This is a genomic window from Candidatus Methylomirabilota bacterium, from assembly GCA_035315345.1.
Lineage (GTDB): Bacteria > Methylomirabilota > Methylomirabilia > Rokubacteriales > CSP1-6 > CAMLFJ01.
In genome coordinates this window covers 1-51,520 of sequence record DATFYA010000110.1, presented here as the reverse complement: position 1 = coordinate 51,520, position 51,520 = coordinate 1, and the positions used below count along the sequence as shown (strand labels likewise).

Here is a 51,520-nt window from a genome sequence, read left to right as displayed (position 1 = left end):
AAGGTCGCGATCGTCACCGGTTCGGGACGCGGCATCGGACAGCAGGTGGCGCTGCGGCTGGCCCGCGATGGGGCCGCGGTGGTGGTGAATGACCTCGACGACGGGCCGGCCCGGGACACCATCGGGCTCATCGAGAAGCTCGGCGGGCGGGCCGTCGCCTGCAACGGTGATGTCACCGCCAAGGACTTCGGCGAGCGGATCGTGGCCACGGCCGTGCAGCAGCTCGGCGGGCTGCACGTCATCGTGAACAACGCCGGCTACACGTGGGACAACGTCATCCAGAAGATGACCGACGAGCAGTGGTACGCGATCATGGACGTCCACGTGACCGCGCCGTTCCGCATCCTGCGCGCCTTCGCCCCGTATCTACGCGCCCAGTTCGAGACCGAGTCGAAACGGGGTGAACGAGTCGTTCGAAAAGTCGTGCAGATCTCCTCGACGTCTGGAGTGCGGGGCAACGCGGGCCAGGTCAACTATTCCTCCGCGAAGGCGGCGGTGACCGGCATGACCCGCACGCTCGCCCGGGAGTGGGGCCGCTACGCGGTCACCGTGAACTGCGTGGCCTTCGGCTACATCCAGACGCGGCTCACCAAGCCGCTGGCCGAGGGCGAGGCCGGCACCATCGAGGTGGCCGGCCGGCAGGTGAAGGTCGGCGTGCAGGGCACGCGCATCGCGGCCATGAACCAGACCATCCCGCTCGGCCGCGGCGGCTTCCCGGAAGAAGCGGCCGGCGCGATCTACCTCTTCTGCAGCCCGGACAGCGACTTCGTCAGCGGCCAGACGCTCGTCGTCACCGGCGGCGCCTAGCGAGCCTCCGCCCCGTGTCCGGACCGCTCAGCGGCGTCCGCGTGGTGGACTGCACGACGGTCGTGCTCGGCCCCTGGGCCGCGCAGCAGCTGGGCGACCTGGGCGCCGACGTGATCAAGGTGGAGCCCCCCGAGGGCGACACCACCCGGCAGCTCGGCCCCATGAAGAACCCGAACATGGGCGCCTTCTTCCTGGCGTGCAACCGCAACAAGCGCTCGATCGTGCTCGACCTCAAGCAGGAGGCCGCGCGCGAGGTGCTGCGGCGGCTGGCCCGCGACGCCGACGTGTTGCTGCACAACTACCGGCCGCAGGCGGCGCGCCGGCTCGGCATGTCGTACGAGATTTTTCAAGCGGTCAATCCGGGGCTGGTCTACGTGGGCACCTACGGCTTTCGCGCCACCGGTCCCTACGGCGACAAGCCGGCCTATGACGACATCATCCAGGCCGCCTCGGGAGTCGCGTCGCTCCAGGCCTCGATCATCGGGGAGCCGCGCTACGTGCCGACGATCGTGGCCGACAAGTCGAGCAGCATGACCGTGCTGGCCGCGGTGCTCGCCGCGCTCTACCACAAGGCGCGCACCGGCGAGGGCCAGGAGGTCGAGGTGCCGATGTTCGAGTCGATGGCCGCGTGGGTGATGGTCGAGCACCTCTACGGGGAGACGTTCACCCCGCCCGCCGACACCATCGGCTACAAGCGCATCCTCAATCCGAACCGGCGGCCGTTCAAGACCAAGGACGGCTACCTCGCGATCCTCCCCTACACCGACCAGAACTGGCGCGACTTCTTCCAGCTGACCGGCCGCCAGGACCTGATGGACGACCCGCGCTACAAGACGCTCGGCACCCGTCTGCGACACATCGAGGGCCTCTACGCGGAGGTCGCGACCATGGCGGTGACCCGCACCAACGCGGAGTGGCTCACCGCGCTCGACAAGCTGAACGTCCCGGCGATGACCGTCAACACGCTGGAGTCCCTGCTGCACGACCCCCACCTGGAAGCGGTCGGCTTCTGGCAGCACGTCGTCCACCCGACCGAGGGCCCGATGCGCCTGCCCGGCCTGCCCGCCACCTACGGCAAGACCCCGGGCGCGATTCGCCGCCTGCCGCCGCGACTGGGCGAGCACAGCGAGGAGATTCTGCGCGAGGCCGGCTTCGACGCGGAGCGGATCGCGGCACTGGTGAAGTCCGGCGCCGCGCGCGCGGCGCGCTGAGCCGTCGACAGTCGCCCGCTCAGCTGCCGCCGTCCCCCAAGCGCAGTCGCCTCGGCCTCCTATGTGCCGGGCCGCGCATGTCCCGCGCGACCAGCGGGCCTCGTTCTTTACATCGCGTCGAGACGCTCGCAGTTGCGCATGAGGCGCGTGCGCGCCCGTGTCGCGTGGACCGGGACGAATCGCATCATCCGGATGGAGCAGGGCTCTGGGATGTCCCTCGACGGCGCCACACTGCCGGCTGCCACCCCGTCCGCACGGAGGGCGGTCCTGGTCACCCCCGTCGGGCTCGCCCTCGCTCCCCCCGCCCGGTCGAAGCCGGGACGCCGTCGAAGAAGTCCACCACGCCGGTCTCCAGCGAGTACTCCGCGCCGACCACCATCAGGCCGTCGTCCTGGATGAGGCGCTCCAGCAGCTCCGAGCCGTGGCGCAGGTGATCGACCGAGGCGCGGACGTTGGCGCGGACCGCGTCGCGCATGAGGCGCTCGGGATCCGCGCCCCGATGAGCCGCCAGCACCGTCTCGACCGAGGGGCGTACGCGGTCCACGATGGCGCGCAGGTTGCGCGACTGCCGGCCGCCCCGTCCCTGCAGATCCTCCAGCGCGGCCGTCACCACCCCGCACTGGGAGTGGCCCATCACCACCACGAGCCGCGTCCCGAAGCGCGATGCGGCGAACTCCACGCTGCCGACCTGGGAAGGCGCGACGATGTTGCCGCCCACCCGGATGACGAACAGGTCGCCGAAGCCCTGGTCGAAGACCAGCTCGGCGGGCACGCGTGAGTCCGAGCAGCCCAGGATGATCGCGAAGGGCTCCTGTCCCGAGACCAGCTCGGCGCGCCGCGACGGGTTCGAGAAGGACGAGGCGACCGCCCGGTCCGAGGTGAAGCGCCGGTTCCCGTCACGCAGCCGGGCCAGCGCGGGGGCGGCCTTCAGCATCGACACCGGCCGCCGCTCAGGGCAGCACCGAGGCGCGTGGCCGCGAGCGCCTCGCCGGCCACGTCCTCGGCCGGGCGCTTCCACGCCGCGGGATCGGGCGGTGTCACCTTCGTGCCAGCCACCATGCCTCCTCTTCCGAGGCTGAATGCGCGTCCGTGAACATCGTGCTTCTCGTCTCGGCGGTCGGCGCCGGCGCCGGATCCGGTGCTAGCCGCTAGCCCCATTCCGACAGTTCCACGGTGATGCCCTCCGGCCCGGAAAGGAAGACCAGCTTTCGGTCATGGAAGTACATGACCTCGTTCCGAAGCGGCACGCCCTTGGGTTTCAGCCTGGCCACCTCGGCCTCCAGGTTGTCGACGGCGAAGCAGACGTGGTTGAACCCCAGCCTGGTGAGGTTGGCAATGGCCGGGTCGATGAGCGGATCCGGGTGGTGGTACTTCAGCAACTGCACCTCGGTTCGCGGCGACACATCGGCAAGGACGAGTGTGACGTGTTCGGCCTCGATGTCCTCCACGCCCATGTAGGCGGAGAACTGTGGCCCCTTGATCACCACCGACTTGTCTTCCTTGAACCCCAGGAGGCCGAAGAACTGCTTGGCGGCGTCGATGTCTCTGACCACGACGGTGACGTGGTCGAAGTGCTTGATCATGGCGCCTGCTCCTTTGGTCGAGAATGCGCCGTTGGCGGCGGCATCGCGCGGCTCGAGCCCGGTGGGCTACCGCAGCACCGCGCGGGTGGCCGCGAGCGCCTCCCGGGCCACGTCCTCGGCCGGGCGCTTCCACGCGGCGGGATTGGGCGCCTCGTAGCTCGCGTAGCCGGTGTAGCCCTTGCGCTGGAAGGCGGCGAAGAACTCCTTGAAGGGCACGCTCCCCTGACCCGGCGGCAGGCGGTCCAGCGCCTTGCCCGGCTCCAGCCCGGTGCGCGGCACGTCGCTGTACTGCACGTAGGCGATCTCCTCGGGGCGCACGTCGTCGATGTCGCGCGGCGAGGCGCCGGTGCGGCCGAGGTGATAGGTGTCGAGCAGGAGGCCCGTGCTCGGATGGGCGGCGCGGGCCATGACCTCGCGCATCGGGCCCAGCGCGTTCAGCTGCTCGCACTGCGAGTTGAACTCGACGGCCAGGCGCACGCCGTGCTCGCGCGCGATGTCGCCGACTTCCCGGATGCTGCGGGCCGCCTCGGCCACGTCGCCACGGCCGCGGTCCACCGGGCTCATGATCGTCGCACAGTCGAGGGCCTTCGCGCGCGACGCCTGCTCGGCGAACACGCGCAGGAGACGCGCCCGCTCCTCGCCGCCGGCCCAGACCCAGCCCAGCTCGACGCCCACGCAGGCCACCGGCAGCCCGGAGGCGCGCACCAGCGCTAGCACCTGCTCGGCGGACTGCCCGGCCTGGGCGGCCCGCTCGAAGTCGAGCCGGCGCAGCTCGACGGCGTCCCAGCCCGTCTTCTTGATCACGCCGAGCGCGTCGGCGAGCGGCGTGGTGTCGAGCGTCCACGTATGCAGCGACAGCCTCATGGTCATGGGGTCGTCTCCGTGTCGCCGGGCAGGTCGAACGCCTCGGCCAGCAGCTCGTAGGAGCGCAGGCGCGCCTTGAAGTCGTGGGTGATGGTGACGACGATCAGCTCGTCGGCCTCGTAGTCGGCGGCCATCGCGAGGAGGCGCTCGCGCACCTGCTCGGGCGTCCCCACCACGCTGCGCCGGCTCGCGTGCTGGGCGATCGCCACCTCCTGGGCATTGTAAGGGTAGCGCTCCGCCTCCTCCACCGACGGGTACGGCCCCGGCCGGCCGGTGTACAGGCGCACGATGAACAGATCGCGGCTGCGCGCGAGCCGGCGCGCCTGCTCCTCGGTCTCCGCGCAGACCGCGAACACGGCCACGCTGCTGCGCGGGGCGGCCAGATCGGGCGAGGCGCAGAAGCGCCAGCGGTAGGCGCGCGTGACCTCGGCCCCGCCCTGCTCGTTGATGAAGTGCGCGAAGCAGAAGGCCTGGCCCAGATGGGCGGCGAGCAACGCGCTCTCGTCGCTCGAGCCGAGCAGCCAGACCTCCGGCACGCTCGGCCCCGCGGGCATGGCGTGCACGCCGCGCCATGGGTGATTGGCGGGCAGATCGTCGTGGAGGAAGGCCACCACGTCCTGGATCTGCTGCGGATAGTGCTCGATGCCCTGCCCGCCGACCCCGTGGCGCAGGATGCGCGCGGTCCGCTGATCGCTGCCCGGCGCGCGGCCGATGCCGAGGTCGATGCGGCCCGGGTGGAGCGTCTCCAGCATGCGGAACTGCTCGGCCACCTTCAGCGCGCTGTAGTGCGGCAGCATCACGCCGCCCGATCCCACCCGGAGGCGGCTCGTGATCGCCGCCACCTGCGCGATCAGCACCTCGGGGCTGGCGCCGGCCAGGCCGGGAGTGGAGTGATGCTCGGCCAGCCAGTAGCGGTGGTAGCCCCAGCGGTCGGCGGCACGCGCGAGCTCGAGCGTCTCGTGGACCGCGTCGGCGGGGGTGCCGCCGCTGCGGACGGGGGATTGGTCGAGGAGGCCGATGCGCATTCGGCGGCCCCTCACCCTGCCCTCTCCCCGGAGGGGAGAGGGAGAAGCGCGCGAGGAGGCATCAATTGATCCGCTTGGTCTTGCCCTTCCACTCCCGGTCGCGCAGCACGAACTTCTGGATCTTGCCCGTCGAGGTCTTGGGCAGGTCGCCGAACTCGACCGCGGCCGGCGCCTTGAAGCCCGCGATGTGCTGCTTGCAGAACTCGATGATCTCCGGCTCGGTCGCGCGCTGCCCGGGCTTCAGGGTCACGAAGGCCTTGGGCCGCTCGCCCCATTTTTCATCCGGGATCGCCACGACTGCGCACTCCATCACCGCGGGGTGCCGGGCCACGCACTGCTCCACCTCGATGGTGGAGATGTTCTCGCCCCCCGAGATGATGATGTCCTTCTTGCGGTCGCGCAGCTCGATGTAGCCGTCGGGATGCCAGACCCCGATGTCGCCGGAGTGGAACCAGCCGCCGCGGAAGGCCTCCGCGGTGGCCTCCGGCTGCTCGTAGTAGCCCTTGGCCACGTTGTTGCCGACCATGATCACCTCGCCGAGCGTCTCGCCGTCCTGCGGCACGTCGTTCATGTGCTCGTCCACCACGCGAACCAGGTCGAAGAGCGCGTAGCCCTGTCCCTGCCGGGCGGCGAGACGGGCCTGCTCCTCCGCGGGGAGCCGGTCCCAGTCCGCGTTCCAGCCGCACACGGTGTGCGGCCCGTAGGTCTCGGTGAGCCCGTAGACGTGCACCGGCCTGAAGCCCAGCTCCTTCAGCTTGCCCAGCAGCGTGGGCGAGGGCGGCGCGCCGGCCACCGTCACCGTCACCGGGCGAGCCAGCTTGTGCGCCTTCGGGTCGTTCACCACCCCGATCTGCACGGTGGGCGCGCCGTTGTAGTGGGTGACGCCCTCGCGGTCGAGCAGGTCCCAGATGCGCCCGGGCTCGACCCTCCGGAGACAGACGTGCGTCCCCGCCACCGCGGTCACCGCCCACGTGAAGCACCAGCCGTTGCAGTGAAACATCGGCAGCGTCCAGAGGTACTTCGTGTCGAACGACATCGCGGTCTCGACGAGCTCGCCCAGCGCGTTCACCCACACTCCCCGGTGCGAGTACATGACGCCCTTGGGCCGGCCGGTCGTCCCCGACGTGTAGTTGATCGAGATGGTCTCGCCCTCGTCCTCGAGCCAGCTCTCGACTTGCTCGGGGGAGCCGCCGGCCAGGAAGTCCTCGTAGGGATCGCCGGGCGCGCCGGTGTCGTCCACGCGCACGACCCGCACCCCCGGCAGATCGAGCGGCTTCACCAGGCCCGCGAACTCGGCGTCCACGAACAAGAACTTCGCGCCGGAGTGCTGGAGGATGTAGCCGATCTCGTCGGAGGAGAGCCGGATGTTGATCGCCACCAGGATGCCGCCGGCCGCGGGCACGCCGTAGTGGGCCTCGAGCATGGGCGGGGTGTTCGGGCAGATGAACGCGACCCGATCCTGCTTCTGCAGCCCGGCCGCGCGCAGTGACGAGGCGAGCCGGTTCACCCGTTCGGAGAATTGCCGGTACGTGTACCGCCGCTCGCCGTGCACGACCGCCGTCTTGTCGGGGAAGACGTAGGCGCTGCGGACGAGGAAGCTCACGGGCGTGAGCTCGGTGCGGTAGACCTTGTGATGCTTCATCGAAGGTGCCCTCCGGATCGGCGTGGATGAAACGCGCTCCCGCAGTGTACCCAAGCGGGTCCGGATTGGCGAGGCCCTGCTACAATGCGGGGGCTCCATGGCCTGGGACGATCGGATGAAGGACTTCCACGCCCGTCGCGCGCACGCGCGCGGCATGGGAGGCCCCGAGCGGCTCGCGCGGCGCCGGGCCGCGGGCGCGCTGAACGCGCGCGAGCGCGTCGAGCGCCTGTTGGACTCCGGTTCATTCCTCGAAATTGGCACGTTCAACACCTCCGACGTGCCGGGCATGGAAGCCGAGACGCCGGCCGACTCCAAGGTCGGCGGCTTCGGCCGCATCGACGGCCGACCGGTGGTCGTCTGCTCCAACGACTTCACGGTCCTCGCCGCCACCTCGAGCCGCGTGGCCTCGCACAAGGAGGCCGAGCTCAAGCGGCTGGCCGCGCGCCGCGGCCTGCCCATCGTCTACCTGGCCGAGGCCGGCGGCGCGCGCATGCCCGACATCATGGGCTCGGCCGGCATCGCCTCGTTCGGCACCTCGACCTACTACGGGACGCGCCGGCGGCGGGTGCCGATGGTGACCGCGGTGCTCGGGCAGTCCTACGGGCTGCCGACCTGGAACGCCTGCCTCTCCGACGTGGTGGTGATGCTGGACGGCGCCTCGATGGCGGTGTCCGGCCCGCGCGTGCTCGAGCTGGCCACCGGCGAGCAGATCTCGCCCGAGGAGCTGGGCGGCGCCCGGATGCACGCCGAGGAGACCGGCTTCGCCGATCTGGTCGGCAAGACTGAAGACGAATGCCTGGACCTCGTGAAGCGCGTGCTCTCGTACCTGCCCTCGCACCACCGGCAGGCGCCGCCCACCGCGGAGGTGCCCGCCGCGTCGGGGGCCGAGATGGGCACCATCGCGGACCTGGTGCCGGAGGCGCGCAACCGTGCCTACGACATGACGCGCGTCCTGCGTCGACTCGCCGACGGCGGCGAGATCTTCCAGATCAAGGAGCGCTTCGGCAAGAGCGTGATCACCGCGCTGGCCCGCATGGGCGGCCACGTGGTGGGCTTCGTGGCCAGCCAGCCCATCCAGAAGGGCGGCGCCTGCGACGCCGACGGCTGCGACAAGGCCACCTCGTTCATCGTGCTCTGCGACTCGTTCAACATCCCGCTCGTGTTCCTGCACGACATCCCCGGCTTCTTCATCGGCCGCGACGCCGAGCGGAAGCGGGTGGCCGGCAAGATCATCACCTGGATGGACGCCCTCGGCATGGTCACGGTGCCGCGCGTGTCGATCATCGTGCGCAAGACGTACGGCCAGGCCTACTTCAACATGGGCGGCGGCGGGTACGCCGACCTCCTGGTGGCGTGGCCGACCGCCGAGATGTCGTTCATGGACCCGGCCACCGGGGTGAACGTCGTCCACGGCGCCGAGCTGGCCCGCCTCCCCGGCGAGGAGCGCGCGGCGCGCCGGCAGGAGCTGCTCGCCCAGTGGGAGCTGGACACGCTGCCCTACGGCGCGGCCGCGCGCCACCTGATCCAGGACGTGATCGACCCCGCGGACACGCGCGACGTGGTGGTCCGCTTCCTCGCCCAGTCGCGCGCACGCACCGCCATCGGCCGCCACCGCCTCGCCGGCTGGCCCACCACGTTCTAGGCGCGCGCTCGTTGTCGCTCGCCCTGCTGTCACCCGCGTGGCTGCTGGGCGCCCTCGTCATCGGGGTGGCCTGCTTCGTCCAGGGACTGGCCGGCTTCGGCATCGGCCTGGTCTCGCTCGCGTTCCTGCCCTACCTCATGTCGCCCGCGCACGCCATCGTGCTGATCACGCTCTACGCGGCGGTCTTCACCGTGATCATCTTCATCCCGCTGCGGAGAGATTTCGTGCTGCGCGGCATGATCGAGCTGACCATCGGCACCGTGCTGGCCACGCCGTTCGGGATCTGGGTCCTGGCGGTCCTCTCGCCCGCTACGCTCACGCGCCTGATCGGACTGGTCCTGCTGCTGATCGTGGCGCTCGAGTGGTTCGGCCTCTACCCGCAGGGCCTCTCCGGTCGCGGGTGGGGCTTCGGCGCGGGCGGCGTGGCGGGGCTGCTGGGCGGGGCGATCGGCACGCCGGGCCCGGCGGTGATCCTCTACGCGGCGGCGCAGGACTGGAGCCCGCGCACCGTGAAGGCCAACATCCAGGCGTTCCTCATCGTCAACCAGACCGTCATCGTGATCGGCTACTGGTGGGCGGGGCTGCTCGATCGTGAAGTCTGGCGGCTCTCGACGCTGTACGCGGTGCCCGCGGTGGCCGGGCTCGCGGCGGGCATGCTGCTCTTCGACCGCCTCGACCGCGCGCGCTTCCGTCGCGTGGTCTTCGCGGTCCTCTTCCTCTCGGGCCTGGTGCTGCTGCTCCGCGGCTGAGCGGGGTCCTCGGGGCGGTCGGCCGGCTCGCCGCTCAGGCGCTCGATGACCGCGCGCATGCCGCGGGCGTCAGTCGAGCCCCCAGGTGCGCACCTGCCGGGGCACCACGCGCCACATCACGCGATTGGCCGGCATCGTGCGGCCGCCCCAGTACTCCGCGAGGTGCGGATGGTACTTGTCGAGCATGCGAGTGGCCAGCTCGCGGCGCTCGGGCGAATCGCCGAGGAACTCGGCGCGCCCGCGGATGGCGACCCCTTTGATCTCGGCGCCGCGCGTGCCGCTCTCGGCGACGATGTGCAGCCGCGGATCGCGCCTCAGATTGTGGACCTTCCGCAGGTTGTCCACGCTGATCAGCGTCATCGCGGTCGAATCGTGCAGAAACCACATCGCGGTGAGGAGCGGGCTGCCGTCGGGATTGATGGTGCCGAGCACCACGATCTCCTTGCCGGCCAGGTACTGCTGGACGCGGGGATCGGCGAGCTTCATCGCGGGCACCTCCGGGCTCGAGCTTCCGCGGGCCCCTCACCCTGCCCTCTCCCCGGAGGGGAGAGGGAGAGGGGGCGGCGTCGGGTCACTGGGCGATCCAGACCTTCATGAACGTGTTGTTGTCGTAGGTCGTGAGCCCGGGCTTGTAATTGCGGAGCTTCTTGTCCTTGAAGAACCACCCCTCGACCCAGCCCACCGCGATCGAGGCGTGATCGCCCCGGGCGAGCAGGTAGCGCTGCAGCTCCCAGTAGGCCTGCTTGCGCTTGTCGCGGTTGGTCTCCTTCAGCGCCCGCTCCGCCATCTCGTCGACCTTGGGATCGGAATACTGGCCGTAATTGCTCCCCGCCTCGGTGGTGTAGGCGATGTGGAAGACGCCCGACGGCTCGTTGATGTCCATCGCGCGGTCCTGGCTGGCGATGATGGTGAAGTCCCCCTTGCCGAAGGCGGCGTAGCCCGCCGCGCTCTCGTGGGTCTTCATCGTCCCGCGGATCCCGATCTTCCGCAGCTGCGCGATCACGAGCTGGCCGCGATCGACGTAGTTGCCGACCTGTCGCACCGCGACCTCCACGTCGAGGCCGCCCGGGTAGTGCTTCTCCACCAGCTTCCTGGCCTCGGCGAGATCGGCGTCCTTGGGCTGGCGGCAGCCCGGGGCCTTGGCCACCTCGTCCAGCGGCAGCGCGAAGTCGCCCACCAGCTTCGGGTCGAGGATCGCGCACGGCACCCCCGCGCCCTCCAGCGCCTTGGACACCAGGTCCTGCCGGTCGATGGCCAGGTTGACCGCCCGGCGCATGTCCGGGTTGTCGAAGGGCGGCTTCCTGGCGTTGAGGTAGACGAAGAACACCGTGTTGATCGGCGCCTGGTAGATGTCGACGTCGGTGCGGGCGCGGGCCAGCTCGTCGGCCTGGGTCTTCCGCATCGGCGGCCACGCGTCCCACAGCATGATCTTGGACGCCTTGGCCGCGGCCAGCTGGGTCGGCCCGCCCACCAGGATGAACTGCTTGACCCCGTCGAGGTAGGGCAGCCCCGGGATGAAGTAGCTCGGGTTCTTCTCCCACTCGATCACGCTGCCCCGCTCGTACTTCTTGAACTTGAACGGGCCGGTGCCGATCTGGGCCTCCGGGGCGTTGAGGTCGCCGTACTTGGCGAGGATGTGCTTGGCCGCCACCCGGCACCACGCCGACGCGACCGAGGGCAGGAAGGGCGCCGCCGCGAACTTGAGCTTGAACTCGACGGTGCTCGGATCCACCGCCTCCACGCTCGCCACCATCGGCTTGAGCGCGGCCCCGCACTTGGGGCTCTTGAACTGCGGGTTCAGCACGCGGTCGAACGAGGCCTTGACGTCGGCCGAGCTGAAGGGCTGGCCGTCGTGCCACGTCACGTTCTTCCGCAGGTGGAAGGTGTAGGTCTTGCCGTCCGGGGACGCCGTCCACCGCTCGGCCAGGTCGCCGATGATCTTGCTCGGCTCGTCGGGGTCGTACTGCAGCAATCCGCTGTAGACGCCCGCGGTCGCCTGCTGGACGACCAGCGGCGACTCGGCGTGCACGTCGAGGCGGCCGGGATCGCCGTAGTCGAACCAGTTGAGAATGCCGCCGGTGCGCGGCTTCTCCTGCGCGTGCGCCGGCATACCGCCGATGGCGAGCAGCGCGGCCACGAGGACCGCGAGGCGAGTGCGTCTCGAGAGGCTCATGCGTATCGCTCCTTTGGGGTCTCCGGGCTATCCCAGCCCGCCGCGGAGACGCGGGTCCGTCAGGTCGCGGATCGAATCGCCCAGCAGGTTGAGGCCGAACACGGCCAGGCTGATGGCCAGTCCGGGGAAGAATACCATCCAGGGCGCGGTTTCCAGCGCCTGGATACCGGCCGCCAGCATGCCGCCCCACGACGGCTCGTCGGGCGGCGCGCCCGCGCCGATGAAGCTCAGCGAGGCCTCCACCACGATGGCGTACGAGATGTTGGTGGTGACGAGCACGATGTAGCTGGCCAGACAGTTCGGGATCAGGTGCCGGCACACGATGCGTGCGCGCGAGGCGCCGGCCGCCTCGGCGGCCTCGATGAACGGGGTGGCCGCGATCCCGAGCGCGACCGAACGGATCGTCCGCGCCGCGGTCGGGGTGAGCAGGATCACCAGGGCGAGGATGACGTTGTTGACCGACTGGCCGAGGGCCGCCATCAGCGACAGGGCCAGGATGATCGGCGGCAGGGCCATGAGACAGTCCACCACTCGCTGGCTGCCGATGTCGGCGGCGCCGCCCACGTACCCGGTCACCGCGCCCCACACCGCGCCCAGCGTGATGCCGAAGAGCACCGAGGCCACGCCGACGTAGAGCGAGAGGCGCGCGCCCCAGATCACGCGGCTCAGCATGTCGCGGCCCACCTGATCCGTGCCCATCGGAAACTCGCGGCTCGGCGCGACGTAGGGCGCGAAGCCGGTCTCCTTCGGCCCGTGGGGAGCGAGCACCGGCGCGAGCACCGCCACCGCGATCAACACGAGCACCACCACCGCGCCCGCCGCTCCGAGCGGCTGGGTCACGACGAAGCGCGCGACCGCGCCCCTCACGCGTACCGGATGCGCGGGTCGAGCCACGCGTAGAGGAGGTCCACCACCAGGTTCACGATGAGGAACACCAGCGCCATCACGAAGACCATGGCCTGCACGGTCGGGTAGTCGCGCTGGCTGACCGCCTGGATGAGGGCGCTGCCCATCCCGGGAACCACGAAGATGATCTCCATGATCACGAGCCCGCCCAGGAGCCGGCCGCCCCACCATCCGATGAACGTGATCACCGGCAGCAGCGAGTTGCGCAGGGCGTGCCGATAGACCACCGCGCGCTCGGCCAGCCCTTTGGCCCGCGCGGTGCGCACGTAGTCCTGGCGCACCACCTCGAGCATCTGCGATCGAGTGAGGCGCGTGATCGGCGCGCTGATGTAGTAGGCCTGGGCCAGGGCGGGCCAGATGAGCTGCTTGAGGTTCTCGATCGGGCTCTCGGTGAACGAGACGAACTCGAGTGGCGGCAGCCAGCGAAAGAAGCGCACGAGGCCGTACAGGATCAGCGCCCCCGTGAAGAAGAGGGGCAAGCTCAGCCCGCTCAGGCTGACCAGCCGCGCCAGGTAGTCGAGCGGCCGGTTCTGCCGCACCGCCGAGACCACCCCGAGCGGCACCGCCCACACCATCGCGATCACCAGGGTCAGCAGCGCGAGCTCCATCGAGCGCGGGAACCGCTCCTTCAAGATGTCGACGACCGGCCGGCGCTGCAGGTAGGACTGCCCGAAGTCGCCCCGCACCGCCCCCGCGATCCAGTCCAGATACTGGCTGACGATCGGGCGGTCCAGCCCCAGCTCCTGGCGGATCTGCTGGATCTGCCGCTGCTGCACCGCGCTCGACTCCGAGCCGGTCTGGTAGACGAGGATCTCCGCGATGTCGCCGGGCACGAGCCGCAGCAGGACGAAGATCAGGATCGAGGCGCCCAGCAGCGTGGGCAGGAAGAGGAGGAGCCGGCGCAGGACGTAGACCGACACGGATCAGGCCGGGCGCGCCGACGTGCCGGCCCGCGTCTCGGCGGAGGCCTCGCGCGGCCCCCTCACAGCCGGTGTCGGCGGATGGTCTTGGCCATCGCCTCCGGGCTGAAGCCGAGCTGGAGCAAGGCCGCGCCCAGATCGAAGGACTCGCGGTACGCGGCGATCTTGCCGTCGCGCTTCTCGAAGAGGCTCATGCCGCGGAAGCGCACCGGGCGGCCCGCGCTGCGGGGAATCGCGTCGCTCACCGTGTAGGCGAACGTCCACTCCGCGCCCGCGCCGGTCTCGGTCTCCACGATCGTCTCCATGGTCCAGCGGTAGTCGCGGCCCTCGCGGAACATGCGCTCGAACATCGCCCGCAGCTGATCGCCGCCCGCGTGGCCGCCGAAGAAGGTGTCGTGATAGGACCCGTCCGGCGTGAAGCACGCGACCAGGGCCGCGACGTCCTGCTTGTTGAAGGCCCGCTCGAACTCGCGCACGATGCTCATGGCCGTCTCCCGAACGACGCCGGCCGGCGAACCCGGCTCAGCGGATCACGAACTGCAGGTGGCGGTGGGCCTCGCGCAGGGCCGCCTCCGCCTGCCCCGGCGTGGCCGCGCGCGAGAAGATGAAGCCGAGATAGCGTGACCCCTCGGGCAGCGGCACGACCTCCTGTCCCTTGTGGAGCGAGATGGTGAGGTCTTCGATGGCCGCGACCGCGCGCGCCTCGTCGAGCCCGCGCACCTCCTCGAGCACGCCCCCGCGCGGGATCGGGATCATCATCACCGCGGCGGCGGCGGGCTGGCGCTCGAACAACGTCACCGGCCGGTCGAGGGCGGCCCTCAAGATAAGTTCCTCGAGCGACATGCCGGTGCCGAAGCGGAGCGTCCGCCCGCACAGCCCGCCGATCGAGCGCGCCGCGACCTCCAGCACCACCGGCTCGACCCCGCCCGCGGTCGGCCGCAGGCGCAGCTCGGCGTGCACCGCGCCGTCGGAGAGCCCGAGGGCGCGCGCGGCCCGCGCGGTCACGTCCACGATCGCGCGCTGGACCGGGTCGGGGTGCCGGGACGGGGTCACGTAGATCGTCTCCTCGAAGAAGGGTCCGTCGAGGGGATCCGGCTTGTCGAACAGCGCGAGGGCGCGAAGGACGCCGCGCTCGAGCAATCCTTCGAGGGCGACCTCGACGCCGGGGACGAACGATTCGACCAGGATCTCGTCGGTGCCCGCGCCCAGATCGGCCACGTCCGGCGCGCGCAGGATGGCCGCGAGTCGCGCGAAGGCGGCCACGAACGCGTCCTCGTCGTCGGCCCGGATCACCCCGCGGCTCGCCGAGAGCACCAGCGGCTTGAGCACACACGGGTACGCGACGCGACGGGCCGCCGCGCGCGGATCGTCGTCCACCGAGACCAGCGTGAACGCGGGCGACGGCACCCCCCCTCCGGCCAGCCGCTCGCGCATCACCCGCTTGTTGCGCGTGGCCTGCGCGGCGGCCAGCGGGTTCACCCGCAGGCCGAGCGCCTCGCCGATCGCGGAGGCGACCACGGTGGTCGCGTCGTCCACCGGCACCACCGCGTCGATGGGCCGGCGCGCCGCGTAGCCGCGCATCTCCCGGGCCGCCGCGGCGGGATCGCGGAAGGGCAGCGTGAGCAGATGATCCGGGAACTCGCCCGACATGACGTTGGGCCGATCGGAGGCGATCACCAGATCGACGTCCAGCGTCCGGGCCGCCTCGACGAAGTCCTCGGTCCGATACGTGGTGGTGGGAATCAGGAGCAACAAGCGCTGGAAGTGCCCCATGGCCGCGGCGGACCCGAGTTTATCACGCCGCCCACCGCCCGCAGTTTGGTATACATGAGAACCCGGCTCCCGTCCGGGATCCCGCAGCGGCGAGGAGGCGATCACCATGCGCGTCGGCGTCATGATCGAGGGGCAGGAAGGGCTCACCTGGGAGCGCTGGCTCCGGCTGATCGACGCGGCCGAGGACATGGGCTACGAGTCGCTCTGCCGATCGGATCACCTCACGAGCCTCGCGGGCGATTCGAAGCGTCCCTCGCTCGAGACGTGGACGTCGCTGACGCTGGTGGCGGTGCGCACCCGACGCATCCGCTTCGGTCCGATGGTCTCGCCGGTCACGTTCTACCAGCCCGCGCTGCTCGCCAAGATGGCGGTGTCGCTCGACACCCTGTCCAACGGCCGCATGGACCTGGGCATCGGCGGAGGCTGGAACGAGCCCGAGCACGCGACCTTCGGCATTCCGCTGCCCCCGGTGAAGGAGCGGCTCGATCGACTGGAGGCGGCCGCGCGTTACATCCGCGCGCTCGGGGTGGGCGAGCCGGTCACCCTCGACCAGCCCTACTACGGCCTGCGCAAGGCCGAGAACTATCCCCTGCCCACCTACGGCCGGCTGCGCGTGGTGGTCGGCGGACGCGGCGAGAAGCGGACCCTGCGCATCGCGGCCGAGTTCGCGGACGAGTGGAACGTCACGCGGGTGGACCCGGACGGCTTCCGCCAGAAGCGCGAGGTGCTGGCCCAGCATTGCGCGGCGGTGCGCCGAGACCCCGAGACCATCGCCCGCTCGCTGATGATCCCGCTCGCGATCGGGCGCGATCGGCCGGACGTGGCCCGCCGCATCGCGGCCGCGCGGGCCATCTTCCCCCAGGTGCCCGCCGACGACGAGGCGTGGCGCAAGGCGAGCTTCCTGGCCGGCACCCCCGGCGAGGTGGTGGAGAGCCTCGAGCAGTGGGAGGCGGCCGGGGTGCAGCGCGTGCTCCTGCAGATGCTCGACCAGGAGGACCTGGCCGCGCTGGAGCTGTTCGCCCGTCACGTGCTGCCGCACGTCAAGTAGGCGGCGGCGCGATGGGGGTCTTCCTCACCGCCGACGGCCTGCTCGCACTCGCCACGCTGTCCGCCATGGAGATCGTCCTCGGCATCGACAACGTGGTGTTCATCGCGATCCTGGTCGGTCGTCTCCCCGAGGCCCAGCGCGAGGTCGCGAGGCGCCTCGGGCTGATCCTGGCCCTGGGCATCCGCATCGGGCTGCTCTTCACGATCTCGTGGATGATGAGCCTGACCGAGCCGCTCTTCACCGCGTTCGGCGGCGCGGTGTCCGGGCGCGATCTGATCCTGCTCGGCGGCGGCCTCTTCCTGATCTTCAAGGCCACCTGGGAGGTCTACGAGAAGGTCGAGGCGGATCCGCACGAGCAGGCCGCCGCGGCCGTCCGCGGCGTGTTCGTGTGGGTGCTCCTGCAGATCCTGCTCCTCGACATCGTGTTCTCGCTCGACTCGGTGATCACCGCGGTCGGGATGGCGAACGACCTGTCCATCATGATCACCGCGATGGTGATCGCGATGCTCGTCATGCTGGCCTCCGCGCGGACGGTCAGCCGCTTCATCGACCAGCATCCGAGCCTGAAGATCCTGGCCCTCGCGTTCCTGCTGCTGATCGGGGTGATGCTGGTGGCCGAGGGGATGGGCACCCACGTGAACAAGGGCTACATCTACTTCGCGATGGCCTTTTCGCTGCTGGTCGAGCTGCTGAACATGCGCTACCGGCGCGGCCGGCGGCCGGCGCGCGCGCGGCACTAGGTTCCCGCGCGCGCCTCCACCGCGAGACGGGCCAGCACCAGGGTCAGGGAGACCAGCACCGGCCCGACCACGAGCCCGATCGGGCCGAACGCGCTGACCCCGCCGAGCACGCCCAGGAACACCGGGAGCGTCGAGATCTGGGCGCGCCCGGAGATGAAGAGTGGGCGGAGGACGTTGTCGGCGCTCGACACCACCACCACGCCCCACCCGGCCAGGAAGAGAGCCGCGATCCACCGCCCTTGCAGGAACAGCACCGCGACGGCGGGCACCCACACCAGCGGGGTGCCGACGAGCGGGATGAGCGCGCCGACCGCGGCGAGCGCGCCGAACACCAGGGGCGAGGTCAGGCCCACCAGAGCGAAGCCGGCGGCTACCAGCACGCCCTGCACGAGGGCGGTCAGCAGGGAGCCGAAGACCACCGCGCGAATGACCGCGCCCACGTGCTCCACCAGGTGGTCGCGCCGCTCGGGGGCCAGCGGGATCAGCCCGACCGCGGTTCTCACGATGGCGTCACCGTCGCGCAGGAAGAAGAAGAGCAGGAACAGCGTGACCGCCAGCCCCACCATCGCGTTGAGCGCCCCGACCACGAACGAGCCGCTCAGGAGCACCATCTTCTGCAGCAGGCCCTGCACGCCGCTCATCAGCCAGTCCTGGATCTGGTCGGCGCTCACCGGGGCCCTCCGGGCGGCCCAGTCGATGGCCCGGGTCACGATCGGAATATTGAACACGTCGCCCGGATCCGAGATCCCGGCCTGGGCCACCAGGGCCTGGACGCGGCCGAACAGGTCGCGGGCCTGGCTCGCGAAAGCCAGGCTCAGCAGCGGCGCGGGGGCGATCAGCACGATCGCGGTCGCGACCGTGAGGCCGACCGCGCTGAGCGCGACGCGTCCGCGCGCGCGGCGAACCAGGATCCGGTGGAGCGGCGAGAGCAGGAAGGCCAGCAGCATCGACCAGAGGGTCGGCTCGAGGAACGGCCGCACGATGAGGAACAACGCGCCGCCGAGCAGCGCCGCGGTCGCCAGCGCGAACACGCGCGAGTAGAACCGGTCGTCGCGCGCATTCATCGCCGGCTGCCGAGCTGGCGCAGCGAGATCCCGTGCAGCACCCAGGCCAGCGGCACCAGGAACGCGGGCAGCCAGATGTAGGGCGCGCTCCCGATGAAGGTCGTGGGGGGATCGGTCGCGATCATCCGGAACGGCGTCGGGGCGGAGAGCTGCGCGTGCACCACCACGTTCAGCAGGATGAGGATGCCCGCCACGTTCCACCACACCGCCACCCGCTCCGGCCACGCGCGGCGAACGAAGCAGTAGTAGGCCACCACCGGCGCGGTCAGTCCGACCAGGATGTCCACGTTGCGCCCGGTGAAGGTCATGATCTCGGGCGCCACCCCCGCCACCGCGAGCCGCCACAGCACGATCTCCACGACGATGCGAAAGCTCTGCGCGGCGACCGGCCACGCGCGCGGCAGCGCGTCCAGCCACGGCCGGGCCGCGGGCGAGAAGACGAGCGCGAGCATGGCCAGCAGCGGCGGCCCGATGGCCAGCAGCATGTGCGGTGGCAGCGACCGGAAGTCGACGAAGAACTCGCGCTCGGCCATCGCCACCATGAGGGCGAGCCAGCCTACCAGCCCCACCGCGGCCAGCCGCACGCCGCGGCGCGCGGCCGGTCCGACGCGGCGCGCGGCCCGCGCCGCGCCGGCCAGCCCCACGATGAGCATCGCGGCCACGACGGCGACGAACAGCGCGGTGATTCCAGCGGGCGCGGTCGGCAGCATCGCGGCATGGATAGCACATCTCGCGCGCGAACGCGGCATGAACACGCGCGTCAGGCCCATGACACCGGTCCCGGCGGGCGCGCGCTATGTGCCGATTCTCGCTCGACCGCGCCCCGCCGCGGGGGCTGGCACCGCGATTGCTCCATCTCCGCCCCGCGGAGCCTCTTCCCGACAACGGCAAACCCGTCGTGAGACGGGGACGCAAAGCCACGGATCAGGGAGTGCCCCTGACGGCCGGGCTACCGAAGGAAGGCGCTCGAAGCGCTCACCGCCCTCGTCGGGATCTCAACGCTCCGCACACAGGAGGATCCTGATGAGAAAGATGCTGTCCCGCTTCGTCGTCCGTCGGCTCGCGGCCCTCGCCCTCATTCTCTTTGCGCCGGTTCCCGCCGCGGCAGACGACGCCATCATGGGCATGGATCAGTACAAGACGAGCAAGGCCCGCACCCTCGCCACCACGCACGAGTCACAGCTCAAGCAGATGCGCGAGGAGATCTACTACTGCATGCCGTGGGTCGGCGTGCAGAAGGCGGGCATCGGCTTCCGCCAGCCGCGGTTCGCGGTGGAGGACGATCGCTACCTCTCGGTCTGGATCGTGATCGACCAGGACGAGGACGCGCGCTTCTCGGCGTTGCCGCCGGAGCGGCGCGCCTCCGCGATGTTCTCCCGCTACGGCACCGACCTGCTGCGTCGCATGACCTCGATCCAGCCGGTCGTGGCCGATCCCAACGTGTACGGCTTCTCGGTGGTGCTCTCCTGGCTCAAGCCGGGCACCGGCAAGGCGGCCCAGCCGGTCAACGAGACGCTCGCCCTGTTCGCCGACAAGCAGACCACGCTGGGCTTCCTCGGCAAGCGGGTGAGCGGCCCCGAGTTCCTCCGTCGTGCCAAGTTCGCGGTCTTCGACGGCACGACCGAACTGGGCCGGCTGCCGATCGAGGTCTGGGAGGATTCCTTCGTGAAGACGTTCAAGGTCGCCAACTACGAGGCCCCCAAGGGCCAGAGGTGCTCGGGCTAGTCCCCGGTACGAACCCAGGCCGCTCGGAAGGGCCCGACGCGAGAGCCGATGAAGCCGACGGGTCCTTCCGGGTGGCCGCTAGGTGACGGGAAGACGGTCGCCGGCCCGGTACCACACCGGGTCGGCGGCCGGCCGGAACAGCTTCACCCGCGCGGTACCGTGCGCGGTCACCGCCCCGTCGGCCGCCACCACCCACGCCCCTTCCTCCAGGCCCAGCACCGGATTGCCGTTGACCACGTGATACTCCCGGATGCGGTCGTCGCGCGTCTCGCTGAACGGCGCCATCGCGGGATCGGTCGCCTGGTAGTGGGGATTGATGTTGAAGCCCACCAGCCCGAGCGCGTCGAACCGATCGAGCCCCACCACGTTCCAGTCGTTGGTCGTGAGGATCGTCGGCCCCGCGACGTTGGAGCCGGCGCTCGCGCCCATGTACGGCATCCCCGCGGCCACGCGCGCCCGGATCGCCTCGAGCAAGCCCGCGGCGCGCAGCCGCTGCAGCAGCGCGTAGGTGTTCCCGCCGCCCATGAAGAGCGCCTCCACGTCGGCCAGGGTCGCGAGCGGCTCGTCGTTCCAGCGCAGGTGGACGAGGTCCAGCCCCGCGCCCTCGGGCGGGGCGGGCTCGAGCGCGGCCCGGATGCGCTCGAAGTAGACGGTCTCGTCGTGGAGGCTCGCCGCGGTGACGAAGGCGATGCGCCGACGCGGGCCCACGAACTCGGCCAGCGCGGCGCGGCCGACCGGGCCGAGCGGCCCGCCCGAGTGCAGCAGGACGCGCATCCGGCCTCAGCCGAGCAGGCGGCGGAGCTGCGCCATGGACTTCACCACGTAGTGCGCCACCCCGTCGGGTCCGCCCTTCGGAGCGAACAGGACCGCGGTCATGCCGACGCGGCGGGCGCCGCGCACATCGGAATCCACGCTGTCGCCCACCATCGCCGCCTCGTCCACGGACAGCCCCATGCGCTGCAGCGCCAGCTCGAAGAGCGGAGGCTCCGGCTTGCCGATGACGATCGGGCGCGCCCCGGCGGCGGTGGCGACGGCCTCCACGATGGCGCCGCAGCCCGGCAGGAACTGTCCGTCCTCCAGGGGCAGCCGCGCATCGATGTTCGGGGTGACGAACACCGCGCCGCCGGCCACCGCCCGCGCGGCCGCGGTCAGGCGCTCGTAGGTGAAGTCGAAGTCGTTGCCGACCACGACCACCGTCGCCTCCCCGGCGGCCCCGATCGGCACCACGGTGTGGCCGGCCTCCCGCAGCACCTCCGCCAGCTCGGGGCCGCCGATGGCCAGCACCGGGCAGCGGCCCCATCGCTGGGCCACGACCTCGCCCAGGATCTCGAGCGGGGTGAGGACCTCGGCCTCCTTAGCCTCGACGCCCAGGCGCGCGAGCTTGCCCTGCATGGTTCGGGCGCGGGCCCGCGAGTTGTTGGTGAGAAAGCACAGGCTCTTGCCCTGCTGGCGGATGTGGCCGAGGGTCTCGGCGGCGCCGGGCATCAGAACCTCGCCCGTCCAGACGCAGCCGTCCAGGTCGAACACGAAGCCACGCATCTCGCGCAGGGATCGGCGGGTCGGGCTCATGACTGCCGGCCGGATGTTAACACGCGTGCCGCGGGCCCGGCAGCGAAGCCCGGCGGCGCCTGCCGGAAAACTTTGGGCGCGAGCCGGATCGCGCTAGATTTGACGCAGCCATGAGTCGAGGCCGGACGTATACGCTCCGGAACGCGGCCTCCATCGTCTTTGCCCTGACGGCCGTGATCCCGCTGCTGCTGTTCACCTACACGCTCTATTCCCTCGACCTGCTCAAGCTGACCCAGGCCCAGATGGGGCTCGGCACCGCCCTGGCCTGCGCGCTGGTCGGGCTGTTCATCTTCTCGAACCTGATGGGCCGGCTGTCCGAGGTGCTGCGTTATCTCGAGGAGCGGGACGTCTCCGACCAGGTCGGGACCGAGGTCAGCCCGCCCTCCCGCAGCCCGGCGGAGACCGGCTCGCCGGCGCGGCCGCTGGTGGCGGCGGGCGCCAACGGCCCGACGGGGCCGACCTTTCCCGGCGGTCTTCTGGTCCCCGGGCTCGGCACCATCACCGCGGCGAGTCGGGCCGCCTCGGCGGCTCGACAGGCCGCGGGCGTGTTCGACGAGGTGCAGAAGACGATGTGGCACGCCGAGGCGCAGCGTCATCTCGGTCGCCAGGTGCTGATCTCGGTGAAGAACGCGCCGGAGCCGGTGGCCGGCAGCCTGGCCCAGATCGCCGACGACGGCGTGCTGCTCGAGCAGGGCGATCAGCGGGTCGCGGTCAGCTACCTGCGCATCACCAACATCGAGAGCGACCCGGTCGTCGACTAGCGCCCCATCCCGCCCCGCCGGCGCAGCACCGCGCCGAGCGCGAGCCGCGCGCGCGCATCCTCCGGCTGCCGAAGCAAGGCCTCCCGGTACGCGGCTTCCGCCTCTCGCCATCTCCCCTGCCGGGCCAGCAGATCGCCGAGTCGCGAGTGGGCGTCGACGAGATCGGGGTTGACCTCGATCGCGGCGCGATAGGCCGCTTCGGCGTCGGGCGTCTTGCCCTGCCGCTCGAGCGCGGTCCAGAGACCGAAGTGGCACTGCGAGTCGTCCGGCCGGACGGCGAGCCCCTCGCGGAACGCGGCCTCGGCCTCCTCGTAGGCCTCCTGCAGGAGGAGCACGGTGCCCAGGCCCCGGTGCGAGGCGATGCGCTGGGGCTTCACCAGGATGGCCTCGCGGAACGCGGCGACCGCCTCGTCGAGGCGGCCCGTCTCGGTGAGCAACTCGCCCAGGTCGCCCCACGCGCGCGCGTAGTCGGGCTTGAGCCCCACCGCCTCGCGGAAGGCATCCTCGGCCGCCGCGCGCTTGCCTTGCGAGTAGAGCGCCATGCCGAGCCCGCGGTGCAGCGGCGCGCCGTCGGGCTTCAGCTCGAGCGCCTGCCGATATGCCGTCTCCGACTCGGCGTGGCGCCCCTGCCGCCCGAGGCCCAGCGCGAGGTTGGAGCGCGCCACCACGTCGTGGGGATTGAGCCGCACCGCTTCGCGCAGCGCGGCCTCCGCCTCGAGGTGACGGCCCTGTCGGCCCATCGCGATACCCAGCTCGACGTGCAGGTCGGCGTTGGCGGGGTCCAGCGCGACGGCGCGGCGGAACTCGCCCTCGGCGGCGCCGAGCAGCCCCTGCGCCTCGAGGGCCAGGCCCAGGTCGGCGTGCAGGTACGCGTCGTCCGGCCGGATCTGGATCGCTCGCTCGTACACCCGCGCCTCCTCCGACCACTTGCCTTGTCGCCGGTAGATCATCGCGAGCCCGAGATGCGCGTCGATGAGCGCGGGCTCGCGCCGCACCGCCTCCAGCAGGACGGCCTCCGCGTCGCCGTAGCGGCCCTGGCGCTCCAGCACGCGGCCGAGCCGCGCGCGCCATCGGGCCCCGATCGCGTCGAGACGTGCGGCCCGCGAGTAGGCGGCCACCGCCTCGCGATACCGGCGCTGGCGCTCGAGCATCATGCCGAGACGCCCGTGGAAGGCCGGCTCCCTGGGCCGGAGCGCCGAGGCCGCGCGGTACTCCAGTGCCGCTTCGCTCCATCGCCGCTGCCGCCGCAGGGCGAGGGCCCGGTGCAGATGCGCGCGGAGCGAGTGTGGGTCGAGCCGCACCACCTCGCCGAAGGCGGCGGCCGCCTCGGCGTGCCGTCCCTGGATGGCGAGCGCTTCGCCGAGCCCACGACGCGCGACCGCGCTCGACGGGGCGAGACGGATCGCGTCCTCGAACACCGGCACCGCCTCGTCGGCGCGGCCGAGGCGGAGCAGGGTCACCGCGAGCGCGTGATGGGCCTCCGCGCTGGTCGGGGCCAGCCGCGTCGCCTCGCGCGCCGCCTGCTCCTCCTCGGCGCCCTTGCCCTGCCGCCGGCACGCCGCGGCCAGCCGGAGCCACGCCACCGCGTGGTCGCGCTTCCAGCGCACCGCGGCCCGGAAGGCGGCCTCGGCCCTCGCCCACTGGCCCACGCGCTCGAGGACCAGGCCGAGCTTGAAGTGGGCCTTCACGCTGCGAGGCTCCAGCGCCAGCGCCGCGGTCAGCGCGTGCTCGGCGTCCGCGTAGCGCCCTTCCCGGAGCGCGCGGTCGCCGCTCTCGAGGCAGAACGCGAACTCGGAGGTCACGAGTCTCCGCGGATGGCGATCTGGTCGAGGACGAGGTCGACGACGCGCGAGGCCGCGTCGGGGCGACGCAGCCGGCGGAGCGAAGCCTGCATGCGATCGATCGTGTCCGGATCGCCCAGCACCCGGTCCAGGAGCCGACGCAGCTCGCGGCGCGAGCGGGCCACCAGCGCGATGCCCGCCCGCGAGGCGAAGCGCTCGTTGCCCCGCTCCTGGCCGGGCAGCGAGCCGTAGAGCAGCAGCGGCACGCCGGCCGCGGTAGCCTCGGCCAGGGTCATGCCGCCCGCCTTGGTGACCAGCAGGTCCGCGGCCGCCAGCAGCGCGGGAACGTCGTCCACGTAGCCCGTCACGCGCAGGGGACTGCCCGCGGCCAGGCGCGTGAGCCGATCGCGCAGCCCATCGTCGCGACCCGCCACCACCACCGCTTGCATCGGCCGCTCCACCGCCAGCAGCGCGCGGACCACGTCGGTGAGCCGGCCGAGCGAGCCCTGCGTGCCCGCCATCGCCACCACGGTGGGAAGCAGCGGCGCCAGCCCGAGCGCGCGGCGCGCCGTCGCCGGATCGGGCAACCGCGAGAATCCCGCCCGCACCGGCACGCCGGTCACCACCACGCGGTCCGGCGCGATCCCGCGCGCCACGAATTCGTTCCGCACCTCCTCGGCGGCCACGCAGTAGCGATCGACCGGACGCGGCATCCACTGGCTGTGGGCCACGAAGTCGGTCACCGCGGTGGTGTGCGGTGGCACGCGCCGTCCGGACGCGGCGAGCGTGGCCATGGCCGCGGCGGGCGTGGCGTGCACCGTCACCACCGCGTCGGGCCGCATGGTGTCGAGCAGATGGGCCAGCCGGGTCGTGCCGAGCCGGGTCATGCCGAGGGCCAGCGGCGACTCGGGCTCCAGCCGATCGCCGAGCGAGTAGCCGAGCGCCCAGACCCCGGGCGCCCAGCGCAGCAGCCAGTAGTAGAGCGCGCGACTCGCGCTCGCGAAGCCGGGATGAACCAGGTCGCGGAAGTGGTCGACCACCGCCGGCTCGGCGCCCCGCGCCGCGAACGCGGCGGCGAGGCTGCGGGCAGCCTCGGCGTGGCCCGATCCGTAGCTGGCGGAGAGGATGAGGACGCGCATGACGCTAGAGCGCGATCGGCTCGTCCACGAGCACGGTGTAGCGGCGCGGCTTGCCGCGGCCCGCGTCGGCCGGATCCACGTAGAGGATCGAGCTCTGGCCCCGGATCTGCGCGGGCAGCACCGAGAAGCGGATGAAGCTGGTCTCGTCCTCGCGGGCTGCGACCGCGAGCACCGGCTCGCGCCCGCTCTCGAACCAGCACTCACCGGGCCGGACCACGTGCGGCGCGCCGTCGGCCACCGTGACCTCGAGCCGCCCGCGGAGCAGGCACCGGATGCCGCCGCCACGGTGACGATGACGCGGGGCCACGCCGCCCGGCTCGAAGTCGACGCGGTCACAGCGCATGAGCCAGGCGGCGCCGCCCGCGAGATCGAGCGGATGCTCGAGCAGGACGCGGCCGCCCGCGGGCGCCGGGGGCTGCCGCACCACCTCGACGCGATAGAGCCGCGCGCCGTCCGTCCCGGCCCGCGCCTCGTCGTGGCTCGGGCCCAGCGCGGGGACCGGCGCGCCCGCGGCGCCGTCCTGCAGCGTGCCCGCGAGCACGAAGAGCACGCGGGGCACGCCGCGCCGCGGAGCGGGCGGCGACGCGCCCGCGGCGACGCGATCCTCGATGAGGCGCAGCGAGTAGGCCATGAGCGGCCTCCATAGTAATCGCTTGGCCTGGCCGCACGAAACCCCTACCCTGTCCCGGTGACCGCCGCCGCCCTCCTCCTGGTCGTGGGTGCGGCCGTGCTGCACGCCGGCTGGAATGCGCTCGCCAAGCGGGGCGGTGATCCGGTGGTGTTCCTCTGGTGCGTGGGCGTGGTCGCCTCGGTGGCGTACACTCCCATCGCGCTCACCGCGCTCTGGCCGGCGGGCGTGCCGACCGCCGCGGTCCCGTTCGTGCTGGGCACCGTGATCCTGCACGCCGCCTACTTCTTCACTCTCGGCCGCGCCTACGGGTCCGGCGACTTCTCGCTCGTGTACCCGATCGCGCGCGGGCTCGGCGTGGCCCTCGTCCCGCTCGCCGCGCTGGCCCTCTTCGACGAGCGGCTCTCGCCGCTCGGCTCGCTCGGCGTGGTACTGGTGGCCGCCGGGATCTTCGTCCTCCACTGGCGTCCCGGCGGCTGGGGCCGCGCCGCGCTCGGGGGCTCGGGGACCGGGTGGGCCCTCGCCACCGGGGTGCTGATCGCGGCCTACTCGCTGCTGGACAAGGCGGGGGTGGCGCGCATCAGCCCGCTCGCCTACATCTGGCTGATGGAGGTGGGCTCGTGCGCGCTGCTCAGCCCGGTCGCGCTGGCCAAGCGCGGCGTGATGCGCCGCGAGTGGCGGATGAACCGCGGCACGATCGTGGCCGCCGCCCTCATGAGCCCGACCGCCTACCTGCTCGTGCTCTTCGCGTTCCAGCTTTCCAAGACCGGCTACGTGGTCGCGGCCCGGGAGATGTCGATCGTGCTCTCCGCGATCATCGGCAGCGTCTGGATGAGGGAGGGCGCGCTCGGCCGCCGGCTCGCCGGCGCGGGCGTGGTGCTGGCCGGCGTGGCGTGCGTGGCATTCGCGCGATGAGCGCCGCCGACCCTCGCGCGAGGGCGGTCCGGTGAGCACGGTGGGCGCGCTCGAGGCGGGCGAGCGCCGTCGCGGCCGGCTCCTGGTCGCGGCGGCCGCGGTGTGCTGGAGCGGCGGCGGGCTAATGGCGCGCCTGGTGGACACCGATCCGTGGACGACCGTGTTCTGGCGCGGGATTTTCTGCGCGAGCTTCCTCGCGGTGGTAACTGCGTTCCGGGAGCGCGCCGGCACCCCGCGCGTCCTCGCCGCGATGGGGGCCACCGGGCTCGGCGTTGCGGTCTGCTTCGCCATCGGGTCCACCTGCTTCATCATGGCGCTCGCCCGCACCGCGGTCGCCAACGTGCTGATCATCCAGAGCCTGAGCCCGTTCATGGCCGGCCTGCTCGGCTGGGCCTGGATGGGCGAGCGGGTCGCGGGCCGGACGTGGGCCGCGATGAGCGTCGCGCTGGTGGGCAGCGCGATCATGCTTTCGCGCTACGTCCATTCCACGCCGGCGGCCGGCTCGCTCAGCGGCGATCTCCTCGCCTTCACGGTGGCGCTGTCCTTCGCCAGCGCCATCGTGCTCCTGCGGCAAGGCCGGCAGGTCCAGATGCTGCCCGCGGCCGCGCTGGCCGCGCTGCTCACCGCGATCTTCGCCTCGCTCTCCGCCCGCCCCGCGACCGCGGACGCGCGTGACCTCGTGCTGCTGGCGATCTTCGGCGCGGGTCAGCTCGGACTCGGCATGATCCTGTTCACCACGGGCGCCCGCCGCATCCCGGTCGCGGAGGCGTCGCTCATCGCGGTGCTAGAGAGCGTGCTGGGCCCGGTGTGGGTGTGGCTCCTGCTGAGCGAGAATCCGGGACTGCCGTCGATCGTGGGCGGCCTGATCGTGCTCGCCGCGCTCGCCGGACACACCGCCGCCGACCTGCGGCTCGAGCGACGCGGCGCCGGCGCTCAGGCGGGATTGCGGAACCGCTCGTCCACCGGCACCCGATAGGCGTCGGCCATGCCCACCACCGGGACCAGTTCGCCGCGCATCGCCTCGCCCGGCGTGATCACCGGCTTGATGCTCTCCCAGGTCCGGCGCACGGTCGGCGGATGGTTGGCCAGCGCCTTGCAGAAATCGTTGATCCGGTCCGTCTTGCGCGTGGCGATGATGTCGTCGTAGACCGCGCGCGCCTCGGCGCTGGCCGCGTCCAGAGTGGTGAGGGGCATCGGAGCGGCTCCGTGTTCGCCTACTCGCCTCGAAGGGTCGGGTCCAGCACGTCGCGCAGCCAATCCCCGGTGCGGCTGACCACGATCGAGGTGACCATGAGCACGAGGCCCGGGAACGTCGAGATCCACCAGGCCGAGTCGAGGTACTCACGCCCCTCCTGCACCATGCCCCCCCAGGACGGGGTGGGCGGCTGGATCCCCAGGCCGAGGAAGGACAGCGTCGCCTCCAGCACGATCGCCCGGGCCAGCTCGAGGGTGGCGATGACCACGATGGAGGAGAGCACGTTGGGCAGCACGTGGCGCAGCACGATGCGCGCGAGCGAGCCGCCGAGGGCGTGGATGGACTCGACGAACTCCCGCGAGCGCACCACCAGCACCTGGGAGCGGAGGATCCGCGCGTAGGACACCCACCCGGAGAGCCCGATCACCACCACCAGGGTCGGGAAGCTCGGCCCCAGCACCGCGATGATCCCGATCGCGAGCAGGATGAACGGAAACGCCAGCTGCGCGTCGGCCAGGGTCATGATGATGCCGTCGAGCCGGCCACGGCTGAAGCCGGCGGCCAGGCCGGCCGCCGAGCCGATCACCCCGCCCACCACGACCGCCGCGAACCCGATCACCAGCGAGACCCGCGAGCCGTAGATCACCCGCGAGAGCACGTCACGCCCCAGGTGGTCGGTGCCGAGCACGTGCGCGCGGCCGTCGGTGCCGCTCCAGGTCGGCGGGTGAAGACGCCCGCGAAGGCTCTGGCGAACGGGATCCTGGGGCGCGAGCAGCGGCGCGGCCGCGGCCACCAGCAGGAGCGCGGCCACGAACCCCGCGCCCAGCAGCACCAGGACCGGCATCCGGCGCCGCCGGGCCTTCACCCGGACCGCCGGCGCGGGCAGGACCGCGTCAGCCGGCGCGGACGCGGGGATCGAGGACGCCATAGATCAGGTCCACGCAGAAGTTGATGAGGATGAACATCACGGCGGCCAGGAAGACGGTGCACTGCACCACCGCGTAATCCCGGTTGTAGATGGACTGCACCGCGAGCCGTCCGATGCCCGGCCAGGAGAACACGGTCTCGGTGACCACCGCGCCGCCCATCAGCGTGCCGAACTGCAGGCCGGTGATGGTGACGATCGGAATCGCCGCATTCTTCAGGGTGTGCTTGGCCACCACCAACACCTCGGCCAGGCCCTTGGCCCGCGCGGTGCGGATGTAGTCGGCGCGGAGCACCTCGAGCACCGCCGACCGCGTGAGCCGGGCGATCGAGGCCATCGTGAACGCGCCGAGGGTCAGCGCGGGCAGCACCAGGTTGCGCCAGTCCCCGCGGCCCGAGGTCGGGAAGAGATCGGCCTTCAGCGACAGCAGCAGGATGAACAGGATGCCGAGGAAGAAGGTCGGCGCCGATTGCCCGATCAAGGCGACGCCCATCGCCACGTGATCGATCACGGTGTTGCGGCGCATCGCGGAGAAGAGGCCCACCGGCACCGCCACGATCGCGGCGAGCACGAAGGCGGTGAGCCCCAGCTCGAGCGTGGCTCCCAGGTAGCCGCGCACGACGTCGAAGGCGGGCTCCCGGAAGTGGATCGAGCGGCCGAAGTCCCCGTGGGCGAGGTTGCCCAGGAAGATCGCGTACTGGGCAGGCAGCGGCTTGTCGAGCCCCAGCTCGCGGCGCACGCGCAGGATCTCGCTGTGCGGCGCGTCGGGCGGGAGGAGCAGCGGCACCGGATCCCCGGACAGGCGCATGACCACGAACACCACCGTCGAGACCAGCCAGAGCGCGATGAGGGCGCGGAAGAGACGGTGGCCGAGGAACGGAAGGAATCCGCGCAATGTCAATCCCTCCCCTCACCCTCTCCCGACGACCGGGAGAGGGCGGGGTGAGGGGGTCGGTTCAGGCGCGACGGAGCTTGAGGTTGAAGCGGCGCAGCTCGAACTGCTGGTTCGGGTTCGGCGTGAACTCCACGTACTTCTGCAGCCCGTAGTCCTCGTACGGCTGGATCACCGGCAGCCAGGGGAAGTTCTCCAGGAAGATCTTGGTCATCTCCTTGTAGGCCTGTCCACGGAACTTCTCGTCCACGCTGAAGCGCGCCGCGGCGCCCAGCTCGTCGAACTTGGCCTCGCGCCAGTAATCTTGAGGGCCGCCGGGCCCGAGAAGGCGCCACATCATGCCGTCCGGATCGCCGAGCGTGGAGGTGGGGTCCGACCAGAACACGCCCTTGAAGCTCTTCTCGCGATTCTTCTGGGCGCGCACCGAGTACTCGATGACCTCCACCTTCACGTTGACGCCCACGTCCTTCCACATGGCCGCGATGGCTTCCGACATCGCCTTGTCCTGCGCCACGTAGGCCACCGTGGTCTCGATGTAGACCTCTTCGTTCTTGTAGCCGGCCTTCTTGAGCCGCTCCTTCGCCTCCGCCGGGTTGTAGGCCAGGGGGGGCAGGCTCGTGTCGAAGTGGTTGTCCCCCTTCGCGATGGGCCCGCTCGGGACGACGCCGCGGCCTCGCCACAGCTCCTTGACGATCGCCTCGCGGTCGATGGCCAGCGAGAGCGCCTGCTTGACCAGCGGGTTGTCGAGCGGCGGCCGCTTGCTGTTCACCGCGAGCACGTACAGGCCCGCGTAGAGCGCGCCGGCCACCCGGGTGGAGGCGTTGCCGGCCACCCGCTCCCCCTGGTCGGGCGGCAGCTGGGTGATGACGTCGACCTCGCCCTTCAGCAGGGCCGCGATGCGCGGCGCGGTCTCCGGGATCGGCCGCATGATCCAGCGGTCCACGTCGATCTTGCCGCCCCAGTAGTCCGGATTGGCCTCGAGCACCGCGCGATCGTCCTTGACCCACGAGCCGAACTTCACCGGGCCGCTGCCCACCGGCTTGGCGTTGAAGGTGTCGTTGCCGACCGACTCCAGATACTTCTTGGGCACGATCTGGCCGCCGTAGAAGGCCAGCCGCGCGGGGAGGAGCGGATCCGGCTTCTTGGTGGTGATGACCACCGTCGACGGATCGGGCGTCTCGATCTTCTCGATGGTGGCCAGCGCGGTGGCGACCATGGTCTTGGCCGTCGGATCGTAGGTGCGCTCGATGCTGAACTTCACGTCGGCCGAGGTCAGCGGGTCGCCGTTGTGGAACTTGACGCCCTGGCGCAGCTTGAAGCGCCACGTGGTCTGCCCCTCGAGCTTCCACTCGGTGGCGAGCCCCGGGTAGAGCTTGCCGTCGGGATGGCGCGAGGTGAGGTTGTCGAAGAGGTTGAACGACACCCGGATGTCGTTCGAGGACGTGCTGAAGTGCGGATCGAACTTCGACACGTCTCCGCTCTGGGCGGTGATGAGCTCCTTCTTCTGGGTGGTCTGCGCCAGGGCCGGTCCGCTCGCGGTCAGGGGCACCGCGGCGGCGGCGCCGAGGGCGGCCGCGCCTTTGAGCAGGTCGCGTCGAGTCAGCTCCATGTGATGACTCCTCCTCAGTGTGATTGACGTCAGGTCTGCGTCTGGACTCCGCGTCGGACGGCGGGGGCCGCTCGCGGTGCGCCATTCTACAAGCCGGGTCGCGGGCTGGTCAAGGCCAGGCAAACATGCCAGAATCCTGGCGCCATGACCCCCACTGCGGACATCGTCATCATCGGCGGCGGAGCCAACGGCACCAGCACCGCCTTCCACCTCGCCGCCATGGGCGCCCGGCACGTGCGCCTGCTCGAGCGCCGGCATCTGGCCGCCGGCGCCACCGGCAAATCGGGCGCCCTGGTGCGCATGCACTACACCAACGAGCACGAGGCGCGCCTGGCGCTGGAGAGCCTGAAGATCTTCCGGGACTTCAAGGCCATCGTGGGCGGCGAGTGCGGCTTCGAGGCCCCGGGCTTCCTGCAGCTGGTCCCGCCCGGGTACGAGGCGGCCCTGCGCCGGAACCTGGCCCGCCAGCAGCGCCTCGGCATCGAGACGCGCGAGGTCTCGCGGGAGGACATCCGCACCCTCTTCCCCGAGTGCCGCACCGACGACATCGGCGCCGCCGCCTGGGAGCCCGGCTCGGGCTACGCCGATCCCAGCGCCACCGCGTACGGCTTCGCGGCGGCCGCTCAGCGTCTCGGGGTCACGGTCGAGACCGGCTGCGAGGTCACCCGCATCCTGACCGAGCGCGGCCGCGTCACCGGCGTCGAGACGGCGGGCGGGCGCGTGCAGGCCCCGGTGGTCGTGCTGGTCCCGGGCGCCTGGGCCCAGCCGCTGCTCGATCCGCTCGGGCTCGACTTCGGGCTGCAGCCGTTCCGCATCCAGGTATCGCTGTTCCGCTGGCCGGCCGCGCTCACCCGCAAGCATCCGGTGGTGATCGACGCGGGCCAGAAGGCGTGGATCCGCCCGGTGGACGGCTCGCTCACCCTCATCGGTGTGGAGCTGGGCGCCGCGTACGGCGGCGATCCGGACAAGCTGCACGAGGGGGTCGACGAGGGCTACGTGGCGCTCTGCCGCGAGCGGCTCGGCCACCGGCTACCCCTCTTCGCGGACTCCACCATGCGGGGCGGCTGGGCCGGCATGATCATGATGAGCCCGGACGGGCGGCCGATCATCGACCGGATCCCCTCCCTCGAGGGGCTGTACGTGATGCTGGGCGACTCCGGCACCTCGTTCAAGACCTCGCCGGCCATCGGCAAGTGCCTCGCCGAGTGGATCCTCGAGGGCCAGCCGCGCACCGCCGACCTGGCCCCCTTCGGCGCGCGCCGCTTCGCCGAAGGGCGCCCCTGGGTCGACGAGGACAACTACGGGCGCGAGCGCCTGACCATCTCACGCTGATCCGGCGCTCCGCGACGAGGGCCGGGCCCGCTACCGCAGGCGGTACAGGCGGAGCGGGGCGTCCACGTTCTTGAGGGCGCGGACGCCGAGGTCCTCCATCGCCACGTCGGCGGCCAGGCGCTGGCGCGTCGAGTCGCTGATCACCACCTCGCCGTCGCCGGCCTGCGCGGCCAGCCGGGCCGCGATGTTGGTGGTCATGCCCGACGCGGTGTAGGTCCAGCGCGTCCCCGCGCTGCCCTCGATCTTCGTCGCCCCCAGCAGGGCGGGCCCGGTGTTGACGCCCACGTGCATCGTGAGCGGATCGAAGCGGTCGGCCAGCTCGGCGCCGATCTCGGCGGCGCGCCGGTGGATGGCCCGCGCCGCGTCCACCGCCGCGCGGGCGTGATCGCCCTCGTGGAAGATCACCATCAGCCCGTCGCCCGCCGTCTCGTTGACATCGCCGCCGTGCTTGACGATCTCGTCGAGGAAGGCCCCGAAGTACCGCTCGACCAGGGCGGCGAGGTCGTCGGGGGCCAGCCGCGCGGACAGCCGGGTGTAGCCGCTGATGTCGGTGAAGACCACGGTGACGTCGGTCTCCCGCTTGTCGAGCGAGGGTGCCTCCGGCGATTCCTCGATGAGCTGGCGCACCCGGCGCGGCACGAACTTGGCGAGGCTGCCGCGGATCAGCAGGCTGCGCTCGAGCTGCTGCGCGTAGTCCAGCACCTGCCGGTGCGCCTCCGCATTGGCCACCGCCACCGCGGCCTGGTCGGCCAGCGTCTCGAGCATCTCGAGGTCCTCGCCGGTGTACGCGGCCTCCGAGCGCTTGGCCCCCAGCACCAGGAGCCCGCTGAGGCGCGTCTGAAAGCGCAGCGGCACCACCACCTCGGCGCCGAGGGCCTGGTAGGCAGCGATCGCGGCGGCGCCCGCGGCGGCGTAGCGTGGATCGGCGGCGAGCTGGTAGCGGGAGAGCGCCCCCGGCGCGACCTCGAGCGCGGTCAGCACGTCGCGGGGCAGCCCGTCCACCAGGAGGCGCGCGGTCCGCACGTGCATCGACGACTCGATGGTGGTGGTGAGCCGCTGCGTGATCTCGTCCAGGTCGAGCAGGCTCGACATCGACCGCGCCAGGCTGCGCATGGCCTGCGTGTAGTCGTAGCGCTCGCGGAAGAACGTGCGGTCGACCGCCCGGCGCACCCGCTCGCGCAGGGGGTTGAACAGCAGGACGACCAGGAACATGAAGCCGGCCGAGAACCACGGCGACCGGGTGAGGTCGGCCTGGGCAAGCAGGGCGTTGGCGCCCGCCAGGAGCAGCGCGTAGGCGCCGGTGATGAGTCCCGCGAGCCCGGTGTAGATCACCGAGCGCCGGATCACCACGGTGGCATCGAAGAGGCGATAGCGGACGGTCGCGTAGCCGATGGCGGCCGGGTACAGCAGTACCAGCGCCGAGCCGACCTGTGGATCCACCGGCGAGGCATAGAGGTGCTGCAGGGGCCAGAGCATCAGGGTGAGCCAGCCGCCGAGCCCGAGCGCGATACCCAGCAAGAGCACAGTCGTCTGCTGGTCGATGAGGGGCGAGGCGGCGCGCCGCTTGGTGTCCAGCAAGGCCCCCACCTTGATGGGGAACGACAGCGCGCTCAGCAGCGACAGCACCGCGGCCGATGCCGGGTAGATCCAGCCGTCGACCAGCAATCCGGGCGCGAGCCGTGCGATCAGGACGAACGAGCCGGCGCCCAGCAGGCCCAGCGCCACCGCCAGCCGGTAGAGCCGCGGGATCACCCGGTGCTGCTCGAGCCATCGCTCGCGATCGGGGTTGGCCGGATAGGTCAGGAAGAAGATCCACCCGTGGATGGACAGCAGCGGGGCGATCAGGCCGACGAGCGCCGCGGCGTAAGTGCGCGCGCCCAGCACCGCCTCCGGCACCGCCACGTTGCTGACGGCCCAGAGGCACATGTAGAGGAGGAAGCGGCGGTTGGGCGCCGCGGCCGGGTTCTGCACGTAGACCGCGGCGCCCACGCCCAGCATCACGAGCGAGACGAGGAAGTAGACGCCGAAGTGGTCGACGAGGCGGGTCCAGGTCAGCGGCCGCGGGGTGATCGCCACGCTCGACCGCTGGCCGGCGCGCTCGATCCCGTAGCCGACGGGGCCGCTCGCCTCGCGCACCCGCGCGGCGAGCGTGAGCGGAGATGCGCCATCGACGGCCACCACGCGGTCGCCCGGTTGCAGGCCGGCCGCGCGGGCCGCCGGGTCGACCGGGAAGACGCGAAAGTCGGGCGCGGCGAAGAACCCCGGATAGGGCCGGCCGGCCTCGCCGGCCAGGCCCAGCAGCAGTCCCAGGACCACCGCGAGGCTGACCGCGACCAGGAGCGAGAACCGGGAATCCCAGCGCGCCATTGCCCGTTACGACGAGCCCGAGGGCGGGCTCGTCACCGTACTCAGGCCAGCACGGCCGCGCCCGCGGCGGCGCACTCCTGGTCCTGCTCGCCGGTGCCGCCGCCACACCCGATCGCCCCGATCACGCGCCCCTTCACCACGATGGGCACCGCCCCGTGGCTGGGAAGGACCTGCCCCGACAGCACGCTGCCCACGTGCGTCCAGAAGGGCGCGCCCTTCGCCACGCGCTCGGCCAGGTCCGCGGTCGACATCCGGAAGCTCGCGGCCGCCATCGCCTTGGCCCGTGAGGTTTCCGGCGTGAAGAACCCGGTGCCGTCGCCCCGCGAGCACAGCACCAGCCGTCCCGCCTCGTCCACCACCGTGATCGTCATCGGGGTACCGAGGTCGTCGGCCTTCTCCCGCGCCGCGCGCGTCGCGCGCTCCGCCATCGCCAGCGTCAGCTCGATCATCGCCGGACCGCCTTTCTCGCTTCGCTCGGGAATCGTGCGACAGCGCCAGCATTGAATCCCGCCCCATCCGGGCCTGTCAACGTCGGCGCCGCGCGGTCTGCCGAGATCCGTCCACCATCCGGCTCGATGGGTGACAAAAACTCGTGCGCCACGTCAATAGGTGGGGCTGGTCGAGCGCGCCCACCGCAGGGAAAGTGCTTGTAACGATGGCGCTGCATACCCTATGCTGGCGCCTGATGCGCTCTGGCACTTGGATTGCTCCCAGGGTGCCGGGGCCGTCGACCCCCACCACCCCGGGACCATGATCCAGGCCAACCAACGATCGAAAGGACGAACGACGGTGCGTCTCGGATTCGGCATGCGACAGGCGGCGCTGTTGCTGGGAATCCTCGGTCTCGCGCTCGGCGGCTGCGGCACGATGTCGGGCGAGCTCCGCAGCGAGTCGATGATCGCGGCCACCCCCGCGGCCCCGGCCGACGCCCCCGACGCGAGCGAGCCCGTCGCCAATGCGCTGGCCCCCGACCCACAGCCGACCGGCGCGGTCGTGGAGCCGCACGCCGGCGAGCAATTGCTGACGCCAACCGTCGCGTTCTCCCCCGCGTCGTTCGCGCCGCTCCCCGACGACGCGCAGCCGTCCTTCATGGTCGCCTCGCTCATGCCGCTCATGGTGAGCCAGGCCACCGGCCCGCGGCTGGCGCAATCCCGCCCGGCCGAATCGGCCGCGCCGACGGAGGGCGTGCTCGAGGAGTACGACCCGTGGGAGCCGTTCAACGAGAAGATGTTCACGTTCAACTACAACATGGACCGGTACGTGCTGAAGCCGGTCGCGAAGGCCTACAACGTCGTGATGCCGGACCGGCTCCAGCAGATGATCGACAGCGGCTTCGACAATCTGCTGGTGGTCCCGCGGGTGGTGAACAATCTCTTGCAATGGCGGCCCAAGGGCGCCGGCGCCGAGCTGGGTCGATTCCTGATCAACAGCACGTTCGGTATCGGCGGCCTCTTCGACATCGCCAAGCAGGAGTTCGGGCTGCAGAAGACCCGGGTCGACTTCGGCCAGACCCTGGGTATCTGGGGCGTGAGCCCCGGTCCCTTCCTGGTGCTGCCCTTCCTGCCGCCCTTGACCGTGCGTGACGGCATCGGGACCGCGGTCGACGGGGCCATGGACCCGCTGAGCTACGTCCTGCCCTTCATCTGGACGCGCCTCGGAATGAAGATCGGCAACACGATCAACGACCGCGCCCTCAACCTGGACCTCTACCAGGGCTTCGAGGAAACCACGGTCGACATGTACAGCGCGGTGCGGAACGGCTACCTGCAGCGCCGCGAGAACCTGATCAAGTCTCAGCCGCCCTACTAGCCCGCGCGTCGCGTAGCATCCCGGCTCGCCGAGCCCGGGTCTCCTGGCCTCCTGCTGACGCATCGCAATGCAACTCCTGCCGCCTTTTTTTGTTGACACGCCTTCGACGACCGCAATATGTTGGGCTCCGTTTTGGTCGACACACTACATATGCACAAACCTTCACAGCGGCCAGCTTCGAGACCTGACGCTTCGGCGTCGCACCAACCCGCCTTCCCCATCTGAAGTGGTCCGTGTCGACTGATCGTGCCGTGGTCGTCGTTTCGCCTGCGCTTCCCAGCCGAAGCGCATTCAGGAGGAGTCCATGAGAGTCGCCCGCCGATTCACCAAGGAAGGCCAGAGTCCCTACGCGGGGATCCAGTTCGACCAGCGAGCCTCGGAGATCAAGAATCCCGACGGCTCCACGGTCTTCCGCCAGGAAGGGATCTCGGTGCCGTCCGGGTGGTCCGGGGTGGCCACGGACATCCTCGCCCAGAAGTACTTTCGCAAGTCGGGGGTGCCGCAGTATGCCGCCGACGGCAAGCCCCTGCTGGACCGGGAGGGCCGGCCGGTCCTGGGCGGTGAGCGGGACGCCCGGCAGGTCTTCCACCGGCTGGCCGGCTGCTGGATGCACTGGGGGGAGAAGTACGGCTACTTCGACACCCCGTCGGACGCCCGCGCCTTCTACGACGAGCTCTGCTACATGCTGGCCGCGCAGATCTCGGCCCCGAACTCGCCGCAGTGGTTCAACACCGGGCTGCACTATGCCTACGGCCTCACCGGCCCCGCCCAGGGCCACCACTACGTCGATCCGGATACGGGCATCCTGACCCGGGCCACCTCGGCCTACGAGCGCCCGCAGCCGCATGCCTGCCAGCCCTACCACGCGCTGGTGTCGACTCCCGACGGGCCGATGCCGATCGGGCAGATCGTGACCCACGCCCTGGTCGGGATGGAAGTCTACGACGGCCGCGACGAGGGCACCGGCACCACGCGGGTGGTCGCGGTGAAGGAGAACGGCGAGAAGCCGGTCTTTCGCATCGAGCTGAAGAACGGGGTGGCGGTCGAGGCGACCGGCGATCACCTCGTGTACGCGATCGTCAACGGCGTGGCCAGCTGGCGTCGGGTCGACGAGATCGAGCCGGGCTCGGCGCTGCGCCTGTCCACCCGCACCGACGTGCGCGCCGGCTCGCAGGAGCCCGACGTCGACGAGGCGGCTCTGGTCGGCTGGCTGCAAGGCGACGGGTTCGTCGGTCAGGACGGGCTCGGGACCGAGCACAGCCTCGCCGTCGAGTTCACCACCATCGACAAGGACGAGCTGGACTTCGTGGTCGAGCGGATCCACCGCGTCTTCGACGGCGTGCACTACCACGTCCGCTCGGTCGAGACGCGCACGCCGGGCCTCGACATCCACCGCGTCCGTCTCTACGGCGAGCGGCTACGCCCCTTCGTCGACAAGTACGGCCTGTTGCGGTCGAGCGCCGACCACGTGGTGCCTCCGGCGATCCTGCGCGCCGGCCGTCCGGCCCAGGCCGGCTACCTGCGCGCGCTGTTCCAGGCGCAGGGCTCGGTGCGGGTGCGCTCCTACTGGGCGCGGCTGGCCGACGTCACGCTGTCCTCGACCTCGGCGGGGCTCGCCCACGGCGTACAGGCCCTCCTGCTGAACCTCGGCATCTACTCACGGGTCGGGCGGGGCGCGGAGAGCCGCGAGAGCCGGCGCACCCCGTACGTCGTGTTCATCGCGCACGCCGAGCCGCGCGCCCGCTTCCGGGAGCTGATCGGCTTCGTGTCCGACGACAAGCGCCAGACCCTCGACACCGCGTGCTCGCCTCAGTTCGCGGGCCGGAGCCTCCCTGCGCTCAAGGACGAGACGGTGGTCCGGGTGGAGTGCGTGGGCGTGCAACCGGTCTACGACATGCAGACCGAGAGCGGGCAGTACCTCTCCAACAACGTCATCGTCCACAACTGCTTCATCCAGTCGGTGTCCGACGACCTGGTCAACGACGGCGGCATCATGGACCTCTGGACGCGCGAGGCCCGCATCTTCAAGTACGGCTCGGGCAGCGGCACCAACTTCTCGAGCCTGCGGGGCGAGAACGAGCCCCTCTCCGGCGGCGGCAAGTCCTCCGGCCTCATGTCCTTTCTCCGCATCGGCGACCGGGCCGCGGGCGCCATCAAGTCGGGCGGCACCACCCGCCGCGCGGCCAAGATGGTGATCCTCAACCTGGACCACCCCGACATCCTGAACTTCATCCGCTGGAAGGTGGTCGAGGAGCAGAAGGTGGCCGCGCTGGTGACCGGCTCGCGGCTGACCAGGCGGCGCCTGCAGGCCGTCCTCGGGGCCACCCGCACGCCCGCCGGGCTCGAGGCGGATCCCCGGAAGAATCCGATGCTGCGCGCGGCGGTGCGCGAGGCGCGGGCGGCGATGGTGCCCGACGGCTACATCCAGCGGGTGCTGCAGCTGGCCAGCCAGGGCGTGCGCGAGCTGGACTTCCCCGAGTACGACACCGACTGGGACAGCGAGGCCTACTACACCGTCTCCGGACAGAACTCCAACAACAGCGTCCGGGTGCCCAACTCGTTCTTCGACGTGCTGGCGCGGCGCGGTCAGTGGGAGCTGAGGCGACGGACCGACGGCAAGAGCGCCGGGACGCTCCCGGCCGAGCAGATCTGGGACGAGATCGCGCATGCGGCATGGGCCTGCGCCGACCCCGGCGTGCAGTACGACACCACGATCAACGAGTGGCACACCTGCCCCGAGGACGGGCGCATCAACGGCAGCAATCCGTGCTCGGAGTATCTCTTCCTCGACGACACCGCCTGCAACCTCGCCTCGATCAACCTGATCAAGTTCCTGCGCGAGGACGGCAGCTTCGACGTCGACGGCTTCCGGCACGCCTGCCGGCTGTGGACCACCGTGCTGGAGATCAGCGTGCTGATGGCCGCCTACCCCAGCGCCCCCATCGCCCAGCGGAGCTGGGACTTCCGCACGCTCGGCCTGGGCTACGCCAACATGGGCACGGTGCTGATGCGCCGGGGCATCCCGTATGACTCCGCGGAGGCCGCGGCGATCTGCGGGGCGGTCACCGCGATCATGTGCGGCGAGGCCTACGCGACCTCCGCGGAGATGGCCCGCGACCTGGGCCCGTTCCCCGGCTACGCCAAGAACCAGGCGCACATGCTGCGGGTCATGCGCAATCACCGGCGCGCCGCCTACAACACGGCCCCGTCCGAGTTCGAAGGCCTCAGCATCACCCCGACCGGGATCGACCCGGCTCACTGCCCGGCGCCGCTGCTGCAGGCCGCGCGCGAGACGTGGGACCGCGCGGTCGGCCTCGGCGAGCAGTTCGGCTACCGCAACGCCCAGGTCACGGTGCTGGCCCCCACCGGCACCATCGGGCTCGTCATGGATTGCGACACCACCGGCATCGAGCCGGACTTCTCGCTGGTCAAGTTCAAGAAGCTCGCGGGCGGCGGCTACTTCAAGATCATCAACCAGAGCCTGCCGGTCGCGCTGGAGACGGTGGGCTACTCCCCCCCCGAGGTCGAGGACATCGTGGCCTACTGCGTCGGGCGCAAGACCCTGCGCGACGCGCCCGCCATCAATCACGAGACGCTGCGGGCCAAGGGCTTCGACGAGGCGGGGCTCGAGCGGATCGAGGCGGCGGTAGAGACCGCCTTCGACATCTCCTTCGCCTTCAACGCGTGGACGCTCGGCGACGGCTACATCGCCGCGCAGCTCGGCATCAACGACGCGCAGCTGGGCGAGTGGAACGGCAACCTGCTCCGGGCCCTCGGCTTCACGTCCGCCGACATCGAGGCGGCCAACGACTACTGCTGCGGCACCATGACGGTGGAGGGGGCGCCGCACCTGCGGCCCGAGCACCTGGCGATCTTCGACTGCGCCAACCGCTGCGGCAAGCGGGGCACGCGCTTCATCGCCACCGAGGCCCACATCCGGATGATGGCGGCCGCGCAACCCTTCATCTCGGGAGCGATCAGCAAGACCATCAACATGCCGCAGGACGCGACCATCGAGGACGTGAAGTGGGCCTACGACCTCTCCTGGCGCGGCATGCTCAAGGCGGTCGCGCTCTACCGCGACGGCTCCAAGCTGTCGCAGCCGCTGAACTCCACCGCGGACGAGGACGACGAGAAGGCGGCGGCGGCTGACGTGGAGGCGGTGGCCGAGAAGATGACCGAGCGGGTGGTGACCCAGTACCTCCGCGAGCGGCATCGCCTGCCCGACCGGCGGAAGGGCTACACCCAGAAGGCGGTGGTGGGCGGGCACAAGGTCTACCTCCGCACCGGTGAATACGAGGACGGATCGGTCGGCGAGATCTTCCTCGACATGCACAAGGAGGGCGCCGCGTTCCGCTCCCTGATGAACTGCTTCGCGATCGCCATCTCGCTCGGCCTGCAGCACGGCGTGCCGCTCGAGGAGTTCGTGGACGCCTTCGTGTTCACGCGCTTCGAGCCCAACGGGATGGTCAAGGGCAACGACCGCATCAAGATGTCGACCTCGGTGATCGACTACGTCTTCCGCGAGCTGGCCATCACCTATCTCGGCCGCACCGATCTCTCCCACGTGCCCGAGGAGGACCTGCGGGCCGACGCCATCGGGACCAAGCCGGGCCAGGGCCCGGTGGCCGCTGCGGGGCCGGCCGCGGCGCCCCCCGCCGTCGTGCCGATTCCCGCGCCGACCGCGCGGCCGGCCCCCCCGCCGGTGACCGCGCGGGCCGCCGCTCCGATGAGCGGGGGCAGCGGGCCGGTGGCCGAGCTCAAGACGCTCTCCGCGTCCGAGATGGCCCGGCTGAAGGGCTACGAGGGCGATCCCTGTGGCGACTGCGGCCAGTTCACGATGGTCCGCAACGGCACGTGTCTCAAGTGCATCACCTGCGGAACGACCACCGGCTGCTCCTGACGTGACCGCCGGCCGGGCCCCGGGGCCGATCGCCCGGAGCCCGGCCGCGCGCCGCCGTTCATCCGCCGTTCGCCTCGCCCGCCTCAAACGGTATGATGGCTCGCCCATGACCCAGACCCGCTGGCCCGAGGCGCGCGCTCCCCGCGGCATGGTGGCGACGCCCCATCTCCTCGCCACCGAGTCCGGCGTCGCCGCCCTCCGCGCCGGCGGCAATGCCCTCGACGCGGCCATCGCGGCGGCCGCCACCATCGCGGTCGTGTACCCGCACATGAACGGGCTCGGCGGCGACAATCTCTGGCTGATCCACGACGCGCGGAGCCAGCGCCTGCGGGCGCTCACCGCGGTGGGCCGGGCGGCGCGTGCGGCCAGCATCGAGTGGTATGCGGAGCGCGGGATCTCCGGGGCGCTGCCCGCGCGGGGGGGTCCCGCCGCGCTCACGGTGCCGGCGGCGGTGGACGGCTGGTGGCAGGCGCACGAGTACAGCCGCTCGCGCATGAGCTCTCCGGTGGGATGGGCGGCCCTGCTGGCCGATGCGATCCACTACGCGCGAGAGGGGTTCTCCGCCTCCGACGGCCAGCGCACGCCGCCGCCTCGCGAGCCCGATCTCTTCGGCGAGCGAGCCCCCGAGGTGGTCCGCCGTAGCCTGTGGCCCCTCTACCATCCCGATGCGCTCCGGCGGGGGCCCCTCCGCCAGCGCGACCTGGCCCGGACCCTCGAAGCGATCCGCGACGGCGGCGCGGAGGCCTTCTATCGCGGCGACCTCGCCCGGCGGCTGGTGGCGGCCGCGGCCGCGGCGGGCAGCCCGCTGGCTGTCCAGGACCTGGCCGAGCATCGCTCGGACTGGGCGGAGCCGCTCCGCATCGCCTACGCGGAGGGCCAGGTGGCCACCACGCCGCCTCCCACGCAAGGCATCTCGGCCCTCGCGGTGCTCGGCATGACCGAGGGGTTCGACGTGGCCTCGCTGCTCGAGGCCGACTACATCCACCTGATGGTCGAGGCGACGAAGCTCGCCTTCGAGGACCGCGACCGCCATCTCACCGACCCCGCCTTCATGCGCGTGCCCGCGGCCGATCTGCTCGCGCCCGAGCGCCTCCGGTCGCGCGCCGGCCTGATCTCGCGTGAGCGCGTGCGCCGGGCCCAGTCCGCTGCCCCCGCCGGTGGCGACACCATTGCCCTGGTAACTGCCGACGAGCAGGGCAACGCCGTCTCGCTGATCCAGTCGCTCTACTTCACGTTCGGGTCGGGCCTGATGGCCGGCGATACCGGCGTGGTGCTCCAGAACCGCGGCTCGTTCTTCTCGCTGGATCCGGGGCACGTCAACGCGCTGGCGCCGGGCAAGCGGACGATGCACACGCTGATCCCCGCGATGTACCTCGAGGGCGGCCGGCCGCGCTTCGTCTACGGCACCATGGGGGGCGAGGGCCAGCCCCAGACCCAGGCCGCCATCCTCACGCGCCGGCTCTTCCGGCGGTTCGGGCCGCAAGCGGCGATCGAGGCGCCGCGATGGCTCTACGGCCGGACGTGGGGAACCGCGTCACGGGCGCTGAACCTGGAAGGACGGTACTCGACCGAGCTGGCGCGCAACCTCGAGGGTCGCGGCCACGAGGTGACGATGGGTGGGGAGTGGGACGATCTCTTCGGGCATGCCCACGGGATCTGGATCGCCCCGGAGGGCGGTTTCGTGGGCGGATCCGATCCTCGCGCCGACGGGGGCGCGCTGGGCTTCTAGACGTTGCCGCCGGCCAGCGCCTTGTAGAGCTCGACGCCGACCTGCGAGAGGTCGGAGCGGGTCTCGATGGGTAGCCCCGCGTTGGTCCACGCGCCGAGACCGCCCTTCAGGATCCGCACGTCCTTGAAGCCGATCTTCCGGAGATCACGAGCGACCTTCGCGCTCGTCTCCTCGTCGGGGCAGCTGCAATAGGCGACCACCGGCCGCGTCTTGTCGAGGTCGAGTCCGGCGAGGCTGTTGGCGAGATCCTCGGGCACCACCCGGATGGAGTCCTTGATCTTCAGCGGCAGCGCCTCGTACAGGTCGGTGCGGCGTGCGTCGAGAATGACCGGCGGGCTGCCACCCTCGGAGAGCCGGATGACCGCGGAGGGCTGGATCCGGTAGCGGTTCTTGTTCCACCGGTGCAGCCACTGTCCGCCGAAGCCGCCCGCGCTCAGCAGGGTCACCGCCACCGCCACCCAGAACCACGGGAACGGCTTCGGGCGCGGGTTCTTCAGCTGCTCCTTCGCCTCGACGATCATCCGGCGCACGTCGGGCAGGTTCGGGTGGAGCCGGTCCGCCTCCTCGAAGTGCTGCAGCGCGCCCGTGGCGTCGTCGGTGAAGAACTCGGCGAGGCCGGCGTACCAGACGTCGTTGAACTTGCTGCCCCCGTTGAGCTTGGCCGGCGTGTCCTTCACGAAGTCGGTGACCGCCGAGGACGGGATGACGAAGTTGAAGCCCTGCACGATCGAGCCCTCGGGTCCGGGGGCCAGCGAGACGAAGGTGAGCAGCCCGACCACGTTGCCACGGTCGTCCACCGCGGGGCCGCCCGAGTTGCCCCAGGCCGCGGGAGCGTCGGTCTGGATCACGGTGTTGTTGTTCCGGTCCTGCTTGAATCCCGACACCGCCCCGTTGGTGATCGAGGCTTCGATCATCGACGACTCGTTGAGCAGCTCGTGCGAGAGCACCACCCCGGGGAAGCCGATGATGTGGACGGGATCGCCGATCTGCACGGTGCGGATGTCCTTCAGCGCGAGCACCGGGAAATTCTCGCCCGGGATCTTGAGCAGGGCGAGGTCGCGGCCGGACATCTCGTTGACCGGCGGGCTGTACTTCTTGACCTCGGCCTTGAGCCGACCCTTGGCCGTGACCACGAAGACCTGCGGCTGCAGGTTGACCTTGGCGGTCGGGAGCACCGTGTCGAGGAGCTTCCGCTTGGCCGCCTCCTCCGACTCGGGGTTGTCGCCCGGCTGCAGCCCCTTCTTTTTCAAAACATCGGGCAGGCAGGCGGTGGTCACCGCGCGCTGGGCCTGCTGGTTGGCCAGCCAGCGGGGCGGCTCGTAGGCGGGCTGCACGACGTGGCCGTTGGTCATCAGCCATCCGTCGTGGGTGATCAGCCAGCCGGTGCCGGTCTCCCGGAAGACGGGCGGGGTGATCTTCCGGGATCCGGCCCCGCAGTCCAGCGTCACCTCGGACGCGACCTCGGCCACCACCAGGACGACCGCCGGCTTGGAGCGCAGGAGGGCTTCCTGGACCGGCAGGGACCGCTGGGCGAGGCCGGGAACGGGCAGTCCGATCGCCGCCGCCACAACAGCAGACACCAGCAGCGTCAGACGCAGTATCATGGGCCCACCGCGGCCATTCTACACTGAAGGCGGGAGCATATGAGTCGCCAGATCGCCGAAGTTCCCACGAGGACGTTCGAGCCCGGCACGGTCATCTTCCGCGAGGGCGACGACGCCAAGGGCGAGGCGTTCATGGTGCACGTGGGACGGGTGGAGATCCGCAAGCACATCGCCGGCGAGGAGCGTCTCCTGCGCACGCTCGCCAAGGGCGAATTGCTCGGGCACCTGGCGCTGTTCCGCAACGTCCCGCGCTCGGCCTCGGCGATCGCCGCCGACGCGGTCACCCTCATGGTCATCTCGGCGAACCGCCTCGATCACCTGGTGCGGGCGAATTCGGCGCTCGCGGTCGCGCTCATCCGCGACCTCGCCGCGATGCTGCTGTCCGCGGAGGATCGCCTGCGCGAGGTCGAGAACAAGCTGACGAAGCAGTAGGACGGCTCAGGCCCGCGCGAGCCCGAAGGACTCCGCCGCGAGGGCCGCCACGTGGCGGCCGATCGCCAGCGACGCGGTGGCCGCGGGCGACGGCGCGTTGACCACGTGCACCGCCCCCGGCGTCACGCTGATCTTGAAGTCGTCCACCAGCGAGCCGTCGGGCGCCACCGCCTGCGCGCGCACCCCGGCCCCGCCGCGCTCGAGGTCGGCGGTCGCGATGTCGGGCACCAGCTTCTGCAGCGAGCGCACGAACGCCGCCTTGCTCGCCGAGCGGTACATCTCGTAGGCGCCCACCCGCCAGTACTTGCGGGCCATGTGCCAGAAACCGCTATAGCCCAGCGTGCCCGCGAGCTCGCCCGCCTTCACGGTGCCGAGGCGGTAGCCCTCGCGCGCGAAGGCGAGCACCGCGTTCGGGCCCGCCTCCACGTCGCCGTGGATGGTGCGGGTGAAGTGGACGCCCAGGAACGGGAACTCGGGATCCGGCACCGGATAGATCAGGCCGCGCACGATCGAGCGCCGCTCCGGTCGCAGCATGTAGTACTCGCCGCGGAACGGGATGATGCGCACCTCCGGCGTCGCGCCGGTGAGGGCGGCCACCCGGTCGGAGTGGAGCCCGCCGCAGTTGACGAGGTGGCGCGCCTCCACCGGGCCGCGGCCGGTCTCGAGCACGAGGCCGCTCCCCTGCCGGCGGATCGCGGTGACCCGCGCGCCGGTGAGGATCTGCGCGCCGCGCTGCTGGATCAGCTCGGCCATCTTGGCCGCCACCTGCACGTAGTCCACGATGCCGGTCTCGGGCACGTGGATCGCGCGCACCGCGCGGCAGTTCGGCTCGTACTCGCGCACCTCCGCGGCTGAGAGCATCTTGAGGCCGCTCAGGCCGTTGGCCTGCCCGCGCTCGTAGATGGTCTGGAGCCGGGGCAGCTCGGCCTCGTCGGTGGCCACGATGACCTTGCCGCAGCCCTCCCACTTGATCCCGTGCGTGTCGCAGAACTGCTTCATGCGGCGGGCGCCGTCCACGCAGGTGCGCGCCTTCAGCGAGCCGGGCTTGTAGTAGATGCCGGAGTGGATGACGCCGCTGTTGTGACCGGTCTGGTGGCCGGCCAGCTGCGGCTCCTTCTCCAGCAGGATCAGCCGAAGGCGCGGATGCGCCTCGGTCAGGGCCAGCGCGGTGGCGAGGCCGACGATGCCGCCCCCGATGATCGCGAGGTCTCCGGACTGGGTCACGGCCGCCAGAATACCATCAGGGTCCGGCCTCCGGGGAGCCCCGGTGGTCCTCGGCGCGGTCTTCGGGCACGAAGCCCACCACCGCCCGGGCGTGCTCGATGTCGCGGTAGCTCCACTGGTTGTCGGAGGTGACGAAGAAGACGTCGAAGCGCAGGCCATCGGGCGCGAGCAGACAGCGCTCGATCATCTGGGCGATGTCGCGCCGGCTGCACCACACCGAGAATTCTCGCGGCCTCACCGGCCGGTCCTCGGCGCTCACGTGGCCGATGCGCAGGCAGATCATGGACATGGCGGTGGTGTCGGCGTAGTGACGGGCGAGCGCCTCGCCCCAGACCTTGCTGCAGCCGTAGAGCCCGTTCGGGCGCAGGGGCGACTCGTGGGTGAGGACCGGCCACTCGGCGACCTCGTCGTAGCGGCCGGCGGCCAGCGCCGCGTAGGGCGCGTCGCGCTCGATGCTGCTGACCGTCGCGCCGCTGCTCGCGTAGATCACGCGCTTGACCCCGGCGCGCCGGGCCGCCTCGAAGACGTTGTAGGTGCCGATCACGTTGTCGCGCAGCACCGCGTCCCACTCCCCGCGGTTGTCGGCGCTCGCCACGTGCGCGGCGAGGTGCACCACCGCGTCGACGTCGCGGAAGGCGGGAGCGATCGCGTCGAGGTCGGCGATGTCGGCCTGGTGGCAATCCACCCCGGGCAGCGGCCGTCGATTCAGGGCGCGCAGAACGAAGCGCCCCTCGAGGCGGCGGCGCGTCGCCTCCCCGATGAGCCCGCTCATCCCGGTGATCAGCACTCGTCGCATCGCGACGACCATATCACGAGGGCGGCGCGCCTTGACCGCGCCCCGCCCGCCCCGCTACTATCCGCGACCGGGAGGACATCGCCATGCTCGATCTCGGTCTCACCGGCAAGGTCGCCATCGTCACCGGAGGCAGCGAAGGGCTCGGCCGCGCCGCCGCGCTGCGGCTGGCCGCGGAGGGCGCGCGCGTCGTGATCTGCGCGCGCCGCAAGGACGTGCTCGAGCGCGCCGCGGAGACGATTCGCCAGGCGACCGGCGTCCAGGTCCTGGCCCATCCCGCCGACGTGACCCGGGCCGCCGACGTGGAGGCGGTGGTGAACGCCACGCTCGCCGCTCACGGGGGGATCGACATCCTGATCAACAACGCGGGTACGTCTTCCGCGGGCCCCTTCGAGCAAGTAGACGACGCGACGTGGGAGGCCGACATCCAGGTCAAGCTGATCGCGGCCATCCGCTTCTGCCGTCTCGTCATCCCCCACATGAAGACGCGCGGGGGCGGACGCATCGTGAACGTGACCACGGTGGGGGGCAAGACTCCGGCGGCCCGCGCGCTCCCCACCAGCGTCACCCGAGCCGCGGGCATCAACCTGACCAAGTCGCTGGCCAACGAGTACGCGCCGGACCGCATCCTCGTGAACACGATCTGCCTGGGCCTCGTGAAGAGCGCGCAGTGGGAGCGCCGGGCCAAGGGCGATCTGGAGGGCTACTACCGCGAGGTGGCCAAGCGGGTGCCGGTGGGGCGCGTGGGCGAGGCCGAGGAGTTCGCGGATCTCGCCGCGTTCCTCTGCTCCGCCCGCGCCGCCTACATCACCGGGACCGCCATCAACTTCGACGGCGGGATGTCGGCCTCGTTCTAGTCCGGGCTACGCCTGCTGGATCGCGCTGAGCCGGAAGGGGTTCGGCCCCACCGGTCGCACCAGCGTCCAGTACTCCTCGAACTTCACCGGCTCGGTCCGGCTGCCCTCGAGCACGCGCGCGCCGGTCTCGTCGGTGGTGTAGTCGAGCAGGCTCGCCAGGAAGTGCACCGTGACGTAGTCCTGCCCGCTCTCCTGCCACACCTCGGTGACCTCGGCCGACCGCACCGCGATGTTCTCCAGCCGGTTGATCTTGCGCTCCGCCCGCAGCCGGTCGCAGTCGCGTTGCAGGAGCGTCTGCATCTCCGGGGTCAGCACCGACGAGGCGGACGCCATGTCGCGCGCCGTCCATGCGCCCTGCACCTTGAAGAAGATGTCCGAGGCCGTCTCCGCGACGGCGCGCGGATCGAAGCCCGCGTCCATCTGGCGGACGTGGCCCAGCCCGCGCTCCAGATCGGACGGCCCGGCCGGCGGCTCCAGCACCGCGGTCTCCGCCCGACCGGAGGGCGGCGCGTCGTACCGGGACGCCGAGGAGCCGCCGTACCCGCCGCTGCCGTAACCGGCGGCCATCGCGTAGCCGGAACGCTCGGGCGCCTGCCGGCGCCGCATGTAGGAGATCGCGAGCCAGGCCAGACCCGCGATGATCAGGATCTCGAGCAGCCCGATGCCGCCGCCGGGGACGCCGCCGAAGAAGAGGCTGCCCAGCAGGCCGCCCAGCAGGAGGCCGCCGAACATCCCGCCCATCATGCCGCCCCAGCCCGGACGCGGCTGCGGCGCGGGTGACTGGTGGACCGGGGGCGAGGAGGGCTGACTCGGCGAGACGGGGCTCGACGGCGGCTTGGCCGGCGAGGAATAGCTGCGGGAGCCGCGGCTTCCGCCCGAGCTTCCCCCGCCCGCGCGCGCCCACGCCTCGCTCGCGAGCAGGAGCGGACACAGGGTCAGGACCAGCAGAACGGCCATCGCCGCGGTTCGCTTCATCGGATGACTCCTCAAGGGGCATGACTCCTCATGGGATCTCGGTCGTCCGCGGTCAGTATACGCGATCGCCGGAACTTTCCGCGGAGAGCCCGGTCTAAGCGGGCAAGGAGGACGCCATGAATCCACTGCGACGCTCGTTCCTGAAGCTCCTCGGCGGAGCCGCCCTGTCCGTGCCCGCCGAGGCCTTCGCCGAGCCGATCCGCATCCTGCCCGATGGCGACGCGCTCAAGCCCGCTCCGGTGGCCGGCCGGACGAGCCCCGACCTGCAGCGCATGCTCGCCGGCCTCGTTCCGGGACCGTCGATGACCCAGAACGCGCTCGCCGCGATCTGGCTCCAGGCTCCGGAGGGCGCGAGCCGTGCCACCACTCGGATCGTCACGCTCGACGAGGCGCGCGCCGCCTCCGCGCTCACGGTGACCGAGCGGGCGCAGGCCAGCGTGCCCGAGCTGATCGCCGACAATCGCGGCAAGTCGTACGTGCTGCTGCTGGCTGGCGAGATCCTGATCGGGGGCAAGCAGAACCGCGTGCTGCGCGAGGACCTGCTGCTGCCCCCGCTGAGCGGGCCCCGCAATGTGGGGGTGTACTGCGTCGAGCAGGGCCGCTGGAACGAGGGGCGAAAGGACTTCGAGAGCCGGAGCAGCGTGGTGCAGCCGAGCGTCCGCTCCGAGGTCTTGGGCAACGCCTCGCAGTCGCGCATCTGGTCCGGCGTCGCCGCCGCCTCGCGCGATCTCCGCGCGCCCTCGCCCACCGGCAGCTATCAGGCGATCTACGACAAGCCCGAGGTCCGCGCGCACCTCGACGCCGCCAGCCGCCGGCTGGATCCGGCGGGCGTGCCGCGCGCGCGGGGCGCCGCCATCTTCGTGGGACCCCGGCTCGCGGGTATCGACGCCTTCGACTCCCCGGACCTCTTCGCCCGCGAGTGGCCGAAGCTGCTGCGGGCCTACGCGCTGGACGCCTACGGATCCGCCGGCAGCTGGGACGAGCCGGCCGCGCGGAAGCGCGTCGAGAGCGTGCTGCGAGGCGCGGCCCGGGTGGAGGGCGGCCTGCGGGGCAACGCGGGGGTCGGGCAGCTCTTCGAATTCGGGGTGGAGCGAAGCCGGGGGGCCGCGCTGCTCTTCGAGGGCGCGGTCGTTCACCTGGCGATCTTGTGACCGGCGCGCTCGCTTGACCGTCGGACGCGCCCACGTATGATGCGGCCTCGCGGCGACTCGCACGCGGGCCCGGCCCACCGCGGACGCATCGCCCGGAAAGGAAGTGCGCGATGGCGGCGAGACTACCGTATCTCGATCGGTCGCAGGTCGGGCCCGAGATCCAGGCGATCTACGACGGGCTCCAGCAGGCGTCCGGACGGGTGCTGAACATCTATCGGCTGATGGCCCATCACGCGCGGTCGCTGCCCGCATTCCTGGGCTGGTACCCGCGGCTTCGCGAAGGGCCGCTCGACCTGCGCCTGCGCTATCTGGCGTACGTGCGCGCCTCGCAGCTCAACCGCTGCCGCTACTGCGTCACCCACAATGGGGCGGCCGCCCGCCGCGCCGGGGCGTCGAAGGAGCAGCTGGACGCGCTCGCCGAGTATCGGACGAGCTCGCTCTTCTCGGAGGCCGAGCGGCTCGCCTTGCAGTACACGGAGGAGATGACCACGCGCGTGCAGGTCGATCCGGCGCTGGTCGAGCGGCTTCGCGCGCTTCTCAATCCCGAGGCGGTCGTGCAGCTCACGCTGACCGTCGCCGCCGCCAACTTCACGAACCGGTTCAACGAAGCGCTCGGCACCGAGCTCGAGTTCGAGGAGGTCCGTCGTGAGTGCCCTCCCGGCCAGATCCATGGTTGCACGGCGCACGCGAGTCATGTCCGGTCTCTGACGGGCCTGTCGCCGCGCTGACGAGCCCGGCCGTCGCATCACCGAAACATCACCCGCGATTCCGGAGGCTTCGGGCGCATCACCCGTGGCACGTCGTATGCCGACAAGGGGCCAATCGCCGCCCGCCGGACCGCCACGAGCCGGGCGGATCAGAAAAGGAGCAGGACATGGCCCCGACCGAGGATGTGCTGGCCGACTACGTGGAGCGGCTCTTCGAGAAGGCGTCGCTGTTGAGCCTCGCGGTGACCGACGGATCGATCCGGCCGGACGCGAGCCGGCTGGCGCACCTCCAGTCGCTGGCCACGGAGCTCGAGTTCGGGCTCGGCATGGTGCACGACCGCCTCACCGAGC

47 protein-coding genes and 1 riboswitch are annotated in these 51,520 nt (G+C 71.2%); of the genes, 19 read left to right on the top strand and 28 right to left on the bottom strand.

Features of this window, described 5'->3' with window-relative positions:
* A partial coding sequence (locus tag VKN16_15765; protein ID HME95664.1) for an SDR family NAD(P)-dependent oxidoreductase occupies positions 1-807 on the top strand: 807 nt, incomplete at its 5' end.
* Between the two features lie 14 nt (positions 808-821).
* A complete protein-coding gene (locus VKN16_15760; GenBank protein HME95663.1) occupies positions 822-2,018 on the top strand; it encodes a CoA transferase in 1,197 nt (398 codons plus the stop codon).
* A gap of 271 nt (positions 2,019-2,289) precedes the next feature.
* On the opposite strand, the gene VKN16_15755 is transcribed toward VKN16_15760, so the two are convergent.
* From VKN16_15755 to VKN16_15735, 5 genes are all read right to left on the bottom strand, one after another.
* Complete coding sequence (locus VKN16_15755) at positions 2,290-2,952, bottom strand: carbonic anhydrase (protein ID HME95662.1); 663 nt, start codon at positions 2,950-2,952, stop codon at positions 2,290-2,292.
* 214 nt (positions 2,953-3,166) lie between these two features.
* Complete coding sequence (locus tag VKN16_15750) at positions 3,167-3,601, bottom strand: VOC family protein (GenBank protein HME95661.1); 435 nt, start codon at positions 3,599-3,601, stop codon at positions 3,167-3,169.
* Between the two features lie 66 nt (positions 3,602-3,667).
* Entirely contained in the window at positions 3,668-4,471 is an 804-nt protein-coding gene (locus VKN16_15745) for a sugar phosphate isomerase/epimerase (protein ID HME95660.1), read from the bottom strand.
* Positions 4,468-5,490 carry an LLM class flavin-dependent oxidoreductase gene (locus VKN16_15740; GenBank protein HME95659.1) on the bottom strand — a complete coding sequence of 341 codons (1,023 nt, stop codon included), beginning with the start codon at positions 5,488-5,490 and terminating at the stop codon, positions 4,468-4,470. The genes VKN16_15745 and VKN16_15740 overlap by 4 nt, the downstream gene beginning before the upstream one ends.
* A 61-nt stretch (positions 5,491-5,551) precedes the next feature.
* Positions 5,552-7,132, bottom strand: a complete 1,581-nt coding sequence (locus tag VKN16_15735) for an acyl--CoA ligase family protein (protein HME95658.1) — start codon at positions 7,130-7,132, stop codon at positions 5,552-5,554.
* Positions 7,133-7,229: 97 nt separating this feature from the next.
* On the opposite strand from VKN16_15735, the gene VKN16_15730 reads away from it, so the two are divergent.
* Both VKN16_15730 and VKN16_15725 read left to right on the top strand, forming a co-directional pair.
* A complete protein-coding gene (locus VKN16_15730) occupies positions 7,230-8,774 on the top strand; it encodes a carboxyl transferase domain-containing protein (GenBank protein ID HME95657.1) in 1,545 nt (514 codons plus the stop codon).
* Positions 8,775-8,785: 11 nt separating this feature from the next.
* Positions 8,786-9,523 carry a sulfite exporter TauE/SafE family protein gene (locus VKN16_15725; protein HME95656.1) on the top strand — a complete coding sequence of 246 codons (738 nt, stop codon included), beginning with the start codon at positions 8,786-8,788 and terminating at the stop codon, positions 9,521-9,523.
* A 69-nt stretch (positions 9,524-9,592) separates the two neighbouring features.
* Here VKN16_15725 and VKN16_15720 read toward each other — a convergent pair whose 3' ends face one another.
* The 6 genes from VKN16_15720 to VKN16_15695 form a co-directional block, all read right to left on the bottom strand.
* A complete protein-coding gene (locus VKN16_15720; GenBank protein ID HME95655.1) occupies positions 9,593-10,009 on the bottom strand; it encodes a pyridoxamine 5'-phosphate oxidase family protein in 417 nt (138 codons plus the stop codon).
* An 85-nt stretch (positions 10,010-10,094) separates the two neighbouring features.
* On the bottom strand, positions 10,095-11,696 hold the full coding sequence (locus VKN16_15715; GenBank protein HME95654.1) for an ABC transporter substrate-binding protein: 1,602 nt from the start codon (positions 11,694-11,696) through the stop codon (positions 10,095-10,097).
* 27 nt (positions 11,697-11,723) lie between these two features.
* A complete protein-coding gene (locus VKN16_15710) occupies positions 11,724-12,563 on the bottom strand; it encodes an ABC transporter permease (protein ID HME95653.1) in 840 nt (279 codons plus the stop codon).
* Positions 12,560-13,522, bottom strand: a complete 963-nt coding sequence (locus VKN16_15705; GenBank protein ID HME95652.1) for an ABC transporter permease — start codon at positions 13,520-13,522, stop codon at positions 12,560-12,562. The genes VKN16_15710 and VKN16_15705 overlap by 4 nt, the downstream gene beginning before the upstream one ends.
* A 62-nt stretch (positions 13,523-13,584) precedes the next feature.
* On the bottom strand, positions 13,585-14,007 hold the full coding sequence (locus tag VKN16_15700) for a nuclear transport factor 2 family protein (GenBank protein HME95651.1): 423 nt from the start codon (positions 14,005-14,007) through the stop codon (positions 13,585-13,587).
* Positions 14,008-14,044: 37 nt separating this feature from the next.
* Entirely contained in the window at positions 14,045-15,295 is a 1,251-nt protein-coding gene (locus VKN16_15695) for an ATP-grasp domain-containing protein (protein HME95650.1), read from the bottom strand.
* 106 nt (positions 15,296-15,401) lie between these two features.
* On the opposite strand from VKN16_15695, the gene VKN16_15690 reads away from it, so the two are divergent.
* Both VKN16_15690 and VKN16_15685 read left to right on the top strand, forming a co-directional pair.
* Positions 15,402-16,343: an LLM class flavin-dependent oxidoreductase gene (locus tag VKN16_15690; protein HME95649.1), complete on the top strand. Its 942-nt coding sequence runs from the start codon at positions 15,402-15,404 to the stop codon at positions 16,341-16,343.
* 11 nt (positions 16,344-16,354) lie between these two features.
* A complete protein-coding gene (locus VKN16_15685; protein ID HME95648.1) occupies positions 16,355-17,083 on the top strand; it encodes a TerC family protein in 729 nt (242 codons plus the stop codon).
* On the opposite strand, the gene VKN16_15680 is transcribed toward VKN16_15685, so the two are convergent.
* Both VKN16_15680 and VKN16_15675 read right to left on the bottom strand, forming a co-directional pair.
* Positions 17,080-18,147, bottom strand: a complete 1,068-nt coding sequence (locus tag VKN16_15680) for an AI-2E family transporter (GenBank protein ID HME95647.1) — start codon at positions 18,145-18,147, stop codon at positions 17,080-17,082. The genes VKN16_15685 and VKN16_15680 overlap by 4 nt on opposite strands.
* Positions 18,144-18,857: a hypothetical protein gene (locus tag VKN16_15675; protein ID HME95646.1), complete on the bottom strand. Its 714-nt coding sequence runs from the start codon at positions 18,855-18,857 to the stop codon at positions 18,144-18,146. The genes VKN16_15680 and VKN16_15675 overlap by 4 nt, the downstream gene beginning before the upstream one ends.
* A gap of 166 nt (positions 18,858-19,023) precedes the next feature.
* Positions 19,024-19,104, top strand: a riboswitch (cyclic di-GMP riboswitch).
* Positions 19,105-19,170: 66 nt separating this feature from the next.
* On the opposite strand from VKN16_15675, the gene VKN16_15670 reads away from it, so the two are divergent.
* Positions 19,171-19,872, top strand: coding sequence for a hypothetical protein (locus VKN16_15670; GenBank protein ID HME95645.1), 702 nt, complete (start codon positions 19,171-19,173; stop codon positions 19,870-19,872).
* Positions 19,873-19,950: 78 nt separating this feature from the next.
* Here the strand turns inward: VKN16_15670 and pepE are convergent, their stop codons facing one another.
* Together pepE and VKN16_15660 are read right to left on the bottom strand one after the other, a co-directional pair.
* The gene (gene pepE, locus VKN16_15665) at positions 19,951-20,646 is read right to left on the bottom strand and encodes a dipeptidase PepE (GenBank protein HME95644.1); all 696 of its coding nucleotides are present in this window, start codon (positions 20,644-20,646) and stop codon (positions 19,951-19,953) included.
* Between the two features lie 6 nt (positions 20,647-20,652).
* Positions 20,653-21,441: an HAD-IIA family hydrolase gene (locus VKN16_15660; protein HME95643.1), complete on the bottom strand. Its 789-nt coding sequence runs from the start codon at positions 21,439-21,441 to the stop codon at positions 20,653-20,655.
* A gap of 110 nt (positions 21,442-21,551) precedes the next feature.
* Here VKN16_15660 and VKN16_15655 point away from each other — a divergent pair, with 110 nt between their 5' ends.
* The gene (locus VKN16_15655; protein ID HME95642.1) at positions 21,552-22,202 is read left to right on the top strand and encodes a hypothetical protein; all 651 of its coding nucleotides are present in this window, start codon (positions 21,552-21,554) and stop codon (positions 22,200-22,202) included.
* On the opposite strand, the gene VKN16_15650 is transcribed toward VKN16_15655, so the two are convergent.
* Genes VKN16_15650 through VKN16_15640 form a run of 3 tightly spaced genes read right to left on the bottom strand, consistent with a single transcriptional unit; the run spans position 22,199 to position 25,753 of the window.
* Positions 22,199-24,004, bottom strand: coding sequence for a tetratricopeptide repeat protein (locus VKN16_15650; GenBank protein HME95641.1), 1,806 nt, complete (start codon positions 24,002-24,004; stop codon positions 22,199-22,201). The genes VKN16_15655 and VKN16_15650 overlap by 4 nt on opposite strands.
* Positions 24,001-25,122, bottom strand: a complete 1,122-nt coding sequence (locus tag VKN16_15645) for a glycosyltransferase (GenBank protein ID HME95640.1) — start codon at positions 25,120-25,122, stop codon at positions 24,001-24,003. Before VKN16_15645 ends, VKN16_15650 begins: the two co-directional genes overlap by 4 nt.
* A 4-nt stretch (positions 25,123-25,126) precedes the next feature.
* Positions 25,127-25,753, bottom strand: a complete 627-nt coding sequence (locus VKN16_15640) for a cupin domain-containing protein (GenBank protein HME95639.1) — start codon at positions 25,751-25,753, stop codon at positions 25,127-25,129.
* Between the two features lie 57 nt (positions 25,754-25,810).
* Here VKN16_15640 and VKN16_15635 point away from each other — a divergent pair, with 57 nt between their 5' ends.
* Positions 25,811-26,665, top strand: coding sequence for an EamA family transporter (locus VKN16_15635; protein HME95638.1), 855 nt, complete (start codon positions 25,811-25,813; stop codon positions 26,663-26,665).
* 31 nt (positions 26,666-26,696) lie between these two features.
* On the top strand, positions 26,697-27,641 hold the full coding sequence (locus VKN16_15630) for a DMT family transporter (protein ID HME95637.1): 945 nt from the start codon (positions 26,697-26,699) through the stop codon (positions 27,639-27,641).
* Here the strand turns inward: VKN16_15630 and VKN16_15625 are convergent.
* The 4 genes from VKN16_15625 to VKN16_15610 form a co-directional block, all read right to left on the bottom strand.
* Positions 27,599-27,859 carry a hypothetical protein gene (locus VKN16_15625; GenBank protein HME95636.1) on the bottom strand — a complete coding sequence of 87 codons (261 nt, stop codon included), beginning with the start codon at positions 27,857-27,859 and terminating at the stop codon, positions 27,599-27,601. The two genes, VKN16_15630 and VKN16_15625, sit on opposite strands and share 43 nt — an antisense overlap.
* Positions 27,860-27,879: 20 nt before the next feature.
* Positions 27,880-28,788, bottom strand: a complete 909-nt coding sequence (locus VKN16_15620) for an ABC transporter permease (GenBank protein ID HME95635.1) — start codon at positions 28,786-28,788, stop codon at positions 27,880-27,882.
* Positions 28,754-29,680, bottom strand: a complete 927-nt coding sequence (locus tag VKN16_15615; protein HME95634.1) for an ABC transporter permease — start codon at positions 29,678-29,680, stop codon at positions 28,754-28,756. The genes VKN16_15620 and VKN16_15615 overlap by 35 nt, the downstream gene beginning before the upstream one ends.
* Before the next feature lie 61 nt (positions 29,681-29,741).
* Positions 29,742-31,286: an ABC transporter substrate-binding protein gene (locus VKN16_15610; protein HME95633.1), complete on the bottom strand. Its 1,545-nt coding sequence runs from the start codon at positions 31,284-31,286 to the stop codon at positions 29,742-29,744.
* A 144-nt stretch (positions 31,287-31,430) separates the two neighbouring features.
* On the opposite strand from VKN16_15610, the gene VKN16_15605 reads away from it, so the two are divergent.
* Entirely contained in the window at positions 31,431-32,618 is a 1,188-nt protein-coding gene (locus tag VKN16_15605) for an FAD-binding oxidoreductase (protein HME95632.1), read from the top strand.
* 30 nt (positions 32,619-32,648) lie between these two features.
* Here the strand turns inward: VKN16_15605 and VKN16_15600 are convergent, their stop codons facing one another.
* Both VKN16_15600 and VKN16_15595 read right to left on the bottom strand, forming a co-directional pair.
* A complete protein-coding gene (locus tag VKN16_15600; GenBank protein ID HME95631.1) occupies positions 32,649-34,985 on the bottom strand; it encodes an adenylate/guanylate cyclase domain-containing protein in 2,337 nt (778 codons plus the stop codon).
* A gap of 41 nt (positions 34,986-35,026) precedes the next feature.
* Positions 35,027-35,434 carry a heme-binding protein gene (locus VKN16_15595; GenBank protein HME95630.1) on the bottom strand — a complete coding sequence of 136 codons (408 nt, stop codon included), beginning with the start codon at positions 35,432-35,434 and terminating at the stop codon, positions 35,027-35,029.
* A 340-nt stretch (positions 35,435-35,774) separates the two neighbouring features.
* Here VKN16_15595 and VKN16_15590 point away from each other — a divergent pair, with 340 nt between their 5' ends.
* From VKN16_15590 to VKN16_15580, 3 genes are all read left to right on the top strand, one after another.
* Entirely contained in the window at positions 35,775-36,794 is a 1,020-nt protein-coding gene (locus VKN16_15590; protein HME95629.1) for an MlaA family lipoprotein, read from the top strand.
* A gap of 304 nt (positions 36,795-37,098) precedes the next feature.
* The gene (locus VKN16_15585; protein ID HME95628.1) at positions 37,099-41,697 is read left to right on the top strand and encodes an adenosylcobalamin-dependent ribonucleoside-diphosphate reductase; all 4,599 of its coding nucleotides are present in this window, start codon (positions 37,099-37,101) and stop codon (positions 41,695-41,697) included.
* 106 nt (positions 41,698-41,803) lie between these two features.
* Positions 41,804-43,426, top strand: coding sequence for a gamma-glutamyltransferase family protein (locus tag VKN16_15580; GenBank protein HME95627.1), 1,623 nt, complete (start codon positions 41,804-41,806; stop codon positions 43,424-43,426).
* Here the strand turns inward: VKN16_15580 and VKN16_15575 are convergent.
* A complete protein-coding gene (locus tag VKN16_15575; GenBank protein ID HME95626.1) occupies positions 43,423-45,030 on the bottom strand; it encodes a trypsin-like peptidase domain-containing protein in 1,608 nt (535 codons plus the stop codon). The two genes, VKN16_15580 and VKN16_15575, sit on opposite strands and share 4 nt — an antisense overlap.
* A 39-nt stretch (positions 45,031-45,069) precedes the next feature.
* On the opposite strand from VKN16_15575, the gene VKN16_15570 reads away from it, so the two are divergent.
* On the top strand, positions 45,070-45,462 hold the full coding sequence (locus tag VKN16_15570; GenBank protein ID HME95625.1) for a cyclic nucleotide-binding domain-containing protein: 393 nt from the start codon (positions 45,070-45,072) through the stop codon (positions 45,460-45,462).
* A gap of 6 nt (positions 45,463-45,468) precedes the next feature.
* Here VKN16_15570 and lhgO read toward each other — a convergent pair whose 3' ends face one another.
* The gene (gene lhgO, locus VKN16_15565; protein ID HME95624.1) at positions 45,469-46,686 is read right to left on the bottom strand and encodes an L-2-hydroxyglutarate oxidase; all 1,218 of its coding nucleotides are present in this window, start codon (positions 46,684-46,686) and stop codon (positions 45,469-45,471) included.
* 16 nt (positions 46,687-46,702) lie between these two features.
* Positions 46,703-47,482 (bottom strand): NAD(P)-dependent oxidoreductase, encoded by a 780-nt coding sequence (locus VKN16_15560; protein HME95623.1) that lies wholly within the window; start codon positions 47,480-47,482, stop codon positions 46,703-46,705.
* Between the two features lie 83 nt (positions 47,483-47,565).
* Between VKN16_15560 and VKN16_15555 the strand changes: the two genes are divergently transcribed.
* A complete protein-coding gene (locus tag VKN16_15555) occupies positions 47,566-48,336 on the top strand; it encodes an SDR family oxidoreductase (GenBank protein HME95622.1) in 771 nt (256 codons plus the stop codon).
* Between the two features lie 6 nt (positions 48,337-48,342).
* On the opposite strand, the gene VKN16_15550 is transcribed toward VKN16_15555, so the two are convergent.
* Entirely contained in the window at positions 48,343-49,311 is a 969-nt protein-coding gene (locus tag VKN16_15550) for a Tim44 domain-containing protein (protein ID HME95621.1), read from the bottom strand.
* A 116-nt stretch (positions 49,312-49,427) separates the two neighbouring features.
* On the opposite strand from VKN16_15550, the gene VKN16_15545 reads away from it, so the two are divergent.
* The 3 genes from VKN16_15545 to VKN16_15535 all read left to right on the top strand — a co-directional run.
* Positions 49,428-50,462: a DUF6569 family protein gene (locus VKN16_15545; GenBank protein HME95620.1), complete on the top strand. Its 1,035-nt coding sequence runs from the start codon at positions 49,428-49,430 to the stop codon at positions 50,460-50,462.
* 110 nt (positions 50,463-50,572) lie between these two features.
* Positions 50,573-51,190: a carboxymuconolactone decarboxylase family protein gene (locus VKN16_15540; GenBank protein ID HME95619.1), complete on the top strand. Its 618-nt coding sequence runs from the start codon at positions 50,573-50,575 to the stop codon at positions 51,188-51,190.
* 146 nt (positions 51,191-51,336) lie between these two features.
* On the top strand, positions 51,337-51,520 hold a 184-nt coding region (locus VKN16_15535; protein ID HME95618.1), incomplete at its 3' end, for a hypothetical protein.

What these genes read in the sequence shown, in the direction of transcription:
- VKN16_15755 (HME95662.1), bottom strand. Translation starts at nt 2,952, where the DNA reads ATGCTGAAGGCCGCCCCCGCGCTGGCCCGGCTGCGTGACGGGAACCGG.
- VKN16_15750 (HME95661.1), bottom strand. Translation starts at nt 3,601, where the DNA reads ATGATCAAGCACTTCGACCACGTCACCGTCGTGGTCAGAGACATCGAC.
- VKN16_15745 (HME95660.1), bottom strand. Translation starts at nt 4,471, where the DNA reads ATGACCATGAGGCTGTCGCTGCATACGTGGACGCTCGACACCACGCCG.
- VKN16_15740 (HME95659.1), bottom strand. Translation starts at nt 5,490, where the DNA reads ATGCGCATCGGCCTCCTCGACCAATCCCCCGTCCGCAGCGGCGGCACC.
- VKN16_15735 (HME95658.1), bottom strand. Translation starts at nt 7,132, where the DNA reads ATGAAGCATCACAAGGTCTACCGCACCGAGCTCACGCCCGTGAGCTTC.
- VKN16_15730 (HME95657.1), top strand. Translation starts at nt 7,230, where the DNA reads ATGGCCTGGGACGATCGGATGAAGGACTTCCACGCCCGTCGCGCGCAC.
- VKN16_15720 (HME95655.1), bottom strand. Translation starts at nt 10,009, where the DNA reads ATGAAGCTCGCCGATCCCCGCGTCCAGCAGTACCTGGCCGGCAAGGAG.
- VKN16_15715 (HME95654.1), bottom strand. Translation starts at nt 11,696, where the DNA reads ATGAGCCTCTCGAGACGCACTCGCCTCGCGGTCCTCGTGGCCGCGCTG.
- VKN16_15700 (HME95651.1), bottom strand. Translation starts at nt 14,007, where the DNA reads ATGAGCATCGTGCGCGAGTTCGAGCGGGCCTTCAACAAGCAGGACGTC.
- VKN16_15695 (HME95650.1), bottom strand. Translation starts at nt 15,295, where the DNA reads ATGGGGCACTTCCAGCGCTTGTTGCTCCTGATTCCCACCACCACGTAT.
- VKN16_15690 (HME95649.1), top strand. Translation starts at nt 15,402, where the DNA reads ATGCGCGTCGGCGTCATGATCGAGGGGCAGGAAGGGCTCACCTGGGAG.
- VKN16_15685 (HME95648.1), top strand. Translation starts at nt 16,355, where the DNA reads ATGGGGGTCTTCCTCACCGCCGACGGCCTGCTCGCACTCGCCACGCTG.
- VKN16_15680 (HME95647.1), bottom strand. Translation starts at nt 18,147, where the DNA reads ATGAATGCGCGCGACGACCGGTTCTACTCGCGCGTGTTCGCGCTGGCG.
- VKN16_15675 (HME95646.1), bottom strand. Translation starts at nt 18,857, where the DNA reads ATGCTGCCGACCGCGCCCGCTGGAATCACCGCGCTGTTCGTCGCCGTC.
- VKN16_15670 (HME95645.1), top strand. Translation starts at nt 19,171, where the DNA reads ATGAGAAAGATGCTGTCCCGCTTCGTCGTCCGTCGGCTCGCGGCCCTC.
- pepE (HME95644.1), bottom strand. Translation starts at nt 20,646, where the DNA reads ATGCGCGTCCTGCTGCACTCGGGCGGGCCGCTCGGCCCGGTCGGCCGC.
- VKN16_15660 (HME95643.1), bottom strand. Translation starts at nt 21,441, where the DNA reads ATGAGCCCGACCCGCCGATCCCTGCGCGAGATGCGTGGCTTCGTGTTC.
- VKN16_15655 (HME95642.1), top strand. Translation starts at nt 21,552, where the DNA reads ATGAGTCGAGGCCGGACGTATACGCTCCGGAACGCGGCCTCCATCGTC.
- VKN16_15645 (HME95640.1), bottom strand. Translation starts at nt 25,122, where the DNA reads ATGCGCGTCCTCATCCTCTCCGCCAGCTACGGATCGGGCCACGCCGAG.
- VKN16_15640 (HME95639.1), bottom strand. Translation starts at nt 25,753, where the DNA reads ATGGCCTACTCGCTGCGCCTCATCGAGGATCGCGTCGCCGCGGGCGCG.
- VKN16_15625 (HME95636.1), bottom strand. Translation starts at nt 27,859, where the DNA reads ATGCCCCTCACCACTCTGGACGCGGCCAGCGCCGAGGCGCGCGCGGTC.
- VKN16_15620 (HME95635.1), bottom strand. Translation starts at nt 28,788, where the DNA reads ATGGCGTCCTCGATCCCCGCGTCCGCGCCGGCTGACGCGGTCCTGCCC.
- VKN16_15610 (HME95633.1), bottom strand. Translation starts at nt 31,286, where the DNA reads ATGGAGCTGACTCGACGCGACCTGCTCAAAGGCGCGGCCGCCCTCGGC.
- VKN16_15605 (HME95632.1), top strand. Translation starts at nt 31,431, where the DNA reads ATGACCCCCACTGCGGACATCGTCATCATCGGCGGCGGAGCCAACGGC.
- VKN16_15600 (HME95631.1), bottom strand. Translation starts at nt 34,985, where the DNA reads ATGGCGCGCTGGGATTCCCGGTTCTCGCTCCTGGTCGCGGTCAGCCTC.
- VKN16_15595 (HME95630.1), bottom strand. Translation starts at nt 35,434, where the DNA reads ATGATCGAGCTGACGCTGGCGATGGCGGAGCGCGCGACGCGCGCGGCG.
- VKN16_15585 (HME95628.1), top strand. Translation starts at nt 37,099, where the DNA reads ATGAGAGTCGCCCGCCGATTCACCAAGGAAGGCCAGAGTCCCTACGCG.
- VKN16_15580 (HME95627.1), top strand. Translation starts at nt 41,804, where the DNA reads ATGACCCAGACCCGCTGGCCCGAGGCGCGCGCTCCCCGCGGCATGGTG.
- VKN16_15575 (HME95626.1), bottom strand. Translation starts at nt 45,030, where the DNA reads ATGATACTGCGTCTGACGCTGCTGGTGTCTGCTGTTGTGGCGGCGGCG.
- VKN16_15570 (HME95625.1), top strand. Translation starts at nt 45,070, where the DNA reads ATGAGTCGCCAGATCGCCGAAGTTCCCACGAGGACGTTCGAGCCCGGC.
- VKN16_15560 (HME95623.1), bottom strand. Translation starts at nt 47,482, where the DNA reads ATGCGACGAGTGCTGATCACCGGGATGAGCGGGCTCATCGGGGAGGCG.
- VKN16_15555 (HME95622.1), top strand. Translation starts at nt 47,566, where the DNA reads ATGCTCGATCTCGGTCTCACCGGCAAGGTCGCCATCGTCACCGGAGGC.
- VKN16_15550 (HME95621.1), bottom strand. Translation starts at nt 49,311, where the DNA reads ATGAAGCGAACCGCGGCGATGGCCGTTCTGCTGGTCCTGACCCTGTGT.
- VKN16_15545 (HME95620.1), top strand. Translation starts at nt 49,428, where the DNA reads ATGAATCCACTGCGACGCTCGTTCCTGAAGCTCCTCGGCGGAGCCGCC.
- VKN16_15540 (HME95619.1), top strand. Translation starts at nt 50,573, where the DNA reads ATGGCGGCGAGACTACCGTATCTCGATCGGTCGCAGGTCGGGCCCGAG.